Here is a 56,667-nt window from a genome sequence, read left to right as displayed (position 1 = left end):
TCACGCTCGCCGGCGAAGGGCATCCGATCATCCCGGTCATGCTCGGCGACGCCGCCCTTGCCCAGGAGATGGCGGCACGCATGCTGAAGAAGGGCGTCTACGTCATCGGCTTCTCCTTCCCGGTGGTGCCGAAGGGCCAGGCGCGCATTCGCACGCAGATGTCGGCGGCCCACAGCGAAGCGGACGTCCGGCGGGCGATTGCCGCCTTCGAAGAGGTCGGTCGCGAGTTGGGCGTGATCTGAGGGAAAGAGTTCGCTCGATCTGAAAGAAGCCCCTCACCCTAACCCTCTCCCCGCAGGCGGGGAGAGGGGACGTGCCCGCCGGAGGCCTTGGAGGGCTTGGCGGAAGCGCAGTCCTGAAAGAGGAGTGGTGAGGGTGCGGCATATCCCTTCTCCCCGCGCGCGGGGAGAAGGTGGCGGCAGCCGGATGAGGGGCTTCCCTCAACGCGCAGCGCCGAAACGGCAGATGATTTTGGAGGCAGTCAAATGACGAACATGATGAAGGCGCTGGTGAAGTCGAAGGCCGAAGTGGGCTTGTGGATGGAACGCGTGCCGGTGCCGGAAATCGGCCCGAACGACGTGCTGATCAAGGTCAAGAAATCGGCGATCTGCGGCACCGACGTGCACATCTGGAACTGGGACCAGTGGGCGCAGAAGACCATTCCGGTGCCGATGGTCGTCGGTCACGAGTTCATGGGCGAGATCGCCGAGGTGGGATCTGCCGTCACCAAGTACCATGTCGGCGAACGGGTCTCGGGCGAGGGCCACATCGTCTGCGGCAAATGCCGCAACTGCCGCGCCGGGCGCGGGCACCTCTGCCGCAACACGCTCGGCGTCGGCGTCAACCGGCCGGGCTCGTTCGGCGAGTTCGTCTGCCTGCCGGAATATAACGTCGTGCCGATCCCCGAGGATGTGCCGGACGAGGTCGCGGCGATCTTCGATCCGTTCGGCAATGCCGTGCACACCGCTCTTTCCTTCGATCTCGTCGGCGAGGACGTGCTTGTGACCGGTGCCGGCCCGATCGGCATCATGGGGGCGATGGTCGCCAAGCGCTCGGGCGCGCGCAAGGTTGTGATCACCGACATCAACCCGACGCGGCTGGCACTCGCAAAGAGCGTCGGCATCGACCACGTCGTCGATGCGTCGAAGGAGAACCTTGCCGATGTGATGAAGGCGATCGGCATGACCGAAGGTTTTGACGTCGGGCTCGAAATGTCGGGGGCGGCACCCGCCTTCCGCGACATGATCGACAAGATGAACAACGGCGGCAAGATCGCCATCCTCGGCATTGCACCGGCCGGCTTCGAGATCGACTGGAACAAGGTCATCTTCAAGATGCTCAACCTCAAGGGCATCTACGGCCGCGAGATGTTCGAGACCTGGTACAAGATGATCGCCTTCGTGCAAGGCGGCCTCGACCTTGCCCCGGTCATCACCCACCGCATCAAAATCGACGAATTCCGCGACGGCTTCGAAGCGATGCGCTCCGGAAATTCCGGAAAGGTCGTCATGGACTGGTGAGGCCCAAAGGGCCGGCCTGATCCGGCCCTTTCGTCCCCCGTCCGAGAAAAATTGTCTTTTGTCACTAGAACTAAGAATGCGTTTTATGCACTATTGATCGTCCACAATGCAGGGAGCGCATGATAGCCGATGGAAGTACGCGATCTCGAGGCCTTTCTCGCCGTTATGTCGACGGGCAGCATCACCGGTGCCGCCCGCTTGCTCGACCGCTCGCAGTCGCAGGTGACGCGCCTCATCCAGGACCTGGAGACGACGCTCGGCTTTGCGCTGTTCGAGCGGAATGGCCCGAGGATCGCGCCGACCGACAAGGGCATTGCCTTCCATGAGGATGCGGAGCGCTTCGTCAGCGGCATCGGCCACCTGCGCAACCGTGCCAAGGCGATTGCCGGCAAGGAACCGGAGCCGATTGAGATCGCCGCGACGCCGGCCTTCGCGAGCGGCATCATCCCGATGGCGCTTGCCGCGCTGCCGGACCATCTGCTGCCCCACACGATCAATCTGCGCAGCATGCCGGCCGAGGCGGCCGTGCAGTCGGTCTTTGCGCGCACCGCAGATTTCTGCGTGACCTCGCTGCCGGCCGATCAGCCGGGCCTGGAGGTGCAGGGCTTCTTTGAGGGGCGGTGCGTGGCCGCCGTGGCGTCGCACGATCCACTGGCGGCGAAAGACGTGATCTCGATCGCTGATCTCGCCGGGCGCACGCTCGTCACCATGTCCAATCCGTTTCGGCTGCGCCACAGCGTCGATGAAGTGCTCGATGCAGCCGGCGTGCGTCCCAATCGGATCATCGCGACCAACGCGGCGCAAAACGCTGTGCAAGTCGCATCGCTCGGCCTTGGCGTGGCGATCATCGAGCCGGCGACCGCCTATGGCCTGCAATCGGCGCCCATCGTCGTGAGGCCTCTCGACGTCGAGATCCCCTTCCTGTGGGCGATCCTGTCGGCGGGCTCGCGGCCGCTTTCGGCTGGCGTCCGGGAACTCATTCAACAGATAGCGCGGATCGCGTCAGAGCGGATGCCGGATCTCATCGTGCACGATCCAAAGCAGATGGCGCGTATCGCCGAAAGAAGCTTTGCCGGAAGGAACGCCGGCAATGGTGCGCTGCCGGACAACCCGGCGGCGAAATAAAGGGGAGCAAAAAGCTCTGAACGCTCACATGGAAATTGAGCCTGCTAAAATGAGGAGAACGAGATGAACAATTTTGACGTTACCCGCCGATCGGCCATGAAGCTGTTGGCAGCCGGGGCGGGGGTGCTCGCGGCACCTTCGATCATCCGCCCGGCTTTCGCCCAGAGCAAGGTCGTCAACATCACGACCTACGACAAGTTCGTGCCGCAGTCCTTCATCGACCAGTTCCAGAAGGATACCGGCATCGAGGTGCGCATCCGCCTGACCGACGACCAGGGTAAGCAGTACAACCTCTTGACCGCCGAGGGTGCCGCACCTTCCACCGATATCGTGACCGTCACCGGTCACCGTCTGTCGCAGTTCATGAAATCGAACCTGCTCTCGACGCTCGACACCGGGCGGCTGAAGAACTGGGGCAAGCTCGCCGCCGCCTACAAGGGCGCGCCGCAGCTCACCGTCGACGGCAAGACCTTCGGCGTGCCGCTGCTTGCGGGCTTCGAGGGGCTGGTGCGCAACACCGAATACGCCAAGGCCTCCGACAGCTGGGAGATCATGTTCGACGAGGAAAACAAGAACCTGACGTCTTACATCGTCAGCGACTTCCTCTCGATCGTGATGCGCTACCAGGGCAACGACGGCGACTACGTGACCTATGGCGACAAGCCCGATGTTGCGCAGGCCGCCACCAACCAGGCCCGCGACTTCCTCATTCAGCACAAGGACAAGGTCCGCAAATACTACGACGCCGGCTCCGAGCTGCAGCAGATGTTCGTCAACGAGGACATCTATCTCGCGCAGGCCTGGTCGGGACCGGCCGCCAAGCTCGTCATGGACGGCCATCCGATCGAGATCTCGGTGCCGAAGGAAGGCACGTTCGGCTTCCTCTATTCGTTCAACATCGTCAACAACGCGCCGAACGCCGACGCCGCTTACACCTTCCTCGACGCCATCCTGTCGTCGCCGGAGATTGGTGCTGCGATGACCCGCCAGTCCGGCTTCTCGTCGGCCTTCGACGGCGTCGACAAGGTGCTTGACGACAAGGAGCGCGCCGCGCTGTCGCTGCCGCCCGAGCAGGTCGAACGCATCCAGTTCTTCAGCTCGGTCAACCGCGACATGAAGAACGAGATGATCGACAAGGCGACCGCCGAGATCAAGTCGGCCTGACCTCTCGAAATCCGGGCGATCGGCTGAGGCCGGTCGCCCGTCAAAAAATGGACTCTTTCAGAGCCGGGAACAAAGAGAATGCTGGATACGACAACACAACCGCCATCCGTCGGTTTGTCGACGGTACCGCGCTATGCCGGATGGATCGGCAGGGCGGCGCGCTCAGGTCTATACCGCCATACGATCGGACTGCTCGTCGAAAGCCGGCGCGTGCGTCTCGCCGTGCTCGCGGGCGTGCCGCTTGTCTGGATCGCCATGCTGCACATCGGTCCGATCCTGCAGATGGCCAATATCAGCCTTCTTGCCAACTACCCGCCGCAGCCGGACAAAAGCAGCGAATACACGCTTTCGAACTACGCGCTGTTCTTTTCCGACCGGCTCTATTTCCTGCCCTTCGTGCGCAGCCTGATCTTTGCCGCTGTTGTCACGATCTCGACGCTGGTGATCGTCTATCCCGTTGCCTATTACGTCGCGAAGATCGTGCAGCCGAAGAACCGGATGCGGGCCCTGCTGCTGCTCCTTATCCCCTTCTGGGCCGGTGAGCTGATCCGCACCTTCTCGGTCATCATGCTGCTTGCCAATCGCGGGGCGCTCAACGTGCTGCTGCGCGAGTTAGGTTTCATCGACCGGCCGATTCCGATGCTCTACACGTTCTTCTCCCTGAGCTTCGGCGTCATCTACCTGCTCGCGCTCTACATGCTGCTGCCGCTCTATTCGGCAATCGAAAAGATCCCGACGCCGCTGATCCAGGCGGCGGCCGACCTCGGGGCCGGGCCCTTCCAGCGGTTCCGCCGGGTCATCCTGCCACTCTCCAAGGACGGCATCGTTTCCGGCTGCAGCCTCGTCTACCTGACGGCCGTCGGCGTCTTCGCAGCACCGCTGCTGCTCGGCGGGCCCAACTCGGTCATCTTTCCCGAGGTTATCGCGACCCTCTTCCACGGGTCGAACGACAAGTGGCCGGAGGGTGCCGCCTTCTCGATGATCATGCTCGTGGTGTCGCTGACAACCGTCGGGCTGTTCATGCGGGTGGTCGGCGGCCGCTCCGTCCGGCTGATGTGAGGACGGAACGATGCGAACCTATTTCAATGACCTTCCGAAAACCGCGCTAGGCGCTTCCTACTGGATCTTCGCCGTCTATCTGGTCTTGCCACTGGCGCTGATGATGGCGATGAGTTTCAAGGATGCGAACTTCATCGCTTTCCCGATCGGCAACTGGACGCTCGCCTGGTACGGCAAGGTGATCCAGGACAAGCAGTTCCTCGAAGCCTCGCTCTATTCGATCGGCATAGCGCTTGCCACCACCGTCTCGGCAACGATCATCGGCGTCTGGATTGCGCTTCTCGTTTCGGCGGAAAACATCTGGGGCAAGGCGGTGATCTTTGCGCTCGCCTGCCTTCCGGCCGTCGTGCCGGGGCTGATCAACGCCATCTCGATGCGCATCTTCATCCGGGCGGTGGACATTCCGACCGGAACCTTCGCGATCATCCTCGCTCATACGGTTCATGCCGTACCCTTCGTCGTCATCATGGTGCTGACGCGGCTGCGGTCGATGCCGGCCAATCTCGTCGATGCCGCGCGCGATCTCGGCGCGGATCCCTTCATCGCTTTCCTGCGCGTCACCATCCCCTATCTGATGCCGGCGCTCTTCGGCGGCATGATCTTCTGCGTGCTGACCAGCATCGACGACTTCGTCCGTACCTTCTTCCTCGGCGGCTACCAGCCGACCCTGCCCATGCTGATCTTCGCCAAGGTGCAAGGCGGCATGTCGCCGGAAATCAACGCCATGGCGACCATCGTGCTCGTCGTCACCACCGCCGTCGGCATCTATGCCGAGCATATCACCCGCCGTTCCAGGAGCTGACGCAATGCAGCCTGTCGTCCATTTCAAGAACGTCAACAAGTCCTATGGGGCGCTGACTGCCGTCGATGATCTCGATCTTGCGATCGCGCCCGGCCAGTTCGTCACGCTGCTCGGCCCGTCCGGCTGCGGCAAGTCGACGACGCTGCGCATGCTCGGCGGCTTCGACAGCCCGACGTCGGGGGAGATCTACCTCGAGGGCAAGCCGATCTCGCACCTTCCGCCGAACAGGCGCAACGTCAACATCGTCTTCCAGGACTACGCGCTCTTCCCGCACCTGACGGTCGGCCGCAACATCGCCTTCGGCCTGGAATTGAAGGGCATGGAGAGTGCGGCGATCCACAAGCGGGTCAGCGACCTCCTTGCCCTCGTCTCCCTCCAGGATCATGCCGAGCGCATGCCGGCGCAGCTTTCGGGCGGGCAGCGCCAGCGCGTGGCGCTGATGCGGGCGCTGGCGCCCGATCCGAACGTGCTCTTGCTCGATGAGCCGCTTTCGGCGCTCGATGCGAAGCTGCGCCAGCAGATGCAGATCGAGCTGAAGTCGATCCAGAAGAAGACCGGCAAGACCTTCATCTTCGTCACCCATGACCAGGAAGAAGCACTCACCATGTCCGACGTCATCGTCGTGATGAACAAGGGCAGGATCGAGCAGATGGGCGGACCGGACGAGCTCTACGCCCGGCCGCGCAGCCGTTTCGTTGCGAACTTCATCGGCCAGAGCAATTTCCTCGAAGGCACGGTCGCATCGGTTGCGGGCGGGATCGCCGCCGTCGAGTGGCGCGGGAATGTCGTGCATGCGGATGTGAACGGCACGTCGCCGATCCCGGGAGACGATGCCACGGTTGCGCTGCGTCCGGAGGCGGTTTTCTGCCTGTCGCGCAAGCCCGAAGACCGCCCGTCGATGAAAGGGCGCATCGACCAGCGCGTCTTCAAGGGTGCCCACACGTCGCTGACCGTCGTTCTCGATAATGGCAGCACCTTGGTGGCGCAGATCGATCCGGTGGCGCTTTCGCATATCGAAGGGGACGACGTCTGGGTGGGGTGGCGCGACCGCGATGCCGTCCTGCTGGCGAAGTGAAGGGAGATCGGGGATGACCGACAGTCAAAAGCAGCAACGGCTTGCCGCGCTCAATGCGCGGGTAAGGCAGGATCTGAGCTATCTCAACTATCCGCCGGCCAACTGGTCGAAGCCGGTGACAACGGCGGCGGGCGAGGACGTCAGCGACGTGGTCGTGATCGGCGGCGGCATGTGCGGGCTTGTTGCCTGGCATGCGCTCACGCGCGCCGGCATCGCCAATCTGCGCATCGTCGACCGCGCGCCCAAGGGGTTCGAAGGCCCTTGGGTCACCTATGCGCGCATGGAGACGCTGCGCTCGCCGAAAATCCTTCTCGGCCCGGCGCTTGGCGTTGCCTCGCTCAGCTTCCGCGCCTGGTTCACCGCGCTGCAAGGTGAAGCGGAATGGGAGGAGCTCTTCCGCATCCCGCGCCCGATGTGGATGGATTACCTGCGCTGGTATCGCGATGTCATGGACATCCCGGTCGAAAACGACACGCACGTCACCCGCGTCGTGCCGCGCGCCGATGGGCTGCTGGAACTTGAAATCGCCGGCGGAGCGAAGCCTGCGATCATCACCCGCAAGCTGGTGATGGCAACCGGTCGCGACGGGCTCGGCGAGCCGACCATTCCGGATTTCGTCAAGACCATGGAGCGGCATACCTCCTGGGCGCATTCGGCCGACGAGATCGACTTCGATCGCCTGAAGGGCAAACGGGTCGTCGTCATCGGCGTCGGCGCTTCGGCGGTCGACAATGCTGCCGAGGCCCTGGAGCAGGGGGCAGGGGAAGTCCGCCTTCTCGCCCGCCGCAAGGAGATGCCGACGGTCAACAAGCTGATGGGCATCGGCTCCTATGGCGTCACCGCAGGTTTTGCCGAGATTTCGCCGGAATGGCGCTGGCGGCTGATGGACTATGCCGCCAAGCAGCAGACGCCGGCGCCGCACAATTCGACGCTGCGCGTCAGCCAGCATTCGAACGCCTACTTCCACTTCGATTGCGGTATCCGCTCGATGAGGCAAGAGGGCGGCGAGGTCGTCATCACCACGACGAACGGCCGCATCTTCCGCACCGACTTCGTCATCCTCGGCACTGGGTTCTCGATCGATCCGCTGAGCCGCAGCGAGCTTGCCCCCTATCAGGACCAGATCGCCTGCTGGGATGACCGCTACGCGCCGCCACCGGGCGAAGAGAACCCCGGGCTCGGGCGTTTCCCCTGGCTGAACGGAGACTTCTCCTTCACCGAGAAGGAGCCGGGAACAGCCCCGTGGCTGAAGGACATCCATTGCTTCAACTACGGCGCCTCCGTCAGCGTCGGCAAGGTCAGCGGCGACATCCCCGCCATCAGCGAGGGCGCTCTGTGGCTCGCGCGCGGGGTCGCGGCTTCGCTCTTCATTCGGGATGTCGACTACCATTGGGAAGCGCTGATCGCCTACGAAAAGCCGGAGCTCGACGGGACCGAATGGGTGGATGCCGACGCGCCGACGCCGGCGCAGAAGACGGCCTGAACCTTGCGCATTTCAGATGACAGGAAAACCAATGACCTCTCCATCGACAACTGACGCGATCGACACGGTTCTCGGGCTCGATCGCTTTCCCGACCTGCAGGCGCTGCGCGAACAGCGGGCGAAGCTGAAGCACTTGAGCCAGACGAGCTATCAGGCTGCCCTTCGCCCAACCGATCCGCGCAACTTCTCCTATGCGCTCCGAGCAGCCCTTGCCGCGCGCATGGCGGCACTCTGGAAGTCCCAGGAGCTCTCTGCGCATTTCCGGGCCTTGCTTGAACGCGAGGAGGAGGGCGCCGCCCTGGTGTCGGTTGCCGGTCCTGGCAATGGCGCCGAGGGTGCCGATCCGCGCCTTCAGGCGATCCTCGCCCATGTCGATCTGGTCACGCTTTCGCCGAAGGAGGCGACGCGCGCCAATGTCGAGAAGCTGCTGGCCGCAGGTCTCGACGACCGGGACATCGTCACGCTCGCCGGCCTGATCGCCTTCGTGAACTATCAGGTGCTGGTGGTGGCCGGCCTCAAGATGCTGAGGGATAACTGACATGTCGCAAGCCGTGCACGAATTCACCGTCGAAGCGCTCGACTGGAAGCCCTATGTCAAGCCGGTCGATGTCGAGACCGCCACACCCGAACAGCTCGACGCGCTGAAGATCACGCCGTCCAACAAGAAGATTTCGGACTATGTGCTGGTTCTCGCCAACGAGCCGGAAACCCTGAAGGAGCGCACGCCGCTCTTCAACGACATCATGTATAGCGAGGGTGGGCTGTCGCGCGGTGGCCGGGAGATCGGCGCGCTTGCCGCATCCTTCGTCAACCGCTGCATCTATTGCGCCTCGGTCCATGCGGCGCGCTACATCCAGCTCGAAAAGCGGCCGGAGGTGGTGGACGAGATCTATGGCAGTGGCCTTGACGCGAACCTGCCTGAATTCGAGCAGGCGCTGTTCAATTTCGGCGTCGACCTGACGGCGCATCCCGACAATGTCGGCGCCTACCAGTTTTACCATCTGCGCGAGATCGGCCTCGACGACCTGCAGATCCTCGACCTTATCCACGCGGTTGCGATCTTCGGCTGGGCCAATCGGCTGATGCATACGCTCGGCGAACCACACCGGCTGGATTGAGTGAAACACGCTTCCGATCACGCTGCGGTCACGGTCCGTCCCTTCGACATCGCGCATCGCGACGTGCTTCGCATCGCGTTGCCTATGATGATCGCCTATCTGTCGAGCCCGCTTGTCGGGCTCGTCGCAACCGGCGTCATCGGCCAGTTGCGCGACGAGACCCTGATCGGCGGCGTGGCGCTGTCGACCGTCATCTTCGACGTCATCTTCGTCACCTTCAACTTCCTGCGCGGCGCGACCACGGGCTTTACGGCCCAGGCGCTCGGTGCCGGTGACCGGCGCGAAGAACAGCGCATGCTCGCAAGCGGCCTTATCATCGCACTCGTGGCGGGCCTGGCACTGCTGGTTCTTCAAAAGCCGATCGGCGCCCTAGGCCTTGCCGCCATGGGCGCGGAAGGCAAGGTGGCCGAAGCGGCCGCCACCTATTTTGCCTGGCGGGTGTGGTCGGCGCCCTTCGTCCTCTTCAACTTCGTCGTCTTCGGCTGGATCATCGGGCGTGGCGATGCGCTCTGGGGCATGATCCTGCAAACCCTGCTCAATGCGCTCAATGCCGGCCTGAGCGTGCACTGGGTCCTCGGTCTCGGCTGGGGTGTGGCGGGCGTTGCGGCCGCCTCGCTGGTTGCCGAAGCCGTCACGGCTGTGGCGGGGCTTTATCTCATCTGGGCAAAGACCGACCGGACAGCGTGGAACCTTCCGGATCTGACGGCCTTCCGCCGCGCCTTTTCGGTCAATGGCGACATGATGATCCGCTCCTTCGCGCTTTTGATCGGTTTGTCCTTCTTCACCCGCCAGAGCGGCATGCTCGGCATCGAAATCCTTGCGGCCAATACGATCCTGCTGCGCTTCTATTTCTTCGGCGTCGCCTTTCTCGACGGGGTGGCAACGGCGGCCGAGCAGCTGGCAGGCCGGGCTGTCGGCGCACGCTATCGGCCGGCGTTCGACCGTGCCGTTGGTTTGACCACGGTATGGGGCTTCGTCTTTGCCGGGCTCGTCGCGCTCTGTCTCTTTATCGCCGGTGACTGGGTGATCGGCATCACCGCTCCGTCGGAAAGCGTGTCAGCCCTTGCGCACGCCTACCTGCCCTATGTCGCGGCCCTTCCGATCTTCGGCATCGTCGCCTTCCAGATGGACGGCGTCTATATCGGCGCCACCTGGTCGAAGCAGATGCGAAACCTGATGGTCGCTTCGCTGGTGATCTATTTTGCTGCCTGGGCGGTCCTGCAGCCGGTCTTTGGCAATGACGGATTGTGGATTGCGCTCATCCTGTTCCAAAGCGCCCGCAGCGTCGCCTTCCGGTTCATGCTGCCGCGGCTCGCCGACCGCACGTTTTCGACCGTGCGGCAATAACCGGGCTTTAGCGTTCCGCTATGCCCAGTCTCGGGTCGACGGCAACAGGGGCAGGGCGAGCGGATTGCCAGCGCGCCCGGCAGCCTGCTCCGCCAGCAGAAGTGCTGTCGTCGGCCCGAGGGTGAAGCCCTGGTGCCCATGGCCGAAGTGAAACCACAGGCCCTTGTGACGGCTGGGCCCGACGACGGGAAGCATGTCGGGCATGCAGGGACGGGTGCCCGACCATGGCGCCGCTTCGATGGGGTCGCGCAGCGCAAAAAGCGTGCGTGCGGCGGTGACGGCATGCCGTATCTGTCGCGATGCCGGCGCGGCGCCGAGTGGCGCCAGGTGCGCGCCGGTCAAGACCCGCCACCCGGCGTTCATGGGGGCGATCAGGGCGGAGCTGTCGATGTCCAGCATCGAAATGCGTGGGCCGTCCTTGCCGCCGAAGTGCCAGTGGTAGCCGCGCTTTAACACCATGGGGACACGATAGCCGAACCGCGCCAAAAGCATCGGCGACCAGGGCCCGAGGGCGACGACCGCGTTTTCAGCCGTGATATCGCCACCCTCCGACAGCACCCGCCAGCCGGTGCCGGTCTGCTGCAACGACATGGCTTCGCCTTGGGCGACCTTCCCGCCGCGGGCGACGAAGAGCGCTGCGTAGCGCGAAACCAGATCGCCCGGGTCGCGGCAGGTCCAGGGCGAGGTCCAGTGGACCGCACCTGCCAACCGGCTTTTGAGCGCCGGCTCGCTCGCCGCAAGTTCGTCTGACGTGAGCGCCTTAGACGGCACGCCGTACTCCCGTTTCAGGCGCTCGGCGGTGGCGATGGCCGCGTCGAGCTTTGCCGGCGAACGGTAGACCGCGCGCCAGCCCTCGCGGACGATCAGGTCGCCGGCATTGGCCGGCTCGACGAAGCGCGCGTGATCATCGCTCGCCCGCAGCGCCAGCTTCGAATAGGCCGCGACGGTTCTCGCATAGGGCGCAGGCGCCGATTGCGTGAAATAGCGCCAGAGCGGCCCCGCCAGCCGCGGCATGTCGGCGAGCCGAAAGTCCGTATCGTTGCCGCGCTTCAGCGCCACCCTGACGATCTCGGCCAGGGAGCGCGGAAAGGCATAGGGTTCGACGGCCTCGGTCTGGATGATGCCGGCATTGCCGTAACTGGTTTCCCGGCCCGGCGCCTTGCGGTCGATCAGCACAACCTGGTGCCCGACCTCCTGCAAGGCGAGCGCGGTGGAAACGCCGACCATGCCGGCGCCGAGGACGATTGAGGTGGTCATGGATTGGTTCCGCGGAAATGCTCGTCAGAAGGTGAGGCGGGAATTGTAGCCGACCACGAATTGGATGAAACGCGAGACGTCGACCATGTCGTCGCCCTGGTAGCGGATCGTGTAGCCGTCGGTGCGTTCGACGCCCTTGAGATAGGAGAGGTATTCGGCGGGAAGGCGGTTGCGGAAGACGATCTCAAGGACCGGGTTCTCCAGCTTGAACGGCTTTGCCGAACCGGCCCTCGACAATGCCTTCTTGACGCCCTCGCGGATCCGGCGATGGGCGACGGCAGGCGTCAGGGTGATGGCCGATTGCGTGCTGTAGACCTGCTTCACCGGCACCGTCACGATATCGCCGATCCGCTCCTTGATTTCCTCCAAGGCGACGTTGTCACCGGATGCGAGCAGCACCGGCACCCCGAAATGTCCGGCGATGGCGGCGTTGATGCCGGCCTCCGGCATGACGGTGCCGTTGATGCGCACCTCAGCAAAGGCGGTGCCGCCGATCGTGTGCGACAGCACGCCGCTCGCATGGCTTGCGCCGGCGTGGTAGCCGAGAAGCATCGCGCCGACGAAGGAACCGAGTTCGACGCCCTGCATCATCATCAGCGGCCGCGGCCAGCTGCGCACGACCTGCACATAGTCCGGCAGGCGGTCGATCAGGATGCTCTCGCCATTTCCGTGGGAATCGCTGAGGATGACCTCTTCTACACCTTCCTCATGCGCAGCTTCGCAGGCGTGAACCACGGTGTCCGTCATCCAGCGCCGGGCGTTTTCGTACTCGAAACCTTCGGGCATCAGCTGGTCGCGGCTCACGACCCCGACGATCCCCTCGATGTCAGCGGAAATATAGATGCGCATTCCTGCCTCCCCGGTCAGCCGCGCAAGCGCGGATAATGCATTTGACTTTCCGACGATAAACATAGTTTTATGATTAGAAAATATCTTTCTTGATGGGCGGGAGGCGAAAATGAAACTTTTCATCGCGGGGCTGGATACGGAGACCAACACCTTCTCGCCCATGCAGACCGGCATCGAGGCCTTCCGCGAAAACCTGATCGCCTATGGCGACGCCACCGGCAAGCCGCTCAACTGCTGCTCTTCGCAAATGTTCGTCTGGCGCAACGCCGCGCAGAATAAGGGCTGGGACGTGGTCGAGAGCCTGTGCGCCGTGGCCGAGCCCGGCGGCAGAACAACGCGGGCGGTCTATGAGAGTTTCCGCGCCACCATCCTCGACGATCTCAAGGCCGCTCTGCCGGTTGATGCCGTGATGCTCGCCCTGCACGGCGCCTGCGTCGCCGATGGCTACGATGACGTCGAAGGCGATCTGCTTGCGCAAGTTCGGGAAGTGGTCGGGCCCGATGTGCCAGTTGCGGCCGAACTCGATCTCCATTGCCATATCACCGAACGCATGGTTGCCAGTGCGACCATGATCGCCACCTACAAGGAATATCCGCATACGGACATTGAGGAGGTTGCCGAACAGCTGTTCCGGCTGATGGAGCGCACACTCGCCGGCGAGGTGCGGCCGACTATGGGCCTCCATGATTGCCGGATGATCAACACCTTCCACCCGCATCGCGCGCCCTTGCGCGGCATCGTCGACCGCATGAAGGCGATGGAAGGGCAGGATGGTGTACTCTCGGTTTCCTTCGGTCACGGCTTTCCCTGGGGCGATGTTGAGGATGTCGGCGCCAAGATGCTTGTGGTGACCGACAACGATCCGGAAAAGGCCGCGCGCACGGCGCGATCTTTCGGCCGGGAGATCTTCGAGGCGCGCGAAGAGATGCGCGGAGATTATCTCGGCGTTGACGAAGCCCTCGACCGGGCGGTTGCGGCTAAGAGCGGCCCAATCGTGATCGCCGATGTCTCCGACAATGCAGGCGGCGGGGCGCCTGGAGATTCGACGTTCATCCTGCGCCGCATCATAGAGCGTGGCATCGAGGATGTGGCCTCCTGCCTCTACTGGGATCCGATTGCAGTGCGCATGTGCCGCGAGGCGGGAGAGGGCGCCACATTGGCGCTGAGGATTGGCGGCAAGGTGGGGCCGGCCTCCGGCGACCCGCTCGACCTGACGGTAACGGTCAGGCGCGTGGCCTCGGGCATCACCCAGCGCTTCGGGCCGACGCCGCTTGGCATCGGCGATGCCGTCTGGGTGTCTGCCGGCAGCGTCGACATCGTGCTCAACACCGTGCGCACCCAGACCTTTCATCCGGAATGCATGACGGCGCTCGGGCTCGATCCGGCGAAAAAGAAGGTCGTGGTGGTGAAGTCCAGCAACCACTTCCGTGCCGGCTTCGAACCCATTGCGCGCGACATTCTCTATGTCAGCGCGCCAGGCGCCTTGCAGCCGACCTTCGAGGATCTGGCCTTCACCAAGCTGACGCGCCCCTATTGGCCAAAGGTCGACAACCCGTTCGCCGAATAGGAGGCAACAAGAGGCTGCAAGCAGTTGTGGGGCAAGGATTGCCGAGAACACGATGTTGCTTTCGGTCACGTATTATAGGAAATGGTTTTCCTATCATGCCAATCGGATTCTGTGTCGCGGGCGGGCGAAACCCGGCGAGCACTTCGATGGCTGCAGGCAAATGGAGACGCCAACGATGACCGACGCGAAATCCAGCCTCGGCGAGATCCTCAAGGATATTCGCAATCGCAACCGCTGGACCTTGGCCGAAGTCAGCTCCATGACCGGGCTTGCGGTCTCGACCCTGTCCAAGGTCGAGAACAACCAGATGCAGCTGACCTACGACCGGTTGATCCAGCTTGCCCAGGGCCTGAAGGTCGACATCGTCGAGCTGTTCGGGACTATGACGGGCGCGGAAGACACCCCTAGCATGCTCGGGCGGCGCACCTATACCAAATCCGGAGACGGTCGGGAGATCGTCACGCAGAACTACGACTATCTCTATGTTTGCACGGAGATTTCCAAGAAGTCGATGGTCCCGATCCTGGCGATGGCACGGGCGCGCACGCTCGAGGAGTTCGGGCCGCTGATCCGGCACAAGGGCGAGGAATTCTTCTACGTCCTCGACGGCGAATTGGAACTCCACACCGAGATCTACGCGCCCCTTCGGCTGAAGAAGGGCGATTCCTGCTACTTCGACGCGATGATGGGGCACGCCTATCTGAGCGTCAGCGAAGAGCCGGCGCAAATTCTCTGTGTTTGCTCGACCCCGGAAACCGAGCTGGTTTCCACGCTGGCAAACGCGCAGACGATCAAGCTCAAAAGCTGATCGAAACTAAAAAACAAATACGATAAGAAAAAATATTGCACTTAGGAAAATCGTTTCCTAGTCTAGCACAGCGGTGGGTGCCGGGAGGGCATCGCACGCCGCAGTTCTGGGGAGGACTACGAGATGAACGGTTCCAAGTGGAAATCGATCGGCATTGCATTGCTTCTGGCATCGACGCCGCTTTCCGGCGCCCTTGCTGCGCAGGACGTGCTGGTGCTGGCACGCGCGGAAGATCCGCCGACGGCCGATCCGGGCATTGAGATCAGCAACAGCGGTTACACACTGATCTACGCCGCCTACGAGCGACTGGTCGCCTACAAGGGCGGGTCGACCGAAGTCGGCCCGGAACTCGCCGAAAGCTGGACTGCCGACGATGCCGGCCTCGTCTGGACCTTCAAGATCGCGGCGGGCCACAAGTTCGATGACGGCTCGCCGGTCGATGCGGCCGCCGTCAAGTTCAGCTTCGATCGGCTGATGAAGCTGAAGGCCGGCCCGTCCGACGCGTTCCCGGTGCTGAAGGAGGTCGAGGTCGTCGATCCGCAGACCGTGAGATTTCACCTGACCGCGCCGTTTGCGCCGTTCATTTCCACGCTTGCCGTCTCCGGCGCTGCGATCGTCAATCCCAAGGTGATGGAGCATGAGAAGGACGGCGACATGGCGAAGGCCTGGCTTGCCGAACATTCGGCCGGCAGCGGGCCCTATCGCATCGCCTCCTGGGAGCGCAACCAGAGCATCGTGCTCGACCGCAACGAACACTACTCGGGCAGCCAGCCGGCACTGAAGCAAGTGGTCATCCGCATCGTCGGCGACGTCTCTGCCCGTCGCCTGCAACTGACCAACGGTGATGCCGACATCATCGAACAGATCCCGCTCGATCAGGCAGAAGCGCTGCAGAAGGATGCCTCGGTCGTCGTCGAGAGCAATCCCAGCATGTATGTGAACTACATCTACATGAACAATCGCCAGCCGCCGCTCGACGATCCGAAGGTGCGTCAGGCGATCTCCTACGCGGTCGATTATCAGGGCATCATCGACGGCATCATGCTCGGCCAGGCCAAGCAGATGCGCGGCGCGGTACCGAGCGGCATGTGGGGCCATGATCCGCAGGGTTTCCAGTACAGCTACGACATCGAGAAGGCCAAGGCGTTGCTTGCCGAATCCGGCAAGGGCGACATCCATTTGACCTATACCTTCTCGCAGGCCGATCCTGCCTGGGAGCCGGTCGGTCTTGCACTGCAGGCTTCGCTTGCGGAAATCGGCATCAAGCTCGATCTGCAGGCGGTCGCCGACACGACGAAGCGCGAACTGGTCGCCAACGGCAAGTTCGACATGGCGCCCGGCGCCTGGACGCCTGATTTCGCCGACCCCTACATGTTCATGAACTACTGGTTCGACGCCGGTAAGATGGGCGGTCCGGGCAACCGTTCCTTCTACAACAACAGCAAGGTGACGGGTCTCGTCCAAGAGGCAGCTTCGATCGTCGACGAAGCAAAGCGCAAGGCTCTCTACATCGAGGCGCAGAAGCTTTCGACTGACGACGCGCCGTACCTCTACATCATGGAGAAGAACGACATCTTCGCCCGCCGTGCCGCGGTGAAGGGCTATGTCTACAATCCGATGCTGATCCAGGTCTACAACTTCGGAACGATGTCGAAGACGGAGTGAGGAGGAACGGTCAAGCTTCGCTTGACCGACCGCATTCCACGGAACGCCTGCCGCCGGCCCCTGGCCGTGGCGGCAGGGGGTTCTTCGTTTCCCAAGCTAGGCCGGGGTTTCCCTGCCGAAAGGGCTGACGTCCATGGCAATCACCCGCATCATTCTTCCGCGTCTGATCCTCTTGCTTTTCGTCGTGCTCGGGGTCGCGGTCATCACCTTCACGATCTCGCATCTCATTCCCGGTGATCCGGCGCGCATGATCGCGGGCGACAGGGCAAGCGCCGAGACGCTTGAAAATGTCCGGCGCAATCTCGGTCTCGACCGGCCGGTCGTCGAACAATTCACCATCTATATCGGCAATCTGCTTCAGGGCGATCTCGGCACGTCGCTCAGGACCAATCGCCCCGTCGCGGCCGATATCCGCACCTTCCTGCCGGCGACGCTGGAGCTTGGAACGGTCGCGCTCTTCATCGCGATCTGTCTCGGCGTGCCGCTCGGTGTGCTCTCGGCCGTCTACAAGGATGGTCCAATTGATCAGGTGGCACGCACGGTCTCGGTCTGCGGCATCTCGATGCCAGTCTTCTGGTTCGGCCTGATCCTGCTTTACGTCTTCTATGCGAAATTCCAGATCCTGCCCGGCAGCGGGCGCCTGGCCATGGGCATCGTGGCGCCTGAGCGCATCACAGGCTTCCTGCTGATCGACTCGCTGCTGCAGGGCCGTTTCGACGCATTCCGCAGCGCCCTTTACCACATCATCCTGCCGGGCTTCGTGCTGGCCTTTGCCAATATGGGCGTGATCACGCGCCAGATCCGCGCCTCGATGCTCGACGTGCTGCAGGAAGATTATATCCGGACAGCGCGCGCCAGTGGCCTTCGCAAGGGCATGATCATCTTCAACTATGCGCTCAGAAACGCGCTCATCCCCTCGATCACTCTGCTGGGGCTCGCGCTCGGCGATCTTCTCTATGGCGCGGTGCTGACAGAGACGATCTTCGCCTGGCCGGGCATGGGCACCTATGTCGTGACTTCGATCCAGACACTCGATTTCCCCGCCATCATGGGTTTCACCATCGTCGCATCCATCGGCTATGTGCTGATCAACCTTCTGGTCGATCTCGCCTACATGCTCGCCGACCCGCAGATCAGGGAGGTCTGATCATGTCCGCCATCATGCCGACAGAGCATGCCGCGTCGAACGCAGCAATGCGCAGGACGAAGTCCTTCTCCGAGCGGCTACGTTATCTCTGGTACCTCAGCCGCCGCAGCCCGCTGACGCTGGTGGGCGTCGCGATCATCCTGCTCGTCCTCGTGATGATCATCGCTGCACCTGTCATCGCGCCCTACAATCCGGACAAGGTGTCGCTGACGGCGCGCCTGTTGCCGCCGAGTGCTGCCCACTGGTTCGGCACGGACGAGGTCGGCCGAGACCTATTCTCGCGGGTGATCTACGGGGCAAGGGCGTCTTGTGGCGCCGCCTTCATGATCGTCCTGATCTCGATGTCGGTCGGGGTGCTGATCGGCTGCTTCTCGGGCGTCGTCGGCGGCCGGGTCGACACCGCCATCATGCGGCTGATGGACGTCGTGCTCGCCCTGCCGGCGCTGGTGCTCGCCATGGCGCTGGCCGCAGCCCTCGGTCCGAGCCTGTTCAATTCCATGCTCGCGGTGGCGATCGTGCGCATCCCCGCCTATGTGCGCCTCGCCCGCGGCCAGACGCTTTCGCTGCGCGAGCAGGTCTTCGTCAAGGCGTCGCGCACCTTCGGCGCCTCGCCTTTCTACATCCTGCGCTGGCATATCCTGCCGAACGCGATGTCGCCGATCATCGTCCAGGCAACGCTCGATCTTGGCGGCGTCGTGTTGATCGCAGCCGCCCTCAGCTTCATCGGCCTTGGCGCCCAGCCGCCGACTGCCGAATGGGGCGCGCTGGTCAGCAGCGGTCGCAGCTACATGCTCGATCAATGGTGGTACGCGACATTCCCGGGTCTTGCCATTCTGATTACGGCCATGGGGTGCAATCTCGTCGGCGACGGCATTCGCGACATGCTCGACCCGCGCTTGAGGGGCAGATGAAGATGACCGGTCCGGCAGAACCACGCGGCCAGGCGCTGGCCATCAACAATCTGTCGCTGGAGTTTCCAACCTTCAGCGGTGCGATCAAGGCGCTCGACGACGTCACGATCAACGTCGGCAAGGCCGAGATCGTCGGCATTGTCGGCGAATCCGGCTGCGGCAAGTCGGTCACGACCATGGCCGCGACAGGGCTTCTGCCTAGGGGGCGCTACCGCATCACCGGCGGCACCATCAGGCTCTTTGGCCACAGCACGCTTTCCATGGACGACGATCAGTTGCAGGACCTGCGCGGCAAGGTGGTCTCGACCATCTTCCAGGAGCCGATGAACGCCCTCAACCCAACGATCCGGATTGGCAAGCAACTGACCGACGTCATCATGCGCCACGAGGAAATAGGCCTGGCAGAGGCAAGGCATGTCGCCCGGGATATTCTGGCCGACATGCTGATCGGCGAGCCTGAGCGGGTCATGAAGCTTTACCCGTTCGAACTCTCCGGCGGTATGCGGCAGCGGGTGCTGATCGCCATGGCGTTTTCCTGCAACCCCGGCCTCATCATCGCCGACGAGCCGACGACCGCGCTCGACGTCACTGTCCAGGCGGTGATTCTGCGGCTGATCCAGAACCGGGCGCGCCGCACAGGCACTTCGGTCATCTTCATCTCGCACAATGTCGCCGTCGTCTCGCAGCTCTGCGACCGGCTTTACGTGATGTATGCCGGGCGAATTGTCGAGCATGGCGCGACGCGGACCGTGCTCGAGACGCCGCAGCACCCCTATACCCAGGCGTTGTTGCGCTGCCTGCCAGAGCGGGTGGCGCCGAAGCAAGAACTCGAAGCGATCCCCGGTGCCGTGCCGAACCTCCTCAGCCCACCGGCCGGTTGTTACTTCCAGCCGCGATGCAAGGAAGCGGTCGACCAATGTCGATCCCAGTCTCCGCAACTGGCGGGGGCGGGCGGCCAGCAGGTGGCCTGCTGGCGCCGCGGTGGCGCGGCGGAACTTGTAGAACAGGGAGGCCGTCAATGATCGAAGGCGTTGGTATCATGACGCGACCGGTGCTCGAGGTCTCCGATCTGCATGTCCGCTTTCCAGCCTCCCGCAACTGGCTCGGCAGGCCCACGTCTTATGTGCATGCGGTCAATGGCGTGACGCTTGAGGTCCGCGCCGGCAAGAGCCTCGGCATCGTCGGCGAGTCCGGATGCGGCAAGAGTACGCTCGCCCAGGCGATCATCGGGCTTGCGCCTTACGAAGAGGGGAGGGTGGCGATCGACGGCGAGGATTTTCAGAAAGCCCAGGGCAAACAGAAGCGCGCCTTGCGGCAGAAGATGCAGATCGTCTTTCAGGACCCGCAATCCTCGCTCGACCGACGCCTGCCGGTCTGGCGGCTGATCAGCGAGCCACTGCATATCCGCGGTGGGCACAGCAGGGCCGAACTGCATGAGAAGGCGGAGGAGCTGGCCGTCGCCGTCGGGCTCCGTCCGGAACATCTCGATCGCCTGCCGCACGAGTTTTCAGGCGGCCAGCGCCAGCGCATCGCCATTGCCCGCGCGATCAGCACGGACCCGGAGCTGATGGTGCTGGACGAGCCGACATCGGCACTCGATGTCTCGGTGCAGGCGCAGATCATCAACCTGCTTTTGAGGCTGCAGCGCGAGCGGGGGCTCACCTATCTCCTGATTTCACATGACGTCGCGCTGGTGCGGCACTTCTGCGACGATGTCGCGGTGATGTATCTCGGCCAGATCGTCGAATCCGGCCCGGCCGACGCGGTGTTGCGCAATCCTCGTCACCCCTACACCCAGACGCTTCTGGCCGCGGCTCCGAGTTTCGAAAGCCCGCTGCCGGACATTGCCCAGGTGCGCGCCGGCGAGCTTCCCAACAACCGCAATCTGCCGGAGGGCTGCTTCTACAAGCAGAGGTGCGACCGGATCGGCGGCGGCTGTGAGGCCAGCCAGGTGCTGCGGCGCCTGAGCGAGAGCGCTCGCCATGTCAGGTGTCACCTGGCGCAGACGTAGAGGCGTAGAACACATGCGAGATCCGCGCCTACCGGCCGTAACCTGCGGCGCGGTGCGGGGCCGTCTGTCTCATTTGATGCGCAGTTGCGATAGTTTGAGAAATATAATTTTCTTATAGGAAAAATAATTTGCTTGATATTTCCGACTGTGCAAATTTGTAGCCGCCGCCTTCGGGCGGCGCTTGCCAATCGGGGCTGCCCTTTTGCGATCCCGCCGCTTGCCGGAGATGAGATTGACTGACCCAACGCTGCTCGACGCCTTTCGTCGTCCGGACCCCGCCGACCTGCCGACGCCCTTTGTCGAAATTGATAAAGATCGGCTGATGCGCAATCTGCGCGGCATGCAGGCGCGGGCCGCTGCCTCAGGTGTCACGTTGCGCCCTCATATCAAGACCCACAAGAGCCTTGCGATCGCCCGCCGCCTTTCCGGGGAGCACGGCTTTGTCCGTTTCACCGACATGGCGCCCGCAATCGGCAGCCGCGTCCGCATCTTTCCCAATCATTCCTGCGCCGTCGTCGCGCAATTCGACACCGCCACCCTGCGGCACTCCGATGGGCGGGCGGTGACGCTGCGGGTCGATGCCAGGGGACGCCAGACATAGGCGCATGCCGTCGGCGTGGCGGCGAACAGATTTTGCTTTGAAGACATGAAAGAGGCCTGACATGACCAAGGAAGTTGAATGGGCGCGCATGACCGCGCCGAGCCTGCGCGAGATTGCCGGCAAGCCGGGCGCGCTTGCGATCCTGCCGATCGGCTCGCTGGAGCAGCACGGCCCACACCTGCCCGTCATCACCGACACGGCGAGCGCGTCCGCAGCTGCGATCCGCGCCGCCCGGCTGGTTGCCGATGACATTCCGGTCGCCGTTCTTCCGGGCTTGTGGACCGGCATGAGCGAACATCACCTGCCCTTCGGCGGCACGATCACGCTCGACTACGATACGCTGAGCCGCCTCATCCGCTGCATCGTCCGTTCGCTGAAGACGCTTGGCTTCCAGCGCCTGTTCATCGTCAACGGTCACGGCGGCAACATGGATCCGCTGGCGGTCGCCGTGCGCGAATTGGCGGTCGAGTTCGCCATGCCGATCGTCGCCACGACGCCCTGGATGCTGGCGCCCGAGGAAGCGGCTAAGATCTTCGAGGTCGACACGGGTGCTCACCATGCCTGCGAAGGCGAGGCCTCGGTCATGCTGGCGATCGTCCCGGACGCGGTGAAGACCGAGATGTTCGGCCAGGCTTTCGGCCACCAGCAGCATCCGGTCGACGTGCCGGCCGACGTGTCGCGTTTCTACTCGTTCTCCGAGCGCGCGCCGGTCACCGGCACCTGGGGCGATCCGCGCAGCGCGACCGCCGAGAAGGGCGAACGCTTCCTCGACCTGCAGGCGAACGAACTGGTGAAGCTGATCCGCAACGACGTGCTCTGGACCAAGCCGGATCCGGTCTGGACCGCGGGCCGCGGGCTCGGCACCACGGCCGGCAGGGCCGAATGATCCTTCCGGCGCCATCCGCCGGCACTCGCATTCCATTCCTTTAGGGAGGACAGACCAATGAACATGAAATTCGCGCGGACGCGCAGCACCCTTGTCTCGCTCTTTGCAGCAACCATGCTTTCGGGCGCGGCACTGACGCCGGCCATGGCAAAAACGCTCGTCTATTGCTCGGAAGGTGCGCCGGAAGGGTTCGACGCGGCACTCTATTCGGCCAACAGCACCTGGGACGCATCGGCCGAGACGGTCTATGACAGGCTCACCGAATTCGCCCCCGGCACCACCAATGTCGTTCCGGGTCTTGCCGAAAGCTGGACCATATCCGCCGACAATCTCGAATATACGCTGAAGCTGCGCACGGGCGTGAAGTTCCAGACGACGGACGATTTCACGCCGACGCGCGATTTCAATGCCGACGACGTGCTCTTCACTTTCAACCGCCAGATGGACAAGGACGATCCGTGGCACAGCTATTTCGCCGGCGCGAACTGGGAAATGTTCAACGCGATGGAAATGCCGGCGGCGATCAAGGAGATCGTCAAGGTCGATGACAGCACCGTCAAGTTCGTGCTGAACCAGCCGGATGCGTCGCTGCCGTCGAAGCTCGCGCTGAACTTCGGCTCGATCGTGTCGAAGGAATATGCCGACAAGCTGGCGGCGGAGGGGCGGCGCCAGGATCTCGACCGCAAGCCGGTCGGCACCGGACCGTTCCGCTTCGTCGACTACCAGCAGGACGCGGCGATCCGCTTTGTCGCAAATGCCGACTATTGGGACGGTGCGCCGAAGATCGATAACCTCATCTTCGCGATCACCACCGATCCGACCACCCGCATGCAGAAGCTTCAGGCGGGCGAATGCCACATCGCTCCATATCCGGCGCCGGCCGATATCGCCAAGCTGAAGGAAAATCCTGATCTCAATGTCATGGAGCAGCCGGGGCTCAACGTTTCCTATCTGGCGATGAACACGCTGGTCGCGCCGTTCGACAAGCTGGAAGTGCGCCGCGCCATCAACATGGCAATCGACCGTAAGGCGATCGTCGATTCCGTCTACCAGGGCATGGGACAGGTCGCCAAGAGCGTGCTGCCGCCGACGATGTGGGGCTATAACGGCTCGATCGAGGGCTACAGCTACGATCCGGAGGCGGCAAAGAAGCTTCTCGACCAGGCCGGCGTCAAGGATCTGAAGATGAAGATCTGGGCGATGCCGGTCAGCCGCCCCTATATGCCGAACGCCCGGCGCGCCGCGGAACTGATGCAGTCGGACCTCGCCAAGGTCGGCATCGGCGTCGAGATCGTTTCCTATGAATGGGGCGAGTACCTGAAGAAGGTGCGCGACGAGGCGCGTGATGGCGCGGTCATCCTCGGCGGCACCAGCGACAACGGCGATCCGGACAACCTGCTCAGCTACTTCTTCAGCTGCGCCGGCGTCGGCGGCGCCAACAATGCCAACTGGTGCTACAAGCCGCTCGACGAGATCTTCCAGAAGGCGCGGACCAGTGCGGACCAGGGCGAGCGGACGAAGCTCTACGAAGAAGCCCAGGCGATCATCAGCGATCAGGCGCCCTGGGTTCCGATCGCGCATTCCACCGTCGTGCTGCCGATGTCGAAAAAGGTGAAGAACTACGTGATGGAGCCCCTGGGCTCGCATCGCTTCGACAAGGTCGACATCGAGGAGTAACCCACCCGATCTGGGCTCGCCGCCAATCCGGTCCTTTAGGCGAGCGTTCATTCGGTTGCGCTTGGGGCGCTGAAGTTTTCGGGCTTCAGTGGCTCCATGGGGGTGGATGAATGACCACGACATTGACCGCCCGGCGGCAGCCGATAGCCGCGCCGGGCGTTGATCGCCGTGTTCGGGTGACTATATCTGCAACTCCCTGGTGCGGAGCGCAGCGGGTACGGAACGGTGCGCGCAGCCGCTGACGACCCGAGGCGGCGAAATGGCCATGAGAGAAGGCAAGATGTGGTATGTCCTCGGCGCGCCGGGATCCGGCAAAACGGCCGTCGTCGCGCATTTGCGTCACCTGCTTCCCCAGTCGGTGATCCTGGATTGGGACGCGTTGATGGAGCCGGCCGGGTTGCTTGCCGGCTGCGATATCAGCGAGACCGAGGCGACATGGTCGTCCTATGCCGCGCTCGTCAGGAGGGCGGTCGAGATCGCGGATCCCGCCCGTGTTGTCCTGCTTGGCGTCTGTACGCCGGATGAACTTTCAGATTGGCCCGAAGGCCAATGGCTCGTGCTTGATTGTAGCGACAGCGAGCGGACGAGAAGGCTCACGCGTCGAGGCGAGGAAGATGCGGCAATCGGCTCTGCGCTTTCGGACGCTGCCGAGTACCGGAGCCTTGGGCTCGAAACGCTCGATACCACTTCTTTGACAGCAGAACAGGCGGCAGAGGCGATCGCCAGCATTCTGGCACGCGGCCGCCGCTAGAGGCGTTTCATGATGCCGGTGTCCCGCGCAACGGGCGCGGCTCCCGGTTCCGCCCCCTGCTTCATCCTCTCCACTCAGCCACGTCCTTGCATGCTGCTCGGTCCACCTGCCGGTGACCGAGATCTTTCCGCGCGTGGGTTGCGAGTTCCAACGCGGCATGCCGCCTCGGTGAGACGCGTTTGCGGCATTGGGCCGTGAGATCGGGTCGGATGGCCGCGGGTTCGGGGACGGCGTCCTGGCAGCCTCACATGTTCACGAAACGGGATGACGCCGGCGAGCGCCTTGACAAAGGCGAGTCGCTTCCGTAGCATTCACAATATAGCACGCGTTCAATATATTGAACAAGAGGGAATTTGAATGAGCGGCCGCGGCGCGGAAAGAATCCTTGATCTGATCGAGTGGCTCGCGTCGCGTGGCGAGGCCTCCACCCTGGCGGAGGTCGTTCAGGCGCTTGAACTGCCGAAGAGCAGCACGCTGCTTCTTTTGAGGACGCTGGTTGAGGGCGGGTACGTCACCCGGCAGGCCGATGGTCGCTATCTGCTGATCCGCCTGCCCGGCGAGCCGTCGGCGGACAACAATGGCTGGGGCACGATCCTGCGGGTGGCCGAGCCCATCCTCCGCGAGACGGTCGGTGCGATCGAAGAGACGGGCTTCATCGCCGTTCTCACCGATGACCGCCAGGTCCGCTACCTCAACAAGATCCTGCCGATGCGGGAGATCCGCTACGACCGCGACATCGCTGCGCCGCGCGTTGCGCACTACGTCGCCAGCGGTCTCATGCTGCTTTCCGGGCTGAACGACGGCGACCTCGAAGCCTATCTGCGCGGCGACGTCGCACGTGAGGACGATCCGGACGCAATCGCCGAGCGCGTCAGCGCCGCGCGCAGCGACGGCCATGTCGCCAATCTCTACGGACGTGTCGAGGGTGCCGCCGGTGTGGCGGCGCCGATCGTCGATCCGGACGGCCGCATCCTTGCCGTCGTCAACATTTCAGGTCCGCGCGAGCGGATCGCCAACAATCTCGAACGCGTCACCAAGGCGACGGTCGAGGCTGCGCGCCGCGCAAGTGAGGAGCTTTCGCGCCGCGTGATGAAGAACGGGAAAACCCACGGGAGGAAGTAATGACCTATATGAAAAGAGAACTGGCCGGCTGGCTCGTCGCGGCATCGGCAGCGTTCTCGACCGGCGCTTACGCGCAGGATCCGAAGCTGCCGGACTATTATCCGGCCGACTACGCCCAGCTCGTCGACGCATCGCGCAAGGAAGCCGGGCTCGTCGTCTATTCCAACATGGCCGACAACAACTGGCAGCCGGTAATCAAGGGCTTCAACGAACTCTATCCGTGGATCAAGGTCGAGACGCTGGACCTTGGATCCGGCACGGTGCACACGCGCTGGGAGGCCGAGGCCGGCAGCGGCGCGCGCACCGCCGATGTCCTGGTGTCGGGCGCCAACGACCGCTGGGCACGCTACGGCACCGAGGGCCGCATGCTCGACTATCCGAGCCCGGAAATCGAGCGCCTGCCAGGTTTCGCCAATCCCTATCCGGGCATCTTCGTGATGTCGGCGGATCCGCTCGTCATCACCTACAACGCCGCCCTGCTTCCCGAAGGTCAGCGCCCGACCGGCTTCTCGTCGCTCGTCAAGGCGGCGGCGGCCGACAAGGCAAGCTTCGACGGCAAGATCACCACCTATGACGCGGCGCGCAATTCCTTCGGCCTCGCCGCCTGGTGGAAGACCCTACAGGTCAAGGGTGACGAAGGCTGGAAGGAACTGCGCCAGATCGGACCGATGATCCGCGGCGAAGTCTCCGGCGGCCCGATGAACGAGAAGATTGCCACGGGCGAATATCTCGTCGGCATCGCCGTCTCGGGCATCACGATTTTCCCGCGCCTGGAACAGCCCGGTGGCGAGATCCTCGGCTTTGCCTTCCCGGACGACGGCACCCCGGTCATGCTGCGCGGCCTCGGCATTCCGAACGAAGCCGCCAACCCGAATTCGGCAAAACTGTTCGTCGATTATCTGCTCAGCCGCAACGGCCAGACCCAGATCGGCAAGGGCGGGCTGACCCCCTATCGCGAAGACGTCGATGAAGCCGAGGTTCGCTACACCTACCAGGCGATCGCCGAGAAGGTCGGCATGGAAAATCTCATCGCCGTTGGTTTCGACCGGGCGCTGATCGACGACGCAGCGGGCTTTGCCACCAAGTGGACCGCTGCGATGGCTGGCAACTAACGGCCACGGGCAGGGCCGTCGAGCGAACCGATACCGGTCGGCGGCCTGTCCCCTTTTCTTAACAATACGAAGCCTGACGCCCGTCTTTCGCGCATGCGGACGGCCTTCGAGGACTATTGCCATGACCGAACTCGCAGCATGGTCGCCAGCGCACGCCGGGCGTGACCGATCGACCGCAATCTTCTGGACCGTGAGTATCCTGACCACGATCCTCGTGATCGGGCCGATTGCGCCCATCATCCTCCAGGCCTTCCTGGACCAGCCGCTCTACAAGCCCGATGCCGCGCTGACCGCCGGCAATTTCGTTCGCCTCTTCACCGAGGCCGGCATGGGCAAGATCGTGCTCAACACGCTCTTCTTCGCCGTCGTGACGATGGTGGTGGCGCAGCTGTTCGGTTCGGTGATGGCGGTCATCGTCGGTCGCACCAATCTGCCCGGCCGCAAGTGGATCGGCGAGATCCTGATCTGGCCGCTGTTCGTCAGCAACCTCGTGATGGCCTTCGGTTGGTTCACGATGTACGGCCCGTCCGGCTACATCACCCTTGCGGTCAAGGCGGGGACCGGGCTTACCCCATGGAACCTCTACAGCCTGACCGGCATGAGCATCGTCGCTGGCCTCAGCCAGGCGCCGCTTGCCTATCTCATGTGCATCGGTGCCGTCACCAAGGCCGATGCGCAGCTCGAGGACGCTGCCCGTTCGGCAGGCGCCAGCCCGATGAAGGCGCTGCTCAACATCACCGTTCCGATGATGCGCCCGGCGATGGTCTACTCCGCAGTTTTGAATTTCGTCATCGGCATCGAGATGCTGGCGATCCCGCTCGTCTTCGGCGGCCCGAGCGGCATCCATACGGTGACGACCTTCCTCTACGACCAGGGCATCAACGCCGCCGTGCAATCCGACTACGGCATCGTCGGCGCGGGGGCCGTGATGCTGCTCGTCATCGTCGGCCTGCTCGTTTGGCTGCAGGGCCACCTGATGAAGGACAGCGGCCGCTTCGTGACGGTGCGCGGCAAGGCCTCGCGCCCGTCGCTCGTCGATCTCGGGAGATGGCGCTGGGTCGCGTTCGCGGCGGTCGCCGCCTATGTGCTCTTCACCATCGTCGCCGTCTTTGCCGGCATCTTCATGCGGGCGAGCGTCAGTTTCCTCACGCCGCTGGTTCCGTTCTGGAAGCTGCTGACCCTTGCCAATTTCGAGCTGATCTTCAGCCAGCCCGGCTACATCAGGGCCATCCTCAATTCGGTGGTCATCTCGTTCCTCGGCGGCATCATCGGCACGGCCTGCGTGGTTCTGATCGCGCTCGTGGCCAAGCGCTCCGAGTACCGCTTCCGCCGTGCCCTGGAATATGTGGCCCTGTTCCCGCGCTCGTTGCCGGGCATCATTGCCGGTCTCGGCTTCTTCTATGCGGTGATCTGGGTTCCCGGCCTCGACATGATACGCGGCACGATCTGGATCCTCATCGCCGCCTTCGTCGTGCGCTACATTCCGATCGGTTTCGGTGCGATCGCCCCGGCGTTGTCGCAGATCGGCGAGGAACTCGACCGGGCGTCCCGCATTTCCGGCGGCGACTGGTGGACGACCGTTACCCGCATCGTCCTGCCGCTCCTGAAGCCGGCGCTGTTTTCAAGCTTCGCGCTGCTCTTCATCCACTTCTTCAAGGAATACGTCACCGCGGTTTTCCTATACCAGCCGGGATCCGAGATCATCGGCTCGACCATGCTCCAGCTCTACGCCCAGGGCGACAACGGACCCGTCTCCGCGCTGGCCACCATCCAAGTCATCATCACGGCCTTGTTCGTCTTCATGGCGCGCCGTCTACTGGGAGCCAAGATCTATGGCTGATCTCATCCTCGACGACCTCTCCATCAGCTACGGCTCCTACAAGGCCGTCAGCAACGTTTCGCTGACGATCCCGAAGGGGGAGTTCCTGACGCTGCTCGGACCTTCCGGCTGCGGAAAATCGACCACGCTGTTTGCGATCTCCGGGCTCAATCACGCAACCTCCGGCGCAATCCGGATGGGCGAGCGCGTGCTTTTCGACGGCAAAACCGGAACGGTCGTGCCACCCGAGCAGCGCAACATCGGCCTCGTTTTCCAGAGCTACGCGCTGTGGCCGCACATGTCGGTCGCCCAGAACCTCGCCTATCCGCTGAAACTGCGCAAGATCGGGCGCGCCGAGCAGGACGAGCGGATCAAGGAGGCGCTCGAACTTGTCGAGATGGCGCGCTTTGCCGAGCGCTACCCGTTCGAACTTTCGGGCGGACAACAGCAGCGCGTCGCGCTTGCGCGTGCCCTGGTCTACCGCCCCGGCCTCCTGCTTCTCGACGAACCGCTCTCCAACCTCGATGCCAAGCTGCGCGAGCGGGCGCGCGTCTGGTTGCGTGAGCTGCAGGAACGACTTGGCGTCACGACCGTCTACGTCACGCACGACCAGGCCGAGGCGCTTGCCGTGTCCGACCGCATCGCGGTCATGGACACCGGCCGTATCCGGCAGCTCGGCACGCCGAAGGAGATCTACGAGACGCCGGCCGACGCTTTTGTCGCCGACTTCATCGGTTCGTCGAACTTCCTGAGCGGAACCGTGGTTGGCGGCAGCGGCGGGGCTGCCAGCGTCCGCCTGGACGATCAAACGGTCATCCGCGCCAATGCCGGTGCAGGCGGCACGGGCGAGAAGGTGGTCGTAGCAGTCCGTCCGGAACGCCTGCAGATCGTCGGCGGCGCCGGCGACAACGTCGTGCAGGCGACGGTGCAGGGCGGCGCCTATCTCGGATCCGTCTATCAGTATGAGCTTGTTGGCGCCGGCAGCACCTTCCGCGTGCAGACGAGCCGGGAGATCGCCGACAGCCAGGTCTTTGTCTATGTGCCGCCGGAAGCTTCGACCCTGTTTTCCGCGCAATCCCGCCCGCAGGCCTGACGCATGAGGACGGATCAACCTATGACCAGGGAACCGAAACGCTTCGATGCGGATGCAAAGGGGCCGCTACACGGCATTCGTGTCGTCGATCTGTCCCGCCTCGTTGCCGGAAACATGCTGTCGCTTCAGCTCGGCGATTTCGGCGCCGACGTGATCAAGGTCGAGCCGCCGGCCGGCGACCCCTTGCGCGACTGGCGCGACGGCGGAAGCTCGCTCTACTGGAAGACCTACGGCCGCAACAAGCGGTCGGTGATGCTCAACCTTCGCGAACCGGCGGCGATGGACGCGCTGTTCAAGCTGCTCGACACGGTCGATGTCTTCATCGAGAACTTTCGGCCGGGCACGCTCGAAGAGATGGGGCTGGCGCCCGAGAAGCTTCTGGCGCGCAATCCCGATCTGATCATCGTGCGCATTTCCGGCTTCGGCCAGACCGGTCCCTACGCGGAGCTTCCCGGTTTCGGCACGCTGGTGGAAGCGATGAGCGGCTTTGCGGCGCGCACCGGGTTTCCGGATCGCGAGCCGGTGCTGCCGCCGCTGGCGCTTGCCGACATGATCGCCGGCATCTACGGCTCGTCCGCCGTCAGCACGGCGCTTCTGGCCCGCGAGCGAGGCATTGCCCGCGGCCAGGTCATTGATCTTTCCCTGCTTGAGCCGATGTTCTCGGTGCTTGGGCCTGAGGCGGCGATCTACAAGACCACCGGCAAGATCAAGGAGCGTGTCGGCAGCGGTTCGAACACGACCTCGCCGCGGAACGTCTATCGCTGCGCGGACGGCAAGTTCGTCGCCTTGTCCGGCTCGACCCAGGCCGTGGCGAAGCGGATCTTCGAAATCATCGGCCGGGCCGACATGATCGACGATCCGCGCTTTGCCACCAACACCGACCGGGTTTTCAACCGGCCGCTGGTCGACGAGGCGGTGGGGGCCTGGTTCGCGACGCGCGATCGCGATGACGCACTCGACGTAATGCGGGAGGCGGGAGCGACCGTCGGTCCCGTCTACAACATCGCCGATGCCTTTTCCGATCCGCACTTCGTCGAGCGCGAGGTTTTCACCGAGGTCGAGGATCGTGATTTCGGTTCGCTGCCGATGCACAACATCCTGCCGCGGATGTCGGGAACGCCCGGCGTCTGGCGCAATCCGGCGCCGTCGCTTGGCGAAAACACGCGCGACGTGCTCGCGGAAGCCGGTCTGTCGACCGACGAGATCGATCTGATCAAGGGAGGACGAACCGAATGAGGCTGCGCTCGCTCCTTTACGTCCCCGGCAGTTCGCCCCGGTTCCTTGAAAAGGCGCACGAACGCGGCGCCGATGCGATCATCGTCGATCTCGAAGACGCGGTCGCGCCGAGCGAAAAGGAAACCGCAAGGGCGGCACTCGGCAAGAACCTGCCGATGGTCGGGCAGCGCGGTGCCATCGTCATCGTCCGGATCAACACCCATGACGAGGCCGCGATGCTCGCGGATGCAGCGGCGGCGTGCGAAGCCGGGGCCGACGCGCTCTACGTGCCGAAGGTGTCCGCGCCCGAACTTCTGCACCGGCTCGACCGCCATCTGACGCCGATCGAAACCGCGAAGCAGCGCAGCCCGATGCGTTTCGTGCCGCTGATCGAGGACCCGATCGGGTTGCAGAATGTCGCGTCCATAGCGGCAGGGCCACGGGTCTTTGCACTTTCGGCCGGTGGCGAGGACCTCGCCACATCGATGGCGGCGCAGCCGACGCCGGAGGTCCTGCGTCTTCCGAAGCTCCTGATCCATTATGCGGCTAAGGCGGCGGGGATCATGTCCTTCGGCTTGCTGCGCAGCACGGCCGACTATGCCGACAAGGTGGCGCTGACCGCTGCCATCAGGGAGGCCAAGGACTTCGGCTTCGATGGCGCGACCTGCATCCACCCCAGCGTCGTTGCCCTGCTGAACGACGGCTTTTCGCCGTCCGAGGCCGAGATCGACCGCGCCCGGCGCCTCATCGAGGCTGCAGATGCGGCCGCAGCGGACGGCGTCGGTGCCTTTGTCTTCGAGGGCAAGTTTGTCGACCTGCCGATCGTCACACGCGCCCGCGCCTTGCTGACGCGCGCCTCACATTGACCGCCCCCCAGCGTGGGGAAGCTATTGGAGAAAACAGTGTCAAATCCTTCCAGCGCCATGGGGGAGCGCCGCAAATGGCGCGTTCTCGTGACCCACAATTCGATCGCCGAGAGTGCGGTCGAATTGCTCAACGCGCATGACTGCGACGTCTTCTTCTCGCCGCCCTACGATGCCTCCGACATCGTCGCCGCGCGTGCGGCCGAACTCGGTATCGACGCGATCATGGTTCGCCAGGGCCAGATCAACGAGGCGGTGATCGCCGCCTCGCCGAAGCTGAAGGTCATCGTCAAGCATGGTGTCGGCGTCGACAATGTCGACATCCAGGCGGCGGCTGACCGGGGCGTGCCGGTATTGCGTTCCATGGGGTCGAACGCACGTGCGGTCGCCGAACACGCGATCGCCCTTTCGCTCGCCTTGCTCAAGGAGATCGGCCCGCTGACGGCAGCGGTCAAGGACGGCCGCTGGCCGAAGCCGACCTTCATGGGGCGGGATATCATCGGCACGGTGATGGGGCTCGTCGGTTATGGCGCGATCGGGCGGGAAACGGCTGCGATGGCCCGTGCGCTCGGTATGGACGTGATCGTCTACGATCCGCATGCGGCGGCGGGGCTCGCCGAGGCGAACATCGAAACCGTCAGCGACGTGGACGACCTCGTCCGCCGTGCCGATATCGTCAGCCTGCATTGCCCGCTGACGGCCGAGACGCGCCACCTGATCGACGCCCGTCGCCTTTCGTTGATGAAGCCGACGTCGTTCATCGTCAACACGGCGCGCGGCGGCCTCATCGACGAGGCAGCGCTTGCCATCGCCTTGCGCGACAAGCGCATCGCGGGTGCCGCCCTCGACAGCTTCGCCACGGAACCGCCGGCTGCCGACAATCCGCTGTGGGCGGCGCCGAACCTGCTCGCCACGCCGCATATCGGCGGCGTGACCAAGGGCTCGTCGAAGGCCATGGCGGAAATCGCTGCGCGGCACATCATCAGCGTGCTCGGCGGCGAAGCGCCCGACGCCTTCAGCCTAGCAACGCCGCAGAGCCTCGGCCTGCGCAAACAGCCAGCCTAACCGTTCCGAGGAGAGAACAAGATATGCCGATCGGTTTCCGAGTGAAGAACGACATGGAACGTGTCGATCCCTCCTATATCGAGGCGTTCCGCGCCTTGCCCGCCGCCAACGTGTCCGACAGCATGTCCCGGCTGGTCGCCGGCGGCGACCGGCTGCGCCCGATGCATGGCGGCGGCGTGCTTTGCGGCCCGGCGCTCACGGTCAAGACCTGCCCCGGCGACAACCTGATGCTGCACAAGGCGATCGATATCGCCGAGCCCGGTGACGTCATCGTCGTCGATGCCGGCGGCGATACCACCAATGCGCTGATGGGCGAGTTGATGCTGGCCCATGCGGTAAAACGTGGGGTCGCGGGCTTCGTCCTCAACGGCGCGATCCGCGACGCCGAGGCCATTCGCGCCCAGGACCTGCCGCTTTACGCAATCGGCGTGACGCACCGGGGACCCTACCGCACCGGTCCCGGCGAAATCGGCTTCCAGATCTCGATCGCCGGCATGGTGATCAATCCTGGCGATCTCGTTCTGGGAGATTTCGACGGCGTGGTGTGCATACCCAGAGCCGATGCCGACACGGTTCTCAAGGCGACCCGCGCCAAGCACGAGGCCGAGGCCAAGCAGATGAATGCGACGGTGCTCGGCGAGATCGACCGGTCCTGGGTTGACCGCGAACTGGAAAGACTGGGCTGCAGCTTCGTCGGCGAGGTCGCCTGAAACGCGCTCGCGAGCGCTAGAGATCGAAGGCGCCGATGCGGCCCGTTCGGCGTTGGCTCGCCCGGGGCGGGTTCGGCCGACATTCGGGGGACATGCCCGATTTTGATTGTGGCGGCGCCGGTGCAGGCGCCGCCGGTTGGCGAGGTGTTGCAGCTCGCCCGACCGGTGCTAGGGGGACGGTAGAACCGGTCGTATTCGAGATCAGAAACGGAAATTCAGGCCCGTCTTGATCGCGTGATTGACCAGATTGTTCGAGCCCTTCACGCCACCGATCGTGGAGTCCACGCCGTTGAAGCGGGTCTGGCTATACTCGACCTTGCCGGAGATGTTTTCGGTGAACCCCATCTCGGCGCCGGCGCCATAGGTCCAGCCCGTGTGCCAGCGATCGCCGGAGGTCACGGTGCCCTTGCCCTCGAAGCGCGCGGTGGTGACGCCGACCGTGCCGTAGAGCAAGATGTTGTCGAGTGCGTAGCCGGCCTTGGCCCGGGCGGTGCCGCTCCAGGTTTGCTGCAAGGCGCCGCCCTTGCCGACCTGATACTGCAGGCCACCGGCGCGCGCCGCCTCGATCTCACCGCCCACCACGAACTGGCCGATCTGCTGGTTGTAGCCGACCTGGACGCCGCCGTTGATCTTGTTCTTGCTGCCCTTCTGGTTCGAGGAGCCGGTGCCGATGTGGCCACCTGCGTAGGTCCCCGTCCAACGATCCACATTGGCAAAGTCGACGCCCGAATTGTTGAAATCAGCGGCCTGCGCCGTCGAAGCGGCTGCGGCAACGCCCAGAGCAAGCGCGGCCGTCTTGAAGTTGAGTGTCATCGATCGTTTCCTTTATTGTCGCGGACCGGTCCGGCCCGTTCAATGCGATCGGTTTGCCTCATCTGCTTGCAGGTTCCGCGCAGAGTTCATCCGGGTTTCATGGAGAGAGTACGCTTTGCGCGCCTTTGCTCCCGCAGTCGGTCGGCAAGGCGATTTCAAAGGTCATGCCGCCGAACTCGTTTCGCTTCGCGCTGGTCGAACCGCCATGGGCTTCGGCGATCGCACGAACGACCGAGAGGCCGAGGCCGCTGCCGCCGCTCGCACGCGATCGGGAATCGTCTGCGCGCCAGAACCGATCAAACGCGTGTTCGATGTCGAGATCGGACATGCCGGGGCCCCTATCCTGGCATTGGAAGATGGCTTCCGAACCTCTCATCTTCGCCACGATGGAGAGCCGGCTGCCGGGTGCATAGCGGGTGGCATTGTGCATGATTGCCAGCAGGGCCTGTCGAACCTTGGCGCGATCAAGCGTCATCGGCGCCCGGCTGAGGTCGAGCGATACCGGCATCCCGGCCTTGTCGAACTCGCCGAGCATCGCGGCGACGGCGGTCTCGACCTCCTCGCCCATGTCGCCCGGCTCCAGGCGGAGCTCCAGCCGTCCCACATTCGAGAGCGCCAGGATACGAAGATCCTCGACGATGCTGGTCAGGTGATCGATCTGGCCGATCAAGCCATCGTAAAGTTTGGTGGTTGGCTCGAAGAGGCCGTCGCGCATTCCTTGCAGGCGGCCGCGCAGCACCGTTAGCGGCGTTCGCAGTTCATGGGCGATGGCGTTGTTCTGGTACTGCAACTCCTTCTCCGCGCTCTCCAGCAGCTCGGCCATGCGATTGAAATGGTCGATCACGTCGTCGACCTCCCCCAGTCGTCGCGATCGAACCGGCACACGGGTAGAAAAGTTTCCCATTGCAATCGCCTTTGCGGCATCGCGGATGAGCACCAGCGCGTTCACGATCCGGTGGCTGAGGCGACCGCCGATGATCGCAGCGATGATGAGGCTGACGGCGAGCACCGCGGCCATCACCAGAAGCTCCACCAGGGTGACCGGTTCGAGGACCGCGTCCGAGTGCATCAGGTAGAGGACGTACATGTAAATGAACGATCCCGACGTCAGCACACCAATGGTGGCTGTCACCGCCAGAAACATGTGCTTCGTCAGAAGCCAGTTGAAGCCTCCGATCGCCCATTCCCTTTTCTTGGGACGGCTGCCCGGGATTGGGCCGACGGCTAGGTCTGTCGTTTGGGGATCGCTCATGGTGGTTCTCGGAGTTTCTCTGCAATCAGCGGTGCAACCGGCAGGCACAGGATTCGTTGAGGCCGTGTGTGGGTTGCGTGGAGAGGGCGCCGAAATCGGAGGAGCAATCGTTCGAGGACCCATGCCATCCCGGCGCAACCACGGCAGGCGGCGTCGGTTTGCGGTGCTTTGCAAAGAATCTGTCGGGTAACCGCAAAGATTGCAGATGCGCTTTCCCGAAGCGCGCGAAGGTAGGTTCGTCGGGGCCTGTGGCGGGTGGCCTGCAGGGCGGGGAGCCCATCCGCAACCAGGCCGTATCGGCCATTGCAGCCCCTTGCAAAGATTCTTGCACCGTCATTATTGACGGCACGGAAAATTGCAGGAACGATGGATCCTGCAAATGAACTTGCGGGGACGTCATGACGATACTCGATCGCATTAAGACGCATTCCAGGCGGCTTACCGATGCGGATCAGAAGCTGATCACGACCATGCTGGAAAATCGGGCGGAGGCCGCGTTCCTGTCGGGCCCGCAGCTTTCCCAGCGCGCCTCCGTGCATGAGGCGACCGCCACGCGGCTGGCGCAGAAGCTCGGCTACAAGGGCTTTCCGGATCTCCGCGCGCAATTGCAGCGCGAGGTGCTGGACGATCAGGACGCGGCCAACCGCATGCGCCGCTCGGTCTCGAAGGTCGAGCATGGCGACTACCTGACCGATCTGATCGCAGCCGAGATCAGCGCGCTCGAAACGCTCGCCCGCTCGGTCGAGCAGGCGGATATCGACAGGGCCGCCGACATGATCTTTTCGGCGCGCCGGGTCTTCATCTTCGGGCAGGGGCACGCGCAATCGGTTGCCGGTTTCCTGCAGCGTCGCCTCGACCGCTTCGGCATGACCACGATCCAGCTGACGGGCCGCGGCCGGGACATCGCCGAGCGCCTGGTCGGCATGGAGGCGGGCGACCTCGTGGTGGCGCTTGCCTTTCGCAAACAGCCGCAAAGCTACGGTCCGCTGGTGCGCCACGCGACGCGGGTCGGTGCGCAATCGATCCTCGTTTCCGATCTGGTCGGGCCGCTGATGGAGCCCGCCGCCGATCTGATGCTCGCAGCGCCGAGGGGGCGCTCGGGCAGCGAATTTCAGACACCGACGATCCCGTTTGCGATCGTCAACGCCATCGTGCTCACGATCGCCGGCCGCCATCAGGGGCAGGTGATCGGCAGGCTGGAGAAGCTGTCGGAGTTATTCAACGACTTCGACTAGAGCGCTGCGCGTTCATACGCACGAAGGACACTAATGCTTTGATTCTAGTGCATCTTTACGCCAGAAGGTGATCCCACTTGAAGGCCGGATGCTCTAGCGGGGAACTACAAAGGGAGGAGAACGAAATGCTGAAAAAACTGACCAGTGCCGCGCTTGCCGCATGTTTCGCATTACCAACCTTGGTGATGGCGTCCGATCTCGACGGCCTGACGCCGCAGCAACTGCTGCCGCTCGCACAGAAGGAGGGAAGCGTCACCGTCTTCTCGCTGTCGAGCCGCATCGCCAAGATCGAAAAGGCCTTCGAGGAAGCCTATCCGGGCATCGACCTCATCGGCCTCGACATGAGTTCCACCAAGCAGATCGCCCGCATCGAAGCGGAACAGCAGGCCGGCGTGCATGCGGTCGACGTGCTCTATATCGCCGATACGCCTGTCGTGTTCACCAAGCTTCTGGAGGGAAAGCGGATCGTGAACTACGTGCCGCCGCGGGTCGCGAACGAACTGGAGGACCGCTATAAGGCGCCGCTTTTGACGCAGCGCCTCTCGACCAAGGTGCTGATGTACAACGAGAAGGCCTTTCCTGACGGTTCGCCCGTCAGCAATCTCTGGCAACTCACACAGCCGGAGTGGCAGGGAAGGGTGCTGATGGTTGATCCGAGCCAGCGTGGCGAACTGCTCGACCTCCTCACCGAGATCGCGCTGCATCCGGACGAGATGGCAGCCGCTTACAAGGCGCATTTCGGCAAGGATATCGACGTCGAAGGCGATCTTCAGGGCGCCGGTGAACAGTTCATCAAGGACCTCTTCGCCAACGACCTGATCCTGGTTCCCAACAGCGACGTGCTCAACAAGTCGGTGGGTGACGTCAACGCCAAGAACCCACCGGTCGGTTTCGGCACCTATTCCGACCGTCGTGACAACGAAAAAGAAGGCTGGGCGCTGCAGATCGCCAACAATGTCGAGCCGGCCAACGGCATCCTGTTTCCGGCGGTGCTGACGGTCGCCGACAAGGCGCCTCATCCGGCGGCCGCGCGGTTGCTGATCGACTTCATGTTCGGCGACGATACGCCGACCGGCGGGGCGGGCTTCGAGCCCTTCAACGTCCCCGGCGACTACGCGACCCGCAAGACCATCGCCCACCATCCGGACTCGGTGAAGCTCGATGACTTGAAGGCCTGGACGATCGATCCGGCAAAGACGGCCGCCGCGCGCGGACGCATCGCCGACCTGATCATCACGCTCCAGTAACGGAAACCGTCTGTCGGCATGCTCTACACCGGGCGTGCCGACAGACGCCGAGGCCCTGACATGACATCCCTATCGATATCCGCACCATCGGGCAGCCGGCTGCTCCGATCGGGCTTCCTCTTGCCGGCACTTCTCGTCGCCATCGTCGCGATCCTGGTCGTCGCTCCGCTCTTGCGCATCCTCTTCACGACGCTGACGCCCGAGGGCATCGCGGCCTGGAAGGCGGTGCTTGCCAGCCCGCTCTCGGCCAATCTCTGGTGGCGACCGCTTCTCAACACCATGATCCTCGGCTTCAGCGTCGGCGCCGGCTGCCTGCTCATCGGCGGCTTCCTTGCCTGGCTGGTGGTGCTGACGGACGTCCCGGGCCGCCGTTTCCTCGGCCTGATGGCGTCGCTGCCCTACATGATCCCGAGCTTCGCCGCAGCCCTTGCCTGGGGCACGTTGTTTCGCAATTCGCGTCTCGGCGGTTCGGCCGGCTTCTTCGAGACCAGCGGTCTTGCCATTCCCGACTGGCTCGCCTGGGGCCTGATCCCGACGGCGATCGTGCTGATCGCGCACTATTATTCGCTCGCCTATACGATCATCGCCGCAGCCTTGAGTTCGGTCGGCGCCGATCTCGTCGAGGCAGGCCAGATGGCCGGCGCCAAGCGTCCGCGCATCTTTTTCGGCATCATCCTGCCGGTCGTCACGCCGGCGCTGATTGCGGCCGCATCGCTGACTTTCGCCGGGGCTGTCGCCAATTTCGCGGCACCCGCTTTGCTCGGCCTGCCGGTACGCATGCAGACGCTTTCCACCCGCCTCTTCGGCATGATCGAGACGGGCCAGAACGAACGCGGCTTCGTGCTTGCGCTGCTGCTCATCGCGGTCTCGGCGCTGTTCCTGTGGCTCTCCGATCGCATCGTCTCCGGTCGCAAGGCCTTCATCACCGTGACGGGCAAAGGTGGGCGCACCAAGCGCTTCCCGCTCGGCGCCTGGCGCTGGCCGCTCTTTGCCATCGCCGTCGTCATCGGGTTTCTGACCACGGTGCTGCCGGTTCTCGTGCTGGCCGCATCGAGCCTGGCTCCGCAAAGCGGTGCGCTGTTCTCCAATTGGACGCTGCATTTCTGGATCGGCGAAGGCGGCGGCGAGATGGCGCAGGGGCAGGCGGGCATCTTCCGCAATCCGGTGCTGATCGACGCCATCTGGAACACGATCCGTCTTGGGCTCGTCGTCGCCTTCACCACGATGCTGCTCGGTCTCGCGCTCGCCTATACCATCGTGCAGCGCCGCGGCAGCCTGCTTGCGACGCTGCTGAGCCAGCTCGCCTTCCTGCCGCTTCTGGTGCCGAGCATCGCCTTTGCCGCCGCCTATATCGCGCTCTTCGGCGCGCCGATCGGGCCGCTGCCTTCGCTCTACGGCACCTTCGCGCTGCTGGTCATTGCCGCATCGGCGCACAATCTGCCCTTTGCCGTGCAGTCGGGACGCTCGGTTCTCGGCCAGATCTCGGCAGACATCGAGGAAAGCGCCCGGCTGACGGGTGCGGGACTGATCCGTCGTCTGTTCGCGATCATCTTTCCGCTCGCGATCCGGGGCCTCTTTGCCGGCGCGATCCTTGTCTTCGTCAAGATGGTGCGGGACCTCTCGCTGGTCGTGCTGCTGTTCACCGCCACCTCGCCGGTGCTCAGCATGGTCGCCTATCGCTATGCCGCGGAAGGCTTCATGCAGTTCGCCAATGCCATCACCCTCGTCATCCTCGTCGTCTGCCTGGCTGCCTCCTTCGTGGCCCACAGCCTGCAGAACCGTGTCCAGAAATGGAAAGCACCATGAATGCCTTAGCAACCGGCACCGCGGACGCCATCAAGATCCGCAGTCTCGTCAAACGCTTCGGCGCCTTTACCGCCGTCAAGGACGTCAACATCTCGGTACCAGCGGGGTCCTTCCTCGTGCTCGTCGGCCCCTCCGGCTGCGGCAAGTCGACCCTTCTGCGCATGCTGGCCGGGCTTGAAAGCCCGAGCGAGGGCGAAATCGCCTTCGTCGGGCAGACCGTGTCGAGCGGCGCGGGCGGCGTCATTGCCGACGCCGGCAAGCGCAACGCCGGGCTCGTGTTCCAGAGCTATGCGCTCTGGCCGCACATGACGGTCGCCGGCAATATCGCCTGGCCGCTGAAGGTCGCCAGATGGCCGCGCGACAAGCGCGAGCAGCGTGTGCGGGAAGTGCTTGCGCTTCTCGGCATCGACATGCTGGCCGAACGGTATCCAGCCGAGATCTCCGGCGGCCAGCAGCAGCGCGTGGCGATCGCCCGCACGATCGCGCCGCAACCGAGCATCCTCCTGTTCGACGAGCCGCTGTCGAACCTCGATGCCAAGCTGCGTATCGAGATGCGCAGCGAACTGATGCGCATTCACCGGGCGACCGGGGCGACATCGGTTTACGTCACCCACGACCAGGTCGAGGCGATGACCATGGCGACCCATGTCGCCGTGCTCAACAACGGTCGCGTCGAACAGTTCGGCAAACCGATCGATCTCCTGCGCAACCCGCAGACTACGTTCGTTGCGACCTTCCTCGGCACGCCGCCGGCAAACCTTATACCGGTGCACCGCGCCGGCGACGGTCTCGTCTTCGGCGATATGGTGCTCGCGCCGGCTTCCCTGGCCGCCGGCCGCGACGATGCGCAATTGCTCTACCGCGCCGAAGACGTGAGCGTCGGCGCGGTCGCCGGAGCGCCGTCGCTTACGGCCCGGTTTGCCGAAGCGGCCCCGATCGCGGGCCGAACCATGGTGACCGCCATGGTCGGCGACCTGCGCATCACTGCGATGGCCGACAGCTACTTCACCGCCACGCCGGGGGAGCCGATCCCCCTTTCCTTCATTCGCACACCCGATGCGGTTTTCGCCGCCACCGGAGAAAGGATCCAACAATGAGGCTCATCCTCATGCGCCACGGCGAGACCCAGTGGAACGCCGAACAACGCCTTCAGGGACAGGACAACTCGCTTCTGTCCGAGCGGGGGGTCGCGCAGGTCAGGCGTTTTCGCCCCTACGCCAAGGCGTTGAAGCCGGTTCGCATCATCGCCTCGGACCTCGGCCGCACCCGGCAGACGGTCGCGCTGATCGGTCACCCGGACGCACCGACCGACGAGCGCTTCCGTGAGCTGGACATGGGCGAATGGACGGGGCGGCGCAAGCCGGACCTGATCGCCGAACGGCCGGAGGAATATGCCGCCTGGCGCGCCGGCACCTTCACGCCGGCCAACGGCGAAACCTGGGGCGCCTTTCGCGGCCGTGTGGCCGAAGGCGTGCACGACTGGATGTCCCGCACCGAAGGGGACCTGCTCGTCGTTGCCCATGGCGGCGTCGTGCGCGCGGCCTGCCACGAGTTCCTCGACCTTCCGCCCTCACGCGTCGTTCCGGTGACGCCGGGGACGGCGACCATCCTGCATTTCCCGCGGCGCGGCAGCATGGCTGCGCAGCTCGAGGGCTACAACATCGGATCTGTCGCACCCGACGATTTCGTCGCCGACTGAGACTTGCGGCGAGGGGCATGAGATGAACTCCGGAACATTGGCTATCCTGGAACTTCTGGGTGGTGTGGCGTTGCTTCTGTGGGGCGTTCGCATGGTGCGTACCGGCGTCATGCGCGGCTGGGGCGACCGGCTGCAGCGCTTTGTCGAAGAGCGCCTGTCGAACCGGCTGACCGCCTTCGGTGGCGGGGTTCTTGCGACCGCCGTGCTCGGCAGCGCCACGGCGATGGCGCTGATCGTTGCCGGGCTCGCGGGTGCCGGTGCAATCTCGGCCCAGACCGGGCTTGCGGTGCTGCTCGGGGCGGATATCGGCTCGGCGCTCGTCTCCGGCCTCTTTGCCTCCGGCTCGTCGCTGGCGGGCGTGCTCGCTCCGCTGTTTCTCCTGACCGGCTATGTCGCATTCAGCGTGTCCGGCGAATTCCGGCCGCGAAACGCCGGCCGCATCCTGATGGGCCTCGGCCTGATGCTGATGGCCCTGAAGGTAATCGTGTCGGCGACCGCGCCACTTCGCGAAGCCACGCTTTTCCACGACGTCCTGCAAGCGGTTGCAACGGAACCGGTGCTGGGTTTTCTCGTCGGGGCGATGCTCGCCTGGCTGTTTCATTCGACGCTTGCCGTCATCCTGCTCGTCGCTTCGCTGCTGATGAACGGCAGCCTCGAAGTCGCCGGCGCCGTCCCGCTCATCCTCGGGATCAATTTCGGCGGCGGCCTTCCGGCGGTCAGCGCCACGCTCGACCAACCGCCATCCGCCCGCAAACTGCCGATCGCCAATCTTTTCTGCCGCGGCCTCCTGGCCGTGTCGCTGCTGCCCCTCGCGCGGCAGATCGTGGACATTGCCGGTCGTCTGCCCACGGATCCGTTGCACGTCGCCGTCGGCCTTCACGTTGCCTTCAACCTGCTTGTTGCCGCCGTGTTCCTGCCGCTGTCATCCTTCGTCGTCAGCCTTGTGGAGCGGTTGGTTCCACAGGCGCCGAGCGCCGCCGATCCCCTGGCGTCCCCGCGTTATCTCGACAGCATGTCGCTGGAGACGCCGGCAATCGCGCTCAGCAATGCGACGACCGAAACGATCCGCATGAGCGAATTGCTGGAGCGCATGTTCCGGATGGCGCTGACGTCGCTGCAGGCCGGCAGGCTCGAAAATCTGAAGGAACTGTTGCCCGTGGATGCGCGGCTCGGCAACTACATGGCCTCGGTGCACGCCTATCTCGGGCAATTGACACAGGACGGCTTGCCGGCCGGAGAGACGAGCCGGGCCCATGAGATCATGTTGTTTGCGAGCAATCTCGAACATGCGGGCGACGTCATCAAGCTGAGCCTCGCCGATCGCATTCGGGCAAAGATAAAACAGGACATCCAGCTTTCGGCGAGCCAGCGCGCGGCGATCGAGGCGCTCTCCGAAGTGATCGTTGCGTCGCTGAGACTGCTGCCGGCGGCTCTCTCGTCCAGGGATGTTGCGGCCGCATCGCGGCTCGCGGCTCAAAAGGACCGTTTTCGCGAACTCGAAGACGAAATCGTCCGGCGGCATCTCGGCGGCGAGCATGTGGAGACGGCGGCTGGTGCGAGAGACAATGCCCTCTTCATCGATCTGGTGCGCGACCTCCACCGGATCAATTCCGATATCGCAGCCGCCGGCTATCCGCTGGTGCAGGCGGCCGGTCTGTTAAGCAGCAGCCGGATTATGAACGTGGGAGCGGTTGCCGTTGCGAGATAACGGCCAGCGTGTGGTCGGCCGGTTCGATCGATAGGCGACGGGTTCGCCGTCGCCTGCCGCGCAGCGCCGGTAGATCCCGCGCCTAGAGCTTGGCCGAGACTGCCGTCGCCGCCTCGCGAATGGTCTGCATCAGAAGCGACAGGGCGAGCGTGGGCGCTGCGTCGGCGCGCATGGTCAGGCCCACTGGACCTTTCGTTTCGCTGGTGTCGATCGGCAGGATTGCGATCGTGCCGTCGTCGATATCGGCGGCGACGACGCCGGCGGAAATGATCCAGATCGCATCGCTCGCCCGCACGAAGGCGCGGCCGAAGGCGTCCGACACCGTCTCGATCTGGTTCGGCAGACTGGCGATGCCGTTGGTGATCAGGAAGCGCTCGACGAAGGGACGGATGATCGAGGCGCGCGTCGGCATCAGCACCGGGAAATCCGCAAGCCGCGCGAACGTCGAATGCGCACCGGCAAGCAGCGGATGCCCGGCCCTGACGGCAAAGACCACCTGTTCCGAATAGAGATGTTCGAAGGAAAAGCCGGTCATCTTTTCCGGTGCTGCAAGCCGCCCGACGACCAGATCGAGATCGCCGACGCGCAGCTGCTCGAGGAGGACTGCGTTCTCGCCGGTGACGATCTTGATGCGGGCGCCAGTCTCCTCCTTGAGAAACAGCGTCATGGCGTGGGGCATGATCCGCGTGGAGACCGTCGGCAGCGCGCCGATCCTGACCGGAACGCCGTCGCCGGACCGTTCCTGCGAGACGGAATCGAGCCCCTGGCGAAGCGCCGTCAGCGCCGCACCGGCGTGGCGCAGGAAGACCTCGCCATAGCGGGTTATCTTGATGCCGCGCCCGTCGCGCTCGAAGACGGCGACGCCCAGCACCTCTTCGAGTTCGCGGATCGTCTTGGTCACGGCCGGCTGGCTGACATGCAGCAGCTCGGCCGCCTTCATCACGCTCTTCTGCCGGGAGACCTCGACAAATGTCTGCAGATGGCGAAACTTGACCCGGGCGTCGATCATGGAATTCATAACCCTCAAGTTAATGAAATGCCATGAAATATCATTTTACCTAACCAGATTAAATATCCAATTTGGTGGCGGAGGAGAGAGCCCGTGCAGTTTGCCCGCATCAACGACATCACGATCCACTATCAGGTGATCGGCGCCACCGGCGACCGGCCGGTGCTGGTTTTCGCCAATTCGCTCGGCACGGATTTTCGCATCTGGCGCGACGTCATCGTCCGGCTGGCCGGCGATTACGCCATCGTTCTCTACGACAAGCGCGGCCACGGTCTCTCGGATATCGGCCCGGCCCCTTACGCGATCGAGGATCATGCCAACGACCTGGCCGGCCTGCTCGACATGCTCTCGGTCAAACAGGCGATCGTCTGCGGCCTTTCGGTCGGCGGCCTGATTGCGCAGTCGCTCTACCAGCGGCGGCCGGATCTGGTGCGGGCGCTCGTCCTCTGCGACACGGCGCACAAGATCGGTACGGCCGAGAGCTGGGCGGCGCGCATCGCAGCGGTCGAGGAAAAGGGCATCGAGGCGATTGCCGACAGCGTGCTCGAGCGCTGGTTCACGCCGGCCTTTCGCCGCCCGGAAAACACTGCCCTTTCCGGCTACCGCAACATGCTCGTCCGTCAGCCGGTGACCGGTTATGTCGCCACCTGTGCCGCCATCCGTGATGCCGACTATACCGAGGCGGCTGCGCGCATCGCCGTGCCGACGCTTTGCGTCGTCGGCGATCAGGACGGCTCGACGCCGCCGGATGTGGTGCTGGCCACCGCCCGCCTCATTCCCGGCGCACACTACGAAGTCATCCGCGATGCCGGTCACATTCCCTGCGTCGAAAACCCGGAAGCTTTGACTGCGGTGCTTCGCGCCTTCTTCGAAATTGCAATGCATGGAGACAGGACCCATGAGTGATGCTTCTGCGCCCTCCGACCGCTATCGCCAGGGCATGGCCACACGCCGAGCGGTGCTCGGCGACAATCACGTGGATCGGACGCAGTCGGTTTCCACCGAATTCGACCGCCCCTTCCAGGAACTGATTACCGAAGCGGCGTGGGGGCATGTCTGGTCGCGGCCAACCTGGACGAAGCGCGAGCGCTCGATCGTGACGATCGCGTTGCTCGCAGCCCTTGGCCAGGACGACGAGGTCGCCATGCATGTGCGGGCGACCGCCAACACCGGCGCGACCCGCGAGGATATCTGCGAGGCGTTGCTGCACGTGGCAATCTATGCCGGCGTGCCGGCGGCCAATCACGCGATCAAGATCGCCAAGCAGGTGTTTGCCGAGATCGATGCCGGCACGGCGGCCTGACGGGAGGAAGCGATGTCCGACAGAACCAAAGGAAAGCCGGAGACGGGCGCCTTTTTCGCGCGCGACCGTGCATGGCATGCGCCGGCGCTGACGCCGGGCTACAAGACCTCGGTGCTGCGCTCGCCGCAGAAGGCGCTGCTTTCGCTCGACGGCACGATTTCGGAAATCACCGGCCCGGTCTTCGGGCACTCGATCATCGGCGAACTCGACAACGACCTCATCCACAACTTTGCCAAGCCGGGCGAGAGCGCCATTGGCGAGCGCATCATCGTGCATGGCCGGGTGCTCGACGAGCGCGGCCGCGCCGTGCCCGGGGCGCTGCTCGAATTCTGGCAGGCCAATGCCGGCGGCCGCTATCGCCACAAGAAGGAAAGCTATCTCGCGCCGCTCGATCCGAATTTCGGCGGTTGCGGCCGCACGATCACCGATGCGGAGGGGGGCTATGCTTTCCGCACGATCAAGCCCGGTCCCTATCCCTGGCCGAACGGCGTCAACGACTGGCGCCCGGCGCATATCCATTTCTCGGTCTTCGGCCACGGCTTCGCGCAGCGGCTGATCACCCAGATGTACTTCGAGGGCGATCCGATGATCTGGAAGTGTCCGATCGTCAACACCATCCCGGACCGCCAGGCGGTCGAACAATTGATCGCCCCGCTCGACTGGGCAAACACCATTCCCTTCGACGCACGGGCCTACAAGTTCGATATCGTGCTGCGGGGACGCCGCTCGACACTGTTCGAGAACCGGCTGGAGGGCAACTGATGGTTCAGCAACTCGGCTACCTCAAGGAGACGCCCTCGCAGACGGCCGGTCCCTATGTGCATATTGGCCTCACCCCGAACTTCTGCGGCATTGGCGGCGTCTACGAGGCCGACCTCGGATCGCGGATGGTGAACGGCGAGACGCGTGGCGAGCGCATCACCGTCACCGGACGGGTGATCGACGGCGCCGGCGCGCCGCTGAAGGACGCGCTCGTGGAGATCTGGCAGGCGGACGCCGCCGGGCTCTACAATTCGCCGACCGAGATACGCGGTTCTGCGGACGCCAACTTCAACGGCTGGGGGCGCTGTTCAACCGGTGCCGACGACGGGGTCTTTTCCTTCGAGACGATCAAGCCTGGGCAGGTTCCCTACAGCCACGACCGGCAGATGGCACCGCACATCACCTTCTGGATCGTGGCGCGCGGCATCAATGTGGGGCTTCACACCCGCATGTACTTCCCGGACGAGGCGGAAGCCAACGCCGCCGACCCGCTGCTTACGCGCATCGAGCATCGCCATCGCGTCGCCACGCTTGTCGCGACCGGAACGGCGCCTAATTATGTCTTCGACATTCACCTGCAGGGTGAGAAGGAAACCGTCTTCCTCGACATCTGAACAGGAATGTCACGCCTGGACACGGAGTGCCGCACGGTTGGCGCTTCGGGCAGCAGGTGGCATTTCGTTCGGCGAGCCGCAACCGCGACCAGAAACGGGGAAATCATGACCTATTCCGCCTTCGACCACCCTTATCTCTCCGGGGTGCTGGGGGATGAGGCGGTTGCCGCCGAGTTCTCGGCCTCCGCCGATATCCATGCGATGCTCGCCTTCGAGGCGGCGCTCGCGCGGGCCGAGGCCGTGCACGGCATCATCCCGGCCAAGGCTGCCGACCGGATCACCGAGGCCTGCCGTGCCTTTTCGCCCGATGTCAGTGCGCTGCGGCGGGCGGTGGCGGCCGATGGGGTGGTGGTTCCGGAACTCGTGCGGCAGTTGCGGGCGATCGTCGGCGGCGAGGCGGCGGACCATGTGCATTATGGCGCCACTAGCCAGGATGTCATCGACACCAGCCTGATGCTGCGGATGAAGGCGGTCGCCGAGCTTTTCGCCGTCCGGCTCGGCAGCATCGTCACGGTGCTCGAGGAGTGCGACAACGAATGGGGCGAGCGCATCCTTATGGGGCGCACCCGCATGCAGGCGGCGATCCCGATCACCGTGTCGGACCGGCTGCGCAGCTGGATCGAGCCGCTGCTCGATCACAAGGACCGGCTGGAAGCCATGGACCGCGATCTCTTCGCCGTTCAGTTCGGCGGTGCCGCCGGCACGCTGGAGAAGCTCGGGGACCGCGCAGACGACGTGCGCGCGACGCTTGCCGAGGAGCTCGACCTTGCCGACTTTCCGCAATGGCATAGCCAGCGCTCGGAGGTGGCGGATTTCGCCAATGCGCTGTCACTGATCACAGGCAGCCTCGGCAAGTTTGGTCAGGACGTCGCCTTGATGGCGCAGCAGGGCGACGAGATCGAACTTGCGGGCGGCGGTGGCTCGTCGGCCATGCCGCACAAGCAGAACCCGGTGGCAGCAGAGGTTCTGGTGGCGCTCGCGCGGTTCAACGCAACCCAGCTTTCCGGCATGCACCATGCGCTGGTCCACGAGCAGGAACGCTCCGGCGCCGCCTGGACGCTGGAATGGCTGCTCATGCCGCAGATGGCCGGTGCGACGGCGGCGGCGCTTCGTCTGGCTGGCGAACTCGCAGGCAATATACGCAGGCTCGGCCGCGCCTGAGCGGGCTCGCGGCCGGTTCCTTCAGCGGGCCGCGCGCAACATCGAGCGATAGCGTACCTGGCTGTTTTTCAAGTGCTGGCGCATGGCGCTGCGTGCCCCGTCTTCGTCTCCATCCTGGATGGCGATGAGGATGGCCTCGTGTTCCGCGATCAATCGCGACAGTTCAGCCGACGCCAGAACGGTTTCCTCGCCGCTCTCTGAAACCGCGCGTCGGGGGATGAGCGCCGTGCCCAGCATCTGGAGGAACTCGCTGAAGCGCGGGTTGTTGGTCGCCTGGGCGATTGCCAGATGGAAGTTGAAATCGGCCTCCGCCGTTGGCCGTCCCTCCGCTGCACTGGCACAGAAGCTGTCGAAGGCTTCGGCGATCTTTTCTTCCTGGGCCGGTGAGCGGCGAAGGGCGGCAAGCGCTGCGGCATCGCCCTCGACGGCGGTCCTCAGTTCCAGCATTTCGATCAGCGAAGAGACGCGCGCAAGATCGATGCCGTGGAACGGCAGCGGGGTCGAAGGCGCAGGCTCCAGCACGAAGACACCGATACCGTGCCGCGCCTCGACAAGCCCGCCGGAGCGCAGCGCCGCGATCGCTTCGCGCACGACAGTGCGGCTCACACCGAATTCCTGGGTCAGTTGCGCTTCCGAAGGCAGGCGGTCCCCCGGCTTGTAATGCCCGGTGCCAATCTGGCCGCTGAGGGCGTCCGTCACCTTGGCCACCAGCGTCTTGCCTTGAGGGGCGGGTGTGTCGGGGGCGGTGACGTTGCTCATGGGTTTGGCCGTTTCTGCGACTTGGATGTTGTGTGTCTGGATACGCCATTGCCGATCGAGGGCGCAATCCATGGCTGGCTGCAATGCGCCGGAACCAGGGGCGATATCTCAATAAATCGGATCATCGACGAAGGCGCCGCCCTGATAACGCACGAGACTATCCCCTGGCTGCGGTTTGGGGGTGTTTTCAGCGATCTTCTGACGGAACACCTCGGCATTGTCCTTCGGGCGCCAGCCGAGCCAGGAAACATGCGAATTGTCCCACCAGCCGGCGTCGTTGGCCGATGCGCCCCAGATGACCGGGCAACCGAGAACCGGCACACGGAAGACGGCCTCGACGAGCGACACGAAGTCTTGATGGGAAAGCCAGGTGGAGAGCATGCGGTAGTTGACGGGCTCGGGCAGGCAGGAGCCGATGCGGACCAGGGCAGTCTCCTGGCCGAACTTCTCGAAATACATGCGCGCCAGCGCTTCGCCGAAGCACTTCGATACGCCGTAGAGCCCGTCGGGCCGGTAGGGCGCGTTCGGGCCGAGCCGTTCGCCTTGCGGGTAGTAGCCGATCGTGTGGTTGGTGCTGGCAAAGAGGATGCGCGGCTTGTTGTGGGCGCGCGCCGCCTCATAGAGATTGTAGAGGCCGAGAATGTTGCCGTCGAGGATTTCCGAGAAGGGGCGCTCGACCGAGATACCGCCCAGATGCACGATCGCGTCACAGCCGGCGACAAGCTCGTCGACGGCGCCGCGGTCTGCCAGGTCGCACTGAACGCATTCCTCGTTTTCACCCGGCGGATCGAGCGGTGCGCGGTCTGACAGGCGGATCGTCCTTGCCATCGGGGCCAGCATTTGGCGCATGACGCGGCCCAACTGGCCCGCTGCGCCGGTGATCAGAAGTCGTTCCATCGCCTGTCCTCCCTCATGCCGGCGCCAACGCTATCGGCGAGTGCTAACCTGCATGTCATATGATGACCGCTAACATATAATATATCTATATTGCAACGTTCATCGGGGTAGGTGTTCGCTCGTTCGTTTGAGAGTCGCGCGGCTTTGGGCGTCAGGCCAAGATCTTCTCCGGTCAGCGGTCGAGGGAAATCTCGATATCTCATATGATGACTTGTATTATGACATATTGACATGCGTGTGATGACTTGCTTAGTAGGTCTTGTCGAGTTTGAGGGAGGGCCCGCACGAAATGACCCCTGAGCAAATCAAGGCCGCACTTGGATCGGGCCTGCTTTCGTTCCCGGTGACGCATTTCGATGCGGAGGGTTGTTTTGCGCCCGACAGCTACCGGGCGCATGTCGAGTGGCTGGCCGGCTACAAGGCGCCGGTGCTGTTTGCCGCCGGCGGCACCGGCGAATTCTTTTCGCTGAAGCCGGACGAGATCCCCGGTATCGTCCGGGCGGCCAAGGATGTTGCCGGCGACACGGCGATCGTATCGGGCTGCGGCTATGGCACCGAGATGGCGGTCGACATCGCCCGCTCGGTCGAGCGCGTCGGCGCCGACGGCATCCTGCTTCTGCCGCACTACCTGATCGATGCGCCGCAGGAAGGGCTTTATGCCCATGTGAAGACGATCTGCCAGTCGGTCGGCATCGGCGTCATGGTCTATAACCGCGACAATGCGGTGCTGCAGGCCGATACGCTTGCCCGGCTCTGCGACGAATGCCCGAACCTGATCGGCTTCAAGGATGGCACCGGCGATATCGGGCTGGTGCGCCAGGTCACCGCCAAGATGGGCGACCGGCTGATGTATCTCGGCGGCATGCCGACGGCGGAACTGTTTGCCGAGGCCTATCTCGGTGCCGGCTTCACCACCTATTCCTCGGCCGTCTTCAACTTCGTGCCGGGCCTTGCCAACGAATTCTATTCAGCCCTTCGCGCCGGCGAGCGCGCCACCTGCGAGCGCATCCTCAACGAGTTCTTCTATCCGTTCATGGCGATCCGCAACCGCGCCAAGGGCTATGCGGTGTCGGCGATCAAGGCCGGCGTGCGGCTGCAGGGTTTTGATGCCGGTCCGGTGCGTGCGCCGCTGAAAGACCTGACCGAGGAGGAAGTCGCCATGCTCGACGCGCTCATCGGTGCGAACAAGCGTCGGAAATGAGCGTATTGCGAGGATAGCCCATGAAGATCGTCGCCGTCCGTACCCATCTTCTCGAACATCGACTGGCCGTGCCGTTCGAAAGCGCCTCCATGCGTTTTGACCGTCGCGCCCATGTGCTGGTCGAGATCGAATGCGACGACGGCACGATCGGTTGGGGTGAGTGCCTCGGCCCGGCGCGGCCCAATGCGGCGGTGGTTGCCGCCTATACGCCCTGGCTGATCGGCCAGGATCCGCGCCAGACCGAAAAGCTCTGGGCGATCCTCTACAATGCGCTGCGCGATCAAGGCCAGCGCGGACTTGCGATCACCGCGCTTTCCGGCATCGACATCGCGCTCTGGGACATCAAGGGCAAACACTATCGTGCCTCCGTCTCGATGCTCATCGGCGGGCGCTGGCGCGAGAGCGTGCGGGCCTACGCGACCGGCAGCTTCAAGCGCGACGGCGTCGACCGGGTCTCCGACAATGCGCTGGAGATGGCGGAACGCCGGGCGCAAGGCTTCCACGCCTGCAAGATCAAGATCGGCTTCGGCATCGAGGAAGACCTGCGGGTCATCCGGGCGGTGCGCGAGGCGATCGGCGACGAGATGCGGCTGATGATCGACGCCAACCACGGCTACACCGTCACCGAGGCGATCCGGCTTGGCAAGGGGGCGGCCGACTACGACATCGACTGGTTCGAGGAACCGGTCGTGCCGGAGCAGCTTTCCGCCTATCGCGAAGTGCGTGCCGGGCAGCCGATCCCGGTTGCCGGTGGTGAGACCTGGCATAGCCGCTACGGCATGTGGCCGGCAATCGAGAGCCGCGCGGTCGATATCCTGCAGCCGGATCTTTGCGGCTGCGGCGGGTTCTCGGAGATGGCGAAGATCGCAAGCCTTGCGACGCTGCACGGCGTGCGCATCGTGCCGCATGTCTGGGGCACCGGCGTGCATATCGCCGCCGCACTGCAGTTCATGGCGGCGATGACGCCCGATCCGGTCCGCGTCAACCCGATCGAGCCGATCCTGGAGTTCGACCGGACGGAAAACCCGTTCCGCCAGGCGGTGCTGAAGACGCCGATCGAGGCGGAGGGCGGTGTCGTTGCCATTCCCGACGCGCCCGGCCTTGGCATCGAGATCGACCGCGACGCACTCGCCCAGTTCAAGATGCCCGAGAGCGCACAATGATCGAGCGAACCTTCACCGGCCGCCCGCCTGAACCGCGCCTGCCGACGGGCACGGTCGACGCGCAGATGCACATGTATCTGCCGGGGTTTCCGTCGCTTGCCGGCGGTCCGCCTCTGCCGGTCGAGCCGTTGCCGGATGCTGCGGCCTACCGCCAGGTCATGGACTGGCTCGGCATCGACCGGGTGATCATCACCCAGGGCAACGCCCATCAGAAGGACAACGCCAATCTGCTCGCTTGCCTCGCCGAAATGGGCGATGTCGCGCGCGGCGTCGCCGTGATCGACGAAACCACGTCCGAGGCGGACATCGGCGCGCTTAGCGAAGCGGGCGTTGTCGGTGCCCGTATCATGGATCTGCCTGGTGGGGCGGTGGGGCTCGATGTGTTGGAAGCTGTCGATGCGCGGGCATATGCCGCGGACTGGATGATCGCGGTGCAGTTCGACGGCAACAAGTTGCTCGACCATCTGCCGCGGCTGGCGCGCATCCGCTCGCGCTGGGTGTTCGATCATCACGGCAAGTTCTTCGCCGGTGTCGATCCGAATGGGCCGGAGATTGCGGCTCTCTTGACGCTGATCGATCGCGGTAATGTCTGGTTCAAGTTCGCCGGCGTCTACGAGAGTTCGCGCGACGGGTGGCCCTATGAGGATGTGGCCGCCGTCTCCAGGAAGATTGCCGCGCATGCGCCGGAGCGCATCGTCTGGGGCTCCAACTGGCCGCACAACATGATCCGCAAGACGGAAGATTATCCCGACGATGCCCGGCTGACCGACCTGGTGCTCGGCTGGCTTGCCGACGAACGGACCAGGCATCTGGCCCTCGTCGAGAACCCTGAACGCCTGTTCAAGCTGCCGGCCTTCGCCGCGGTGTAGTTGCCGCGGGTGCTGGGAGGCGCCCGTGGAACCCACAACTTGGAGATTTCGCATACCGGCCCGGATGGGCAGCAACTCGGTCTTGGGAGAGGCCGAAGCACGACTAGAGGAGGAAAACATGAAGAAAATTGCAAGCATGCTTTGCGTCGCCATGGGGCTGGCGTTTGCCGGCACAGCGGCGCAGGCGCAGGAAATCACCCTGCGTTCGGCAGACATCCATCCGGATGGCTACCCGACCGTCGATGCGGTCAAGTACATGGGGCAATTGCTCTCCGAGCGCACCAACGGCCGCATCAAGATCGAGGTCATGAACAACGGCGTGCTCGGCGGCGAAAAGGACACGATCGAGCAGACCCGCTTCGGCGTCATCGACATGAACCGCGTCAACGCAGCACCCTTCAACAACCTCGTCAAGGAGACGATGGTTCTCGGCATGCCGTTCCTGTTCCGCTCGACGGAACACATGCACAAGACGGTGGATGGCCCGATCGGCGACGAGATCCTGGCAGCCTTCGAGCCGCACGGCCTGATCGGCCTTGCCTTCTACGATAGCGGCGCGCGCTCCTTCTACACGACCAAGAAGCCGATCGAGAAACTGGCTGACCTGAAAGGCCTGAAGATCCGCGTGCAGCAATCCGATCTCTGGATCGCGATGATGCAGGCCTTCGGCGCCAACCCGACGCCGATGCCGATGGGCGAAGTCTATTCCTCGCTCGAGACGGGCGTCGTCGATGGTGCCGAAAACAACTGGCCATCCTACGAATCCGCCCGCCATTTCGAGGTGGCCAAGAATTACTCGCTGACCGAGCACTCCCTCAATCCGGAAATCCTCGTCATTTCCAAGATGAGCTGGGACAAGCTTTCCCCTGAAGACCAGACACTGCTCCGCCAGGCGGCCAAGGACAGCGTCGGCAAGATGCGCGAGCTTTGGAGCGCGCGCGAAAAGGCGTCCGAGGAGAAGGTTCGCGCTGCCGGTGCGAACGTGATCAAGGTCAACAAGGAGGAGTTCGCGGCCGCCATGGGGCCGGTCTACGACCAGTTCGTCAGCGATCCGAAGCTGAAAGACCTTCTCGAAAGGGTGAAGGCCGTCAAGTGACAGCGGTGAGGCCGGCTCCGGGATCGGGGCCGGCTTTCGCTACCGTTCACCGGATCGCCTTTGCGGAGGAGGAAGACACATGCGTCGTTTCATGCGGACGATACGTCCGCTTCTAGGCGCGCTGAGCCGCGCTTCGCTCTACATCGCCGGCATCGGCATGGTCGCGATGACCCTGATCGTCGGCTGGCAGGTCTTTGCCCGCTATATCCTGAACGACTCGCCGAGCTGGTCGGAGCCCTTGGCTCTCCATCTCATGGCCTGGTTCATCATGCTCGGCGCTGCCGTCGGCGTGCGGGAAAGCGTGCATCTCGGCCTTGATGTCGTCCGACACGTGATGAAGCCGTCGGTGCAGCTGGCCATGGATCTGGCGAGCCTCGGGCTGATCGTCGTCTTCGGGTTGGCGATGGCCTACTACGGCCTGCTCCTTTCGGCCGGCACCTGGACGGCGACCATTCCGGTTCTCGGATGGCCCGGCGGCGTCGACTTTTTCCCGCTCATCGTCGGCGGCGCCATGATCGCCCTTTTTGCGGCGGAGCGCTTTCTCGACCAGTTTCTCGGTGTCGAACTCGCGGCGGATGTCGTCGTGCAGGAGATGGCCTGAATGGCTTACACTATCCTCTTCGGGGTCTTTACCCTGCTGATGCTCATCGGCATGCCGATCGCCTTCTGCCTCGGCATCGCTTCGTTCGCGACCGTGCTCTATCTCGGCCTGCCGCCGGTGGTGGTGTTCCAGCAGCTGAATTCGGGCATGAACGTCTTTGCCATGATGGCGATCCCGTTCTTCATCTTCGCTGGCGACCTGATGGTGCGCGGCGGCATCGCCAACCGGCTGATCCAGTTTGCCGCCGGGCTCGTCGGCCACCTGCGCGGCGGACTCGGCCAGGTCAACATCGTTGCCTCGACGCTTTTCGGCGGCATTTCTGGATCGGCCGTTGCCGACGCCTCCGCGGTCGGCGGCCTGATGATCCCGCAGATGGCCAAGCGCGGCTATGACCGCGACTATGCCGTCAACGTCACGGTCAATGCGGCGATCATCGCGCTGATGGTTCCGCCGTCGCACAACATGATCCTCTATTCGATCGCCGCCGGCGGCAATGTCTCGGTCGCCGATCTCTTCACCGCCGGCATCATCCCGGGGCTCTTGCTCGCGCTCGCGCTGATGGTGACGGCCTATGTCGTTGCCAGGCGCCGGGGCTACCCGTCCGAACCGTTTCCGGGCTTTGCCAAGGTCTTCTACTACCTGCTCGCCTCGTTCCCCGGCATCGTGCTGATCGGCATCATCTTCGGCGGCGTGCGCTCCGGCGTCTTCACCGCCACGGAAAGCTCGTGCATCGCCGTGCTCTATGCCTTCCTCGTTGCCATGTTGGTCTATCGCGAACTCGACTGGTCGGGTTTCGTCGAGGCGGTCATGGGGGCGGTGCGCACGACAGCGATGGTGCTGCTCGTCATCGGCATGGCGGCGTCCTTCGGCTGGCTGATGGCCTTCCTGCAGGTACAGGCATTGATGATCAGCGCCATCGGCGCGATCTCGGAAAACCCGATCATCGTGCTGCTCGTCATCAACATCATCCTTCTGATCCTCGGCACCTTCATGGACATGGCGCCGATGGTGATCATCTGCACGCCGGTGCTGCTGCCCGTGGTCAAGGCCTTCGGCATCGATCCCGTGCACTTCGGGGTGGTGATGATCCTGAACGCCGGCATCGGCCTCAACACGCCGCCGGTCGGAACGGTGCTGTTTGTCGGCTGTGCCGTCGGAGGGATCAGCATTCGCGAGGCGATGCGCACGATCTGGCCGTTCTTCGGCGCCAGCATCGCCGTGCTGATGGCGGTGACCTACATACCGGCGCTGTCGCTCTGGCTGCCTTCGGTCTTCAAGTGAGTTGACGGTATCGCGATACTTCCGGGCTCGGTAACTCTGCCGGGCCTGGCGTCCCTTTGCCGGCCGGCTATTCGTTTCCGTTGGCGGCGAGACACTGGCGCTCCAGGCGCTTCAGGAAGACGCCGATTTCCTTTGCTGCCTGCAGATCGCCCTTCCGCTCGGCGACCGTACGGCCTTCGCGCCAGACCTGAATTGCCTCCTGGTGGCGGCCGAGCTTGAGGAGGATCGCGCCGCGCAGCTTCCATGCTGCCGAATAGTCCGGATCGAAGGCGAGCGCCCGCTCGACATGGGCCAAGGCGGTTTCGAGATCCGCTTCCTGGAGGCAGATGCTGCCGAGTGTGAAGCGTAAAAGGGCGTCGTCCTTGCCGT

55 protein-coding genes (2 of these 55 only partly in view) are annotated in these 56,667 nt (G+C 64.0%); 47 read left to right on the top strand and 8 right to left on the bottom strand.

Going from position 1 to position 56,667, the window contains the following annotated elements:
- From OKW20_RS07865 to OKW20_RS07815, 11 genes are all read left to right on the top strand, one after another.
- A protein-coding gene (locus OKW20_RS07865) for a glycine C-acetyltransferase (RefSeq protein WP_429171319.1) crosses the window boundary here: on the top strand, nt 1–242 show its final stretch. Its footprint begins 946 nt before the window's first position; only the last 242 of its 1,188 coding nucleotides appear in the window; the start codon falls outside the window, past its left edge; it ends in the stop codon at nt 240–242.
- Nucleotides 243–485: 243 nt separating this feature from the next.
- Entirely contained in the window at nt 486–1,520 is a 1,035-nt protein-coding gene (gene tdh, locus OKW20_RS07860) for an L-threonine 3-dehydrogenase (RefSeq protein WP_402325069.1), read from the top strand.
- A 129-nt stretch (nt 1,521–1,649) separates the two neighbouring features.
- A complete protein-coding gene (locus OKW20_RS07855) occupies nt 1,650–2,645 on the top strand; it encodes a LysR family transcriptional regulator (RefSeq protein ID WP_429171317.1) in 996 nt (331 codons plus the stop codon).
- A 63-nt stretch (nt 2,646–2,708) separates the two neighbouring features.
- The gene (locus OKW20_RS07850) at nt 2,709–3,809 is read left to right on the top strand and encodes an extracellular solute-binding protein (RefSeq protein ID WP_192450439.1); all 1,101 of its coding nucleotides are present in this window, start codon (nt 2,709–2,711) and stop codon (nt 3,807–3,809) included.
- A gap of 78 nt (nt 3,810–3,887) precedes the next feature.
- The gene (locus tag OKW20_RS07845) at nt 3,888–4,868 is read left to right on the top strand and encodes an ABC transporter permease (RefSeq protein WP_429171315.1); all 981 of its coding nucleotides are present in this window, start codon (nt 3,888–3,890) and stop codon (nt 4,866–4,868) included.
- 10 nt (nt 4,869–4,878) lie between these two features.
- Entirely contained in the window at nt 4,879–5,670 is a 792-nt protein-coding gene (locus OKW20_RS07840) for an ABC transporter permease (protein ID WP_043614936.1), read from the top strand.
- Between the two features lie 4 nt (nt 5,671–5,674).
- Complete coding sequence (locus OKW20_RS07835; RefSeq protein ID WP_043614933.1) at nt 5,675–6,745, top strand: ABC transporter ATP-binding protein; 1,071 nt, start codon at nt 5,675–5,677, stop codon at nt 6,743–6,745.
- Nucleotides 6,746–6,758: 13 nt separating this feature from the next.
- Nucleotides 6,759–8,228, top strand: a complete 1,470-nt coding sequence (locus OKW20_RS07830) for an NAD(P)-binding domain-containing protein (RefSeq protein ID WP_043614930.1) — start codon at nt 6,759–6,761, stop codon at nt 8,226–8,228.
- 31 nt (nt 8,229–8,259) lie between these two features.
- Nucleotides 8,260–8,766, top strand: a complete 507-nt coding sequence (locus tag OKW20_RS07825; RefSeq protein WP_043614927.1) for a CMD domain-containing protein — start codon at nt 8,260–8,262, stop codon at nt 8,764–8,766.
- Nucleotide 8,767: 1 nt separating this feature from the next.
- Entirely contained in the window at nt 8,768–9,346 is a 579-nt protein-coding gene (locus OKW20_RS07820) for a peroxidase-related enzyme (RefSeq protein WP_043614924.1), read from the top strand.
- Complete coding sequence (locus OKW20_RS07815) at nt 9,347–10,693, top strand: MATE family efflux transporter (protein ID WP_043614921.1); 1,347 nt, start codon at nt 9,347–9,349, stop codon at nt 10,691–10,693. It begins immediately after the preceding gene.
- Nucleotides 10,694–10,711: 18 nt separating this feature from the next.
- Here the strand turns inward: OKW20_RS07815 and OKW20_RS07810 are convergent, their stop codons facing one another.
- Both OKW20_RS07810 and OKW20_RS07805 read right to left on the bottom strand, forming a co-directional pair.
- Nucleotides 10,712–11,950, bottom strand: a complete 1,239-nt coding sequence (locus tag OKW20_RS07810) for an NAD(P)/FAD-dependent oxidoreductase (RefSeq protein WP_043614918.1) — start codon at nt 11,948–11,950, stop codon at nt 10,712–10,714.
- Nucleotides 11,951–11,974: 24 nt separating this feature from the next.
- On the bottom strand, nt 11,975–12,799 hold the full coding sequence (locus OKW20_RS07805; protein ID WP_429171311.1) for a M55 family metallopeptidase: 825 nt from the start codon (nt 12,797–12,799) through the stop codon (nt 11,975–11,977).
- 109 nt (nt 12,800–12,908) lie between these two features.
- Between OKW20_RS07805 and OKW20_RS07800 the strand changes: the two genes are divergently transcribed.
- From OKW20_RS07800 to OKW20_RS07710, 19 genes are all read left to right on the top strand, one after another.
- On the top strand, nt 12,909–14,366 hold the full coding sequence (locus tag OKW20_RS07800; RefSeq protein WP_429171309.1) for a M81 family metallopeptidase: 1,458 nt from the start codon (nt 12,909–12,911) through the stop codon (nt 14,364–14,366).
- Nucleotides 14,367–14,541: 175 nt separating this feature from the next.
- The gene (locus tag OKW20_RS07795; RefSeq protein WP_043614913.1) at nt 14,542–15,174 is read left to right on the top strand and encodes a helix-turn-helix domain-containing protein; all 633 of its coding nucleotides are present in this window, start codon (nt 14,542–14,544) and stop codon (nt 15,172–15,174) included.
- A gap of 123 nt (nt 15,175–15,297) precedes the next feature.
- Nucleotides 15,298–16,839, top strand: coding sequence for an ABC transporter substrate-binding protein (locus OKW20_RS07790; protein ID WP_429171307.1), 1,542 nt, complete (start codon nt 15,298–15,300; stop codon nt 16,837–16,839).
- A 133-nt stretch (nt 16,840–16,972) separates the two neighbouring features.
- On the top strand, nt 16,973–17,986 hold the full coding sequence (locus OKW20_RS07785) for an ABC transporter permease (protein WP_429171305.1): 1,014 nt from the start codon (nt 16,973–16,975) through the stop codon (nt 17,984–17,986).
- Between the two features lie 2 nt (nt 17,987–17,988).
- Nucleotides 17,989–18,897 (top strand): D,D-dipeptide ABC transporter permease, encoded by a 909-nt coding sequence (gene ddpC, locus OKW20_RS07780; RefSeq protein ID WP_429171303.1) that lies wholly within the window; start codon nt 17,989–17,991, stop codon nt 18,895–18,897.
- Entirely contained in the window at nt 18,894–19,919 is a 1,026-nt protein-coding gene (locus tag OKW20_RS07775; protein ID WP_429171301.1) for an ABC transporter ATP-binding protein, read from the top strand. Before ddpC ends, OKW20_RS07775 begins: the two co-directional genes overlap by 4 nt.
- The gene (locus OKW20_RS07770; protein WP_429171299.1) at nt 19,916–20,908 is read left to right on the top strand and encodes an ABC transporter ATP-binding protein; all 993 of its coding nucleotides are present in this window, start codon (nt 19,916–19,918) and stop codon (nt 20,906–20,908) included. Before OKW20_RS07775 ends, OKW20_RS07770 begins: the two co-directional genes overlap by 4 nt.
- Nucleotides 20,909–21,140: 232 nt before the next feature.
- A complete protein-coding gene (locus OKW20_RS07765; protein ID WP_429171297.1) occupies nt 21,141–21,509 on the top strand; it encodes a hypothetical protein in 369 nt (122 codons plus the stop codon).
- Nucleotides 21,510–21,570: 61 nt separating this feature from the next.
- Complete coding sequence (locus OKW20_RS07760; protein WP_429171296.1) at nt 21,571–22,395, top strand: creatininase family protein; 825 nt, start codon at nt 21,571–21,573, stop codon at nt 22,393–22,395.
- 63 nt (nt 22,396–22,458) lie between these two features.
- Nucleotides 22,459–24,072: an ABC transporter substrate-binding protein gene (locus tag OKW20_RS07755; protein ID WP_429172290.1), complete on the top strand. Its 1,614-nt coding sequence runs from the start codon at nt 22,459–22,461 to the stop codon at nt 24,070–24,072.
- A gap of 259 nt (nt 24,073–24,331) precedes the next feature.
- Nucleotides 24,332–24,823, top strand: coding sequence for an AAA family ATPase (locus OKW20_RS07750; RefSeq protein WP_429171294.1), 492 nt, complete (start codon nt 24,332–24,334; stop codon nt 24,821–24,823).
- 357 nt (nt 24,824–25,180) lie between these two features.
- Complete coding sequence (locus tag OKW20_RS07745; RefSeq protein ID WP_402325093.1) at nt 25,181–25,945, top strand: IclR family transcriptional regulator; 765 nt, start codon at nt 25,181–25,183, stop codon at nt 25,943–25,945.
- A complete protein-coding gene (locus OKW20_RS07740) occupies nt 25,945–27,057 on the top strand; it encodes an ABC transporter substrate-binding protein (protein ID WP_429171292.1) in 1,113 nt (370 codons plus the stop codon). Before OKW20_RS07745 ends, OKW20_RS07740 begins: the two co-directional genes overlap by 1 nt.
- 121 nt (nt 27,058–27,178) lie before the next feature.
- A complete protein-coding gene (locus OKW20_RS07735) occupies nt 27,179–28,897 on the top strand; it encodes an ABC transporter permease (RefSeq protein WP_429171290.1) in 1,719 nt (572 codons plus the stop codon).
- Nucleotides 28,890–29,969 carry an ABC transporter ATP-binding protein gene (locus OKW20_RS07730; protein ID WP_429171288.1) on the top strand — a complete coding sequence of 360 codons (1,080 nt, stop codon included), beginning with the start codon at nt 28,890–28,892 and terminating at the stop codon, nt 29,967–29,969. The genes OKW20_RS07735 and OKW20_RS07730 overlap by 8 nt, the downstream gene beginning before the upstream one ends.
- Nucleotides 29,970–29,990: 21 nt before the next feature.
- On the top strand, nt 29,991–31,205 hold the full coding sequence (locus tag OKW20_RS07725) for a CaiB/BaiF CoA transferase family protein (protein ID WP_429171287.1): 1,215 nt from the start codon (nt 29,991–29,993) through the stop codon (nt 31,203–31,205).
- Nucleotides 31,202–32,050 (top strand): HpcH/HpaI aldolase/citrate lyase family protein, encoded by an 849-nt coding sequence (locus tag OKW20_RS07720; RefSeq protein WP_429171285.1) that lies wholly within the window; start codon nt 31,202–31,204, stop codon nt 32,048–32,050. The genes OKW20_RS07725 and OKW20_RS07720 overlap by 4 nt, the downstream gene beginning before the upstream one ends.
- Before the next feature lie 36 nt (nt 32,051–32,086).
- Nucleotides 32,087–33,112: a hydroxyacid dehydrogenase gene (locus tag OKW20_RS07715; RefSeq protein WP_429171283.1), complete on the top strand. Its 1,026-nt coding sequence runs from the start codon at nt 32,087–32,089 to the stop codon at nt 33,110–33,112.
- A gap of 23 nt (nt 33,113–33,135) precedes the next feature.
- Nucleotides 33,136–33,822: an RraA family protein gene (locus OKW20_RS07710; RefSeq protein ID WP_429171281.1), complete on the top strand. Its 687-nt coding sequence runs from the start codon at nt 33,136–33,138 to the stop codon at nt 33,820–33,822.
- 201 nt (nt 33,823–34,023) lie between these two features.
- On the opposite strand, the gene OKW20_RS07705 is transcribed toward OKW20_RS07710, so the two are convergent.
- Entirely contained in the window at nt 34,024–34,635 is a 612-nt protein-coding gene (locus OKW20_RS07705; protein WP_429171279.1) for an outer membrane protein, read from the bottom strand.
- Between the two features lie 97 nt (nt 34,636–34,732).
- Entirely contained in the window at nt 34,733–35,779 is a 1,047-nt protein-coding gene (locus tag OKW20_RS07700) for an ATP-binding protein (protein ID WP_429171277.1), read from the bottom strand.
- Between the two features lie 506 nt (nt 35,780–36,285).
- On the opposite strand from OKW20_RS07700, the gene OKW20_RS07695 reads away from it, so the two are divergent.
- The 6 genes from OKW20_RS07695 to OKW20_RS07670 all read left to right on the top strand — a co-directional run bounded on the left by OKW20_RS07695 (nt 36,286) and on the right by OKW20_RS07670 (nt 43,582).
- Nucleotides 36,286–37,122 (top strand): MurR/RpiR family transcriptional regulator, encoded by an 837-nt coding sequence (locus OKW20_RS07695; RefSeq protein ID WP_043614872.1) that lies wholly within the window; start codon nt 36,286–36,288, stop codon nt 37,120–37,122.
- Between the two features lie 125 nt (nt 37,123–37,247).
- Nucleotides 37,248–38,369, top strand: a complete 1,122-nt coding sequence (locus OKW20_RS07690; protein WP_043614870.1) for an ABC transporter substrate-binding protein — start codon at nt 37,248–37,250, stop codon at nt 38,367–38,369.
- A 60-nt stretch (nt 38,370–38,429) separates the two neighbouring features.
- Nucleotides 38,430–40,175 carry an ABC transporter permease gene (locus OKW20_RS07685; protein ID WP_429171274.1) on the top strand — a complete coding sequence of 582 codons (1,746 nt, stop codon included), beginning with the start codon at nt 38,430–38,432 and terminating at the stop codon, nt 40,173–40,175.
- Entirely contained in the window at nt 40,172–41,272 is a 1,101-nt protein-coding gene (locus OKW20_RS07680; protein WP_429119341.1) for an ABC transporter ATP-binding protein, read from the top strand. The genes OKW20_RS07685 and OKW20_RS07680 overlap by 4 nt, the downstream gene beginning before the upstream one ends.
- On the top strand, nt 41,269–41,874 hold the full coding sequence (locus tag OKW20_RS07675) for a histidine phosphatase family protein (RefSeq protein WP_077963034.1): 606 nt from the start codon (nt 41,269–41,271) through the stop codon (nt 41,872–41,874). The genes OKW20_RS07680 and OKW20_RS07675 overlap by 4 nt, the downstream gene beginning before the upstream one ends.
- A gap of 22 nt (nt 41,875–41,896) precedes the next feature.
- Complete coding sequence (locus OKW20_RS07670; RefSeq protein WP_429171272.1) at nt 41,897–43,582, top strand: Na/Pi cotransporter family protein; 1,686 nt, start codon at nt 41,897–41,899, stop codon at nt 43,580–43,582.
- Nucleotides 43,583–43,664: 82 nt separating this feature from the next.
- Here OKW20_RS07670 and pcaQ read toward each other — a convergent pair whose 3' ends face one another.
- Nucleotides 43,665–44,591, bottom strand: a complete 927-nt coding sequence (pcaQ, locus tag OKW20_RS07665) for a pca operon transcription factor PcaQ (protein WP_429171270.1) — start codon at nt 44,589–44,591, stop codon at nt 43,665–43,667.
- Between the two features lie 93 nt (nt 44,592–44,684).
- Between pcaQ and pcaD the strand changes: the two genes are divergently transcribed.
- The 5 genes from pcaD to OKW20_RS07640 all read left to right on the top strand — a co-directional run bounded on the left by pcaD (nt 44,685) and on the right by OKW20_RS07640 (nt 48,431).
- The gene (gene pcaD, locus OKW20_RS07660; RefSeq protein ID WP_429171268.1) at nt 44,685–45,497 is read left to right on the top strand and encodes a 3-oxoadipate enol-lactonase; all 813 of its coding nucleotides are present in this window, start codon (nt 44,685–44,687) and stop codon (nt 45,495–45,497) included.
- The gene (gene pcaC / locus OKW20_RS07655; protein WP_034801802.1) at nt 45,490–45,894 is read left to right on the top strand and encodes a 4-carboxymuconolactone decarboxylase; all 405 of its coding nucleotides are present in this window, start codon (nt 45,490–45,492) and stop codon (nt 45,892–45,894) included. The genes pcaD and pcaC overlap by 8 nt, the downstream gene beginning before the upstream one ends.
- 12 nt (nt 45,895–45,906) lie before the next feature.
- A complete protein-coding gene (gene pcaH / locus OKW20_RS07650) occupies nt 45,907–46,656 on the top strand; it encodes a protocatechuate 3,4-dioxygenase subunit beta (protein WP_429119337.1) in 750 nt (249 codons plus the stop codon).
- On the top strand, nt 46,656–47,270 hold the full coding sequence (pcaG, locus tag OKW20_RS07645; RefSeq protein WP_429171266.1) for a protocatechuate 3,4-dioxygenase subunit alpha: 615 nt from the start codon (nt 46,656–46,658) through the stop codon (nt 47,268–47,270). Before pcaH ends, pcaG begins: the two co-directional genes overlap by 1 nt.
- 105 nt (nt 47,271–47,375) lie before the next feature.
- Entirely contained in the window at nt 47,376–48,431 is a 1,056-nt protein-coding gene (locus tag OKW20_RS07640) for a 3-carboxy-cis,cis-muconate cycloisomerase (protein ID WP_429171264.1), read from the top strand.
- Nucleotides 48,432–48,452: 21 nt separating this feature from the next.
- Here OKW20_RS07640 and OKW20_RS07635 read toward each other — a convergent pair whose 3' ends face one another.
- Complete coding sequence (locus OKW20_RS07635; RefSeq protein WP_043614941.1) at nt 48,453–49,190, bottom strand: FadR/GntR family transcriptional regulator; 738 nt, start codon at nt 49,188–49,190, stop codon at nt 48,453–48,455.
- Between the two features lie 108 nt (nt 49,191–49,298).
- Complete coding sequence (locus tag OKW20_RS07630) at nt 49,299–50,087, bottom strand: NAD-dependent epimerase/dehydratase family protein (RefSeq protein WP_429171262.1); 789 nt, start codon at nt 50,085–50,087, stop codon at nt 49,299–49,301.
- A 289-nt stretch (nt 50,088–50,376) separates the two neighbouring features.
- Between OKW20_RS07630 and kdgD the strand changes: the two genes are divergently transcribed.
- From kdgD to OKW20_RS07600, 6 genes are all read left to right on the top strand, one after another.
- Nucleotides 50,377–51,288 carry a 5-dehydro-4-deoxyglucarate dehydratase gene (gene kdgD, locus OKW20_RS07625; protein ID WP_429171260.1) on the top strand — a complete coding sequence of 304 codons (912 nt, stop codon included), beginning with the start codon at nt 50,377–50,379 and terminating at the stop codon, nt 51,286–51,288.
- A gap of 20 nt (nt 51,289–51,308) precedes the next feature.
- Complete coding sequence (locus tag OKW20_RS07620; protein ID WP_429171259.1) at nt 51,309–52,451, top strand: mandelate racemase/muconate lactonizing enzyme family protein; 1,143 nt, start codon at nt 51,309–51,311, stop codon at nt 52,449–52,451.
- Nucleotides 52,448–53,320, top strand: a complete 873-nt coding sequence (locus tag OKW20_RS07615; protein WP_429171257.1) for an amidohydrolase family protein — start codon at nt 52,448–52,450, stop codon at nt 53,318–53,320. The genes OKW20_RS07620 and OKW20_RS07615 overlap by 4 nt, the downstream gene beginning before the upstream one ends.
- Before the next feature lie 118 nt (nt 53,321–53,438).
- The gene (locus tag OKW20_RS07610; protein WP_043614729.1) at nt 53,439–54,416 is read left to right on the top strand and encodes a TRAP transporter substrate-binding protein; all 978 of its coding nucleotides are present in this window, start codon (nt 53,439–53,441) and stop codon (nt 54,414–54,416) included.
- 79 nt (nt 54,417–54,495) lie between these two features.
- Nucleotides 54,496–55,017 carry a TRAP transporter small permease gene (locus OKW20_RS07605; RefSeq protein WP_429171255.1) on the top strand — a complete coding sequence of 174 codons (522 nt, stop codon included), beginning with the start codon at nt 54,496–54,498 and terminating at the stop codon, nt 55,015–55,017.
- Nucleotides 55,018–56,298, top strand: coding sequence for a TRAP transporter large permease (locus tag OKW20_RS07600; protein WP_429171253.1), 1,281 nt, complete (start codon nt 55,018–55,020; stop codon nt 56,296–56,298).
- Nucleotides 56,299–56,365: 67 nt separating this feature from the next.
- Here OKW20_RS07600 and OKW20_RS07595 read toward each other — a convergent pair whose 3' ends face one another.
- Nucleotides 56,366–56,667, bottom strand: the 3' portion of a protein-coding gene (locus tag OKW20_RS07595; protein WP_429171251.1) for a tetratricopeptide repeat protein. 31 nt of this gene lie beyond the right edge of the window; only the last 302 of its 333 coding nucleotides appear in the window; its start codon lies beyond the right edge, outside the window; the stop codon is at nt 56,366–56,368.

The sequence above is a fragment of the Ensifer sp. LBL genome (genome assembly GCF_050435225.1).
In the GTDB taxonomy this organism is placed as follows: Bacteria; Pseudomonadota; Alphaproteobacteria; order Rhizobiales; family Rhizobiaceae; genus Ensifer.
The sequence above is the reverse complement of the archived record's forward strand: the minus strand, read 5'-3'. Positions and strand labels throughout refer to the sequence as shown.

Excerpts from the sequence above, each read along its gene's own strand:
- OKW20_RS07680 (WP_429119341.1), top strand. The coding sequence starts at position 40,172 with ATGAATGCCTTAGCAACCGGCACCGCGGACGCCATCAAGATCCGCAGT.
- OKW20_RS07615 (WP_429171257.1), top strand. The coding sequence starts at position 52,448 with ATGATCGAGCGAACCTTCACCGGCCGCCCGCCTGAACCGCGCCTGCCG.
- OKW20_RS07635 (WP_043614941.1), bottom strand. The coding sequence starts at position 49,190 with ATGAGCAACGTCACCGCCCCCGACACACCCGCCCCTCAAGGCAAGACG.
- OKW20_RS07790 (WP_429171307.1), top strand. The coding sequence starts at position 15,298 with ATGAACGGTTCCAAGTGGAAATCGATCGGCATTGCATTGCTTCTGGCA.
- OKW20_RS07730 (WP_429171288.1), top strand. The coding sequence starts at position 28,890 with ATGGCTGATCTCATCCTCGACGACCTCTCCATCAGCTACGGCTCCTAC.
- tdh (WP_402325069.1), top strand. The coding sequence starts at position 486 with ATGACGAACATGATGAAGGCGCTGGTGAAGTCGAAGGCCGAAGTGGGC.
- OKW20_RS07825 (WP_043614927.1), top strand. The coding sequence starts at position 8,260 with ATGACCTCTCCATCGACAACTGACGCGATCGACACGGTTCTCGGGCTC.
- OKW20_RS07700 (WP_429171277.1), bottom strand. The coding sequence starts at position 35,779 with ATGTTTCTGGCGGTGACAGCCACCATTGGTGTGCTGACGTCGGGATCG.
- OKW20_RS07640 (WP_429171264.1), top strand. The coding sequence starts at position 47,376 with ATGACCTATTCCGCCTTCGACCACCCTTATCTCTCCGGGGTGCTGGGG.
- pcaQ (WP_429171270.1), bottom strand. The coding sequence starts at position 44,591 with ATGATCGACGCCCGGGTCAAGTTTCGCCATCTGCAGACATTTGTCGAG.
- OKW20_RS07725 (WP_429171287.1), top strand. The coding sequence starts at position 29,991 with ATGACCAGGGAACCGAAACGCTTCGATGCGGATGCAAAGGGGCCGCTA.
- OKW20_RS07705 (WP_429171279.1), bottom strand. The coding sequence starts at position 34,635 with ATGACACTCAACTTCAAGACGGCCGCGCTTGCTCTGGGCGTTGCCGCA.
- OKW20_RS07850 (WP_192450439.1), top strand. The coding sequence starts at position 2,709 with ATGAACAATTTTGACGTTACCCGCCGATCGGCCATGAAGCTGTTGGCA.
- pcaG (WP_429171266.1), top strand. The coding sequence starts at position 46,656 with ATGGTTCAGCAACTCGGCTACCTCAAGGAGACGCCCTCGCAGACGGCC.
- OKW20_RS07630 (WP_429171262.1), bottom strand. The coding sequence starts at position 50,087 with ATGGAACGACTTCTGATCACCGGCGCAGCGGGCCAGTTGGGCCGCGTC.
- kdgD (WP_429171260.1), top strand. The coding sequence starts at position 50,377 with ATGACCCCTGAGCAAATCAAGGCCGCACTTGGATCGGGCCTGCTTTCG.
- OKW20_RS07835 (WP_043614933.1), top strand. The coding sequence starts at position 5,675 with ATGCAGCCTGTCGTCCATTTCAAGAACGTCAACAAGTCCTATGGGGCG.
- OKW20_RS07710 (WP_429171281.1), top strand. The coding sequence starts at position 33,136 with ATGCCGATCGGTTTCCGAGTGAAGAACGACATGGAACGTGTCGATCCC.
- pcaC (WP_034801802.1), top strand. The coding sequence starts at position 45,490 with ATGAGTGATGCTTCTGCGCCCTCCGACCGCTATCGCCAGGGCATGGCC.
- OKW20_RS07840 (WP_043614936.1), top strand. The coding sequence starts at position 4,879 with ATGCGAACCTATTTCAATGACCTTCCGAAAACCGCGCTAGGCGCTTCC.
- OKW20_RS07745 (WP_402325093.1), top strand. The coding sequence starts at position 25,181 with ATGAGCGGCCGCGGCGCGGAAAGAATCCTTGATCTGATCGAGTGGCTC.
- OKW20_RS07675 (WP_077963034.1), top strand. The coding sequence starts at position 41,269 with ATGAGGCTCATCCTCATGCGCCACGGCGAGACCCAGTGGAACGCCGAA.
- OKW20_RS07845 (WP_429171315.1), top strand. The coding sequence starts at position 3,888 with ATGCTGGATACGACAACACAACCGCCATCCGTCGGTTTGTCGACGGTA.
- OKW20_RS07760 (WP_429171296.1), top strand. The coding sequence starts at position 21,571 with ATGACCAAGGAAGTTGAATGGGCGCGCATGACCGCGCCGAGCCTGCGC.
- OKW20_RS07755 (WP_429172290.1), top strand. The coding sequence starts at position 22,459 with ATGAAATTCGCGCGGACGCGCAGCACCCTTGTCTCGCTCTTTGCAGCA.
- OKW20_RS07820 (WP_043614924.1), top strand. The coding sequence starts at position 8,768 with ATGTCGCAAGCCGTGCACGAATTCACCGTCGAAGCGCTCGACTGGAAG.
- OKW20_RS07685 (WP_429171274.1), top strand. The coding sequence starts at position 38,430 with ATGACATCCCTATCGATATCCGCACCATCGGGCAGCCGGCTGCTCCGA.
- OKW20_RS07795 (WP_043614913.1), top strand. The coding sequence starts at position 14,542 with ATGACCGACGCGAAATCCAGCCTCGGCGAGATCCTCAAGGATATTCGC.
- OKW20_RS07670 (WP_429171272.1), top strand. The coding sequence starts at position 41,897 with ATGAACTCCGGAACATTGGCTATCCTGGAACTTCTGGGTGGTGTGGCG.
- OKW20_RS07620 (WP_429171259.1), top strand. The coding sequence starts at position 51,309 with ATGAAGATCGTCGCCGTCCGTACCCATCTTCTCGAACATCGACTGGCC.
- OKW20_RS07830 (WP_043614930.1), top strand. The coding sequence starts at position 6,759 with ATGACCGACAGTCAAAAGCAGCAACGGCTTGCCGCGCTCAATGCGCGG.
- ddpC (WP_429171303.1), top strand. The coding sequence starts at position 17,989 with ATGTCCGCCATCATGCCGACAGAGCATGCCGCGTCGAACGCAGCAATG.
- OKW20_RS07695 (WP_043614872.1), top strand. The coding sequence starts at position 36,286 with ATGACGATACTCGATCGCATTAAGACGCATTCCAGGCGGCTTACCGAT.
- OKW20_RS07605 (WP_429171255.1), top strand. The coding sequence starts at position 54,496 with ATGCGTCGTTTCATGCGGACGATACGTCCGCTTCTAGGCGCGCTGAGC.
- OKW20_RS07600 (WP_429171253.1), top strand. The coding sequence starts at position 55,018 with ATGGCTTACACTATCCTCTTCGGGGTCTTTACCCTGCTGATGCTCATC.
- OKW20_RS07740 (WP_429171292.1), top strand. The coding sequence starts at position 25,945 with ATGACCTATATGAAAAGAGAACTGGCCGGCTGGCTCGTCGCGGCATCG.
- pcaH (WP_429119337.1), top strand. The coding sequence starts at position 45,907 with ATGTCCGACAGAACCAAAGGAAAGCCGGAGACGGGCGCCTTTTTCGCG.
- OKW20_RS07690 (WP_043614870.1), top strand. The coding sequence starts at position 37,248 with ATGCTGAAAAAACTGACCAGTGCCGCGCTTGCCGCATGTTTCGCATTA.
- OKW20_RS07775 (WP_429171301.1), top strand. The coding sequence starts at position 18,894 with ATGAAGATGACCGGTCCGGCAGAACCACGCGGCCAGGCGCTGGCCATC.
- OKW20_RS07735 (WP_429171290.1), top strand. The coding sequence starts at position 27,179 with ATGACCGAACTCGCAGCATGGTCGCCAGCGCACGCCGGGCGTGACCGA.
- OKW20_RS07750 (WP_429171294.1), top strand. The coding sequence starts at position 24,332 with ATGGCCATGAGAGAAGGCAAGATGTGGTATGTCCTCGGCGCGCCGGGA.
- OKW20_RS07610 (WP_043614729.1), top strand. The coding sequence starts at position 53,439 with ATGAAGAAAATTGCAAGCATGCTTTGCGTCGCCATGGGGCTGGCGTTT.
- OKW20_RS07800 (WP_429171309.1), top strand. The coding sequence starts at position 12,909 with ATGAAACTTTTCATCGCGGGGCTGGATACGGAGACCAACACCTTCTCG.
- OKW20_RS07770 (WP_429171299.1), top strand. The coding sequence starts at position 19,916 with ATGATCGAAGGCGTTGGTATCATGACGCGACCGGTGCTCGAGGTCTCC.
- OKW20_RS07720 (WP_429171285.1), top strand. The coding sequence starts at position 31,202 with ATGAGGCTGCGCTCGCTCCTTTACGTCCCCGGCAGTTCGCCCCGGTTC.
- OKW20_RS07805 (WP_429171311.1), bottom strand. The coding sequence starts at position 12,799 with ATGCGCATCTATATTTCCGCTGACATCGAGGGGATCGTCGGGGTCGTG.
- OKW20_RS07785 (WP_429171305.1), top strand. The coding sequence starts at position 16,973 with ATGGCAATCACCCGCATCATTCTTCCGCGTCTGATCCTCTTGCTTTTC.
- OKW20_RS07855 (WP_429171317.1), top strand. The coding sequence starts at position 1,650 with ATGGAAGTACGCGATCTCGAGGCCTTTCTCGCCGTTATGTCGACGGGC.
- OKW20_RS07810 (WP_043614918.1), bottom strand. The coding sequence starts at position 11,950 with ATGACCACCTCAATCGTCCTCGGCGCCGGCATGGTCGGCGTTTCCACC.